At 54.4% G+C, this 57671-nt stretch carries 42 protein-coding genes (1 of these 42 running past the window's edge); 22 read left to right on the top strand and 20 right to left on the bottom strand.

Annotation, left to right across the window (positions count from 1 at the left end; genetic code table 11):
* The 7 genes from treS to AC5DDB_RS00180 form a co-directional block, all read left to right on the top strand.
* A protein-coding gene (treS, locus tag AC5DDB_RS00210; RefSeq protein ID WP_491737647.1) for a maltose alpha-D-glucosyltransferase crosses the window boundary here: on the top strand, window positions 1-933 show its 3' portion. The gene continues 2442 nt to the left of window position 1, outside the view; 933 of the gene's 3375 nt are visible here — the last part of the coding sequence; its start codon lies beyond the left edge, outside the window; its stop codon occupies window positions 931-933.
* 98 nt (window positions 934-1031) lie between these two features.
* Window positions 1032-3239 (top strand): 4-alpha-glucanotransferase, encoded by a 2208-nt coding sequence (malQ, locus tag AC5DDB_RS00205; RefSeq protein ID WP_491737646.1) that lies wholly within the window; start codon window positions 1032-1034, stop codon window positions 3237-3239.
* 30 nt (window positions 3240-3269) lie between these two features.
* A complete protein-coding gene (gene glgB, locus AC5DDB_RS00200) occupies window positions 3270-5201 on the top strand; it encodes a 1,4-alpha-glucan branching protein GlgB (RefSeq protein WP_491737645.1) in 1932 nt (643 codons plus the stop codon).
* A 59-nt stretch (window positions 5202-5260) separates the two neighbouring features.
* Window positions 5261-7174 (top strand): malto-oligosyltrehalose trehalohydrolase, encoded by a 1914-nt coding sequence (gene treZ / locus AC5DDB_RS00195; RefSeq protein ID WP_491737644.1) that lies wholly within the window; start codon window positions 5261-5263, stop codon window positions 7172-7174.
* Between the two features lie 62 nt (window positions 7175-7236).
* Window positions 7237-9684: a DUF3536 domain-containing protein gene (locus AC5DDB_RS00190; RefSeq protein WP_491737643.1), complete on the top strand. Its 2448-nt coding sequence runs from the start codon at window positions 7237-7239 to the stop codon at window positions 9682-9684.
* Entirely contained in the window at window positions 9681-12593 is a 2913-nt protein-coding gene (gene treY, locus AC5DDB_RS00185; protein ID WP_491737642.1) for a malto-oligosyltrehalose synthase, read from the top strand. The genes AC5DDB_RS00190 and treY overlap by 4 nt, the downstream gene beginning before the upstream one ends.
* A 120-nt stretch (window positions 12594-12713) precedes the next feature.
* Window positions 12714-16931 carry an MG2 domain-containing protein gene (locus AC5DDB_RS00180; RefSeq protein ID WP_491737641.1) on the top strand — a complete coding sequence of 1406 codons (4218 nt, stop codon included), beginning with the start codon at window positions 12714-12716 and terminating at the stop codon, window positions 16929-16931.
* A gap of 35 nt (window positions 16932-16966) precedes the next feature.
* Here the strand turns inward: AC5DDB_RS00180 and AC5DDB_RS00175 are convergent, their stop codons facing one another.
* Genes AC5DDB_RS00175 through speD form a run of 7 tightly spaced genes read right to left on the bottom strand, consistent with a single transcriptional unit; the run spans window position 16967 to window position 24381 of the window.
* Entirely contained in the window at window positions 16967-18058 is a 1092-nt protein-coding gene (locus AC5DDB_RS00175) for a hypothetical protein (protein ID WP_491737640.1), read from the bottom strand.
* A gap of 32 nt (window positions 18059-18090) precedes the next feature.
* Window positions 18091-19740, bottom strand: coding sequence for an FAD-dependent oxidoreductase (locus AC5DDB_RS00170; protein WP_491737639.1), 1650 nt, complete (start codon window positions 19738-19740; stop codon window positions 18091-18093).
* A gap of 59 nt (window positions 19741-19799) precedes the next feature.
* On the bottom strand, window positions 19800-21362 hold the full coding sequence (locus AC5DDB_RS00165) for a polyamine aminopropyltransferase (RefSeq protein WP_491737638.1): 1563 nt from the start codon (window positions 21360-21362) through the stop codon (window positions 19800-19802).
* A 59-nt stretch (window positions 21363-21421) separates the two neighbouring features.
* On the bottom strand, window positions 21422-21721 hold the full coding sequence (locus tag AC5DDB_RS00160) for a DUF350 domain-containing protein (RefSeq protein WP_491737637.1): 300 nt from the start codon (window positions 21719-21721) through the stop codon (window positions 21422-21424).
* A gap of 6 nt (window positions 21722-21727) precedes the next feature.
* On the bottom strand, window positions 21728-21925 hold the full coding sequence (locus AC5DDB_RS00155; protein WP_491737636.1) for a hypothetical protein: 198 nt from the start codon (window positions 21923-21925) through the stop codon (window positions 21728-21730).
* Between the two features lie 36 nt (window positions 21926-21961).
* The gene (locus tag AC5DDB_RS00150; RefSeq protein ID WP_491737635.1) at window positions 21962-23824 is read right to left on the bottom strand and encodes a DUF4178 domain-containing protein; all 1863 of its coding nucleotides are present in this window, start codon (window positions 23822-23824) and stop codon (window positions 21962-21964) included.
* A 47-nt stretch (window positions 23825-23871) separates the two neighbouring features.
* A complete protein-coding gene (speD, locus tag AC5DDB_RS00145; RefSeq protein ID WP_491737634.1) occupies window positions 23872-24381 on the bottom strand; it encodes an adenosylmethionine decarboxylase in 510 nt (169 codons plus the stop codon).
* 171 nt (window positions 24382-24552) lie between these two features.
* On the opposite strand from speD, the gene AC5DDB_RS00140 reads away from it, so the two are divergent.
* From AC5DDB_RS00140 to ilvD, 3 genes are read left to right on the top strand one after another with little or no spacing between them, the layout of a single operon-like run.
* Window positions 24553-25335, top strand: coding sequence for an inositol monophosphatase family protein (locus AC5DDB_RS00140; protein WP_491737633.1), 783 nt, complete (start codon window positions 24553-24555; stop codon window positions 25333-25335).
* A 54-nt stretch (window positions 25336-25389) separates the two neighbouring features.
* Complete coding sequence (locus AC5DDB_RS00135; protein WP_491737632.1) at window positions 25390-25908, top strand: hypothetical protein; 519 nt, start codon at window positions 25390-25392, stop codon at window positions 25906-25908.
* Window positions 25909-25967: 59 nt separating this feature from the next.
* Window positions 25968-27653, top strand: coding sequence for a dihydroxy-acid dehydratase (gene ilvD, locus AC5DDB_RS00130; protein WP_491737631.1), 1686 nt, complete (start codon window positions 25968-25970; stop codon window positions 27651-27653).
* Between the two features lie 16 nt (window positions 27654-27669).
* On the opposite strand, the gene AC5DDB_RS00125 is transcribed toward ilvD, so the two are convergent.
* The 3 genes from AC5DDB_RS00125 to AC5DDB_RS00115 form a co-directional block, all read right to left on the bottom strand.
* Window positions 27670-29316 carry a hypothetical protein gene (locus AC5DDB_RS00125; RefSeq protein ID WP_491737630.1) on the bottom strand — a complete coding sequence of 549 codons (1647 nt, stop codon included), beginning with the start codon at window positions 29314-29316 and terminating at the stop codon, window positions 27670-27672.
* Window positions 29317-29472: 156 nt separating this feature from the next.
* Complete coding sequence (gene ispG / locus AC5DDB_RS00120; protein ID WP_491737629.1) at window positions 29473-30621, bottom strand: (E)-4-hydroxy-3-methylbut-2-enyl-diphosphate synthase; 1149 nt, start codon at window positions 30619-30621, stop codon at window positions 29473-29475.
* 71 nt (window positions 30622-30692) lie between these two features.
* Entirely contained in the window at window positions 30693-33485 is a 2793-nt protein-coding gene (locus AC5DDB_RS00115; protein ID WP_491737628.1) for a M16 family metallopeptidase, read from the bottom strand.
* A 231-nt stretch (window positions 33486-33716) separates the two neighbouring features.
* Between AC5DDB_RS00115 and AC5DDB_RS00110 the strand changes: the two genes are divergently transcribed.
* A complete protein-coding gene (locus tag AC5DDB_RS00110; protein WP_491737627.1) occupies window positions 33717-34982 on the top strand; it encodes an outer membrane protein assembly factor BamB family protein in 1266 nt (421 codons plus the stop codon).
* A gap of 93 nt (window positions 34983-35075) precedes the next feature.
* A complete protein-coding gene (locus AC5DDB_RS00105; protein WP_491737626.1) occupies window positions 35076-36047 on the top strand; it encodes a PP2C family protein-serine/threonine phosphatase in 972 nt (323 codons plus the stop codon).
* Between the two features lie 331 nt (window positions 36048-36378).
* Here the strand turns inward: AC5DDB_RS00105 and AC5DDB_RS00100 are convergent, their stop codons facing one another.
* Window positions 36379-36717, bottom strand: a complete 339-nt coding sequence (locus AC5DDB_RS00100; protein ID WP_491737625.1) for a four-helix bundle copper-binding protein — start codon at window positions 36715-36717, stop codon at window positions 36379-36381.
* Window positions 36718-36880: 163 nt separating this feature from the next.
* Between AC5DDB_RS00100 and AC5DDB_RS00095 the strand changes: the two genes are divergently transcribed.
* Both AC5DDB_RS00095 and AC5DDB_RS00090 read left to right on the top strand, forming a co-directional pair.
* Entirely contained in the window at window positions 36881-38119 is a 1239-nt protein-coding gene (locus AC5DDB_RS00095; RefSeq protein WP_491737624.1) for a permease, read from the top strand.
* Between the two features lie 37 nt (window positions 38120-38156).
* Window positions 38157-38651, top strand: a complete 495-nt coding sequence (locus tag AC5DDB_RS00090) for a hypothetical protein (protein WP_491737623.1) — start codon at window positions 38157-38159, stop codon at window positions 38649-38651.
* A gap of 95 nt (window positions 38652-38746) precedes the next feature.
* Here AC5DDB_RS00090 and AC5DDB_RS00085 read toward each other — a convergent pair whose 3' ends face one another.
* The 6 genes from AC5DDB_RS00085 to AC5DDB_RS00060 form a co-directional block, all read right to left on the bottom strand.
* Entirely contained in the window at window positions 38747-40024 is a 1278-nt protein-coding gene (locus AC5DDB_RS00085) for an NADH-quinone oxidoreductase subunit D (protein ID WP_491737622.1), read from the bottom strand.
* Window positions 40025-40131: 107 nt separating this feature from the next.
* Entirely contained in the window at window positions 40132-40521 is a 390-nt protein-coding gene (locus tag AC5DDB_RS00080; RefSeq protein WP_491737621.1) for a hypothetical protein, read from the bottom strand.
* A gap of 60 nt (window positions 40522-40581) precedes the next feature.
* On the bottom strand, window positions 40582-41115 hold the full coding sequence (locus AC5DDB_RS00075) for an NADH-quinone oxidoreductase subunit C (protein ID WP_491737620.1): 534 nt from the start codon (window positions 41113-41115) through the stop codon (window positions 40582-40584).
* Window positions 41116-41179: 64 nt separating this feature from the next.
* Window positions 41180-41749: an NADH-quinone oxidoreductase subunit A gene (locus tag AC5DDB_RS00070; protein WP_491737619.1), complete on the bottom strand. Its 570-nt coding sequence runs from the start codon at window positions 41747-41749 to the stop codon at window positions 41180-41182.
* Between the two features lie 86 nt (window positions 41750-41835).
* On the bottom strand, window positions 41836-42315 hold the full coding sequence (locus AC5DDB_RS00065) for a DUF2203 domain-containing protein (RefSeq protein ID WP_491737618.1): 480 nt from the start codon (window positions 42313-42315) through the stop codon (window positions 41836-41838).
* Window positions 42316-42462: 147 nt separating this feature from the next.
* Window positions 42463-43008, bottom strand: coding sequence for a NuoI/complex I 23 kDa subunit family protein (locus tag AC5DDB_RS00060; RefSeq protein ID WP_491737617.1), 546 nt, complete (start codon window positions 43006-43008; stop codon window positions 42463-42465).
* 262 nt (window positions 43009-43270) lie between these two features.
* Between AC5DDB_RS00060 and AC5DDB_RS00055 the strand changes: the two genes are divergently transcribed.
* On the top strand, window positions 43271-44422 hold the full coding sequence (locus AC5DDB_RS00055; protein ID WP_491737616.1) for a GTPase: 1152 nt from the start codon (window positions 43271-43273) through the stop codon (window positions 44420-44422).
* A gap of 10 nt (window positions 44423-44432) precedes the next feature.
* Here the strand turns inward: AC5DDB_RS00055 and AC5DDB_RS00050 are convergent, their stop codons facing one another.
* Entirely contained in the window at window positions 44433-45821 is a 1389-nt protein-coding gene (locus AC5DDB_RS00050; RefSeq protein WP_491737615.1) for a TIGR01777 family oxidoreductase, read from the bottom strand.
* A 134-nt stretch (window positions 45822-45955) separates the two neighbouring features.
* Here AC5DDB_RS00050 and AC5DDB_RS00045 point away from each other — a divergent pair, with 134 nt between their 5' ends.
* From AC5DDB_RS00045 to AC5DDB_RS00035, 3 genes are all read left to right on the top strand, one after another.
* Window positions 45956-46687 (top strand): 4'-phosphopantetheinyl transferase family protein, encoded by a 732-nt coding sequence (locus tag AC5DDB_RS00045; protein ID WP_491737614.1) that lies wholly within the window; start codon window positions 45956-45958, stop codon window positions 46685-46687.
* A gap of 166 nt (window positions 46688-46853) precedes the next feature.
* Window positions 46854-48929, top strand: coding sequence for a DUF1559 family PulG-like putative transporter (locus tag AC5DDB_RS00040; RefSeq protein ID WP_491737613.1), 2076 nt, complete (start codon window positions 46854-46856; stop codon window positions 48927-48929).
* Window positions 48930-48958: 29 nt separating this feature from the next.
* Entirely contained in the window at window positions 48959-50035 is a 1077-nt protein-coding gene (locus tag AC5DDB_RS00035; RefSeq protein ID WP_491737612.1) for an ABC transporter ATP-binding protein, read from the top strand.
* Between the two features lie 104 nt (window positions 50036-50139).
* Here the strand turns inward: AC5DDB_RS00035 and AC5DDB_RS00030 are convergent, their stop codons facing one another.
* Window positions 50140-52005, bottom strand: coding sequence for a sulfatase family protein (locus AC5DDB_RS00030; RefSeq protein ID WP_491737611.1), 1866 nt, complete (start codon window positions 52003-52005; stop codon window positions 50140-50142).
* Between the two features lie 73 nt (window positions 52006-52078).
* A complete protein-coding gene (locus AC5DDB_RS00025; protein ID WP_491737610.1) occupies window positions 52079-52756 on the bottom strand; it encodes a Maf family protein in 678 nt (225 codons plus the stop codon).
* A 122-nt stretch (window positions 52757-52878) separates the two neighbouring features.
* On the opposite strand from AC5DDB_RS00025, the gene AC5DDB_RS00020 reads away from it, so the two are divergent.
* The 4 genes from AC5DDB_RS00020 to AC5DDB_RS00005 form a co-directional block, all read left to right on the top strand.
* Complete coding sequence (locus tag AC5DDB_RS00020; protein ID WP_491737609.1) at window positions 52879-53271, top strand: thioesterase family protein; 393 nt, start codon at window positions 52879-52881, stop codon at window positions 53269-53271.
* A gap of 121 nt (window positions 53272-53392) precedes the next feature.
* Window positions 53393-55390, top strand: coding sequence for a redoxin domain-containing protein (locus AC5DDB_RS00015; protein ID WP_491737608.1), 1998 nt, complete (start codon window positions 53393-53395; stop codon window positions 55388-55390).
* A 33-nt stretch (window positions 55391-55423) separates the two neighbouring features.
* Complete coding sequence (locus AC5DDB_RS00010) at window positions 55424-56029, top strand: hypothetical protein (protein ID WP_491737607.1); 606 nt, start codon at window positions 55424-55426, stop codon at window positions 56027-56029.
* A 197-nt stretch (window positions 56030-56226) separates the two neighbouring features.
* Window positions 56227-57671, top strand: a 1445-nt coding sequence (locus AC5DDB_RS00005) for a tetratricopeptide repeat protein (RefSeq protein WP_491737606.1), incomplete at its 3' end; no start/stop codon positions are given.

The following is a 57671-nucleotide window of genomic DNA, read 5'->3' as shown; positions in this document are numbered from 1 at the left end:
TTCGTTCCGAACGAAGGTGATGCCTGGGTGTACACGCTCGATGAACTCGGTCGCTATTACGAACGACTTCAATCGGCGGCCGTCGAGACGACTGGAGTCAAACCGACCCTTCCACGTGGCAAACTTTTGCAATCGACGCGAAAAGAAATTCCCGTACTTGCTCACGACCTCATTTCACCGTATTTGCAGAGCGTCGAGCAACTCGGACAACGCACTGCCGAAATGCATTTGGCACTTGCATCGAATCGGAGTAATCCCGCGTTTGCACCCGAAGGATTCACGAAGCTTTACCAGCGGAGCTTGTATCAATCGATGCGAGCCGGCGTGCGAAAGGTCCTGGCGTTATTGAAGAAGCAACGCGGGAGTCTTAGTGGAGACTTACAACCACTCGCGGATCGCGTGTTGGACTCGGAAGCGGAGTTGATGAACCGCTATAAGGCAGTTGCCGAAACAAAGATTTCTGCCCAGCGAATTCGCTGTCACGGTGACTATCACCTCGGGCAAGTTCTCTACACGGGACGCGACTTCGTCATCATCGATTTCGAAGGCGAACCGGACCGCACGATCGGCGAACGCAAAATCAAGCAAACGCCGCTGAAAGATGTCGCGGGCATGATTCGCTCGCTGCACTATGCGTCTTTCGCAGCTCGCTTCGGTCAAGTGCCAGGCGGTCCGACCGGACCCGAAGCCGGCGACATCGCTGAACGTTGGATGGAATTCTGGTATGCTTGGTGCGTTACGGCCTATTTGAAGAGTTACCTGGCATCGGCAACCACCGGCGACTTCTTGCCAGAATCCGACGACGGGCTACAAATCTTGCTCGATGCGTACATCTTGGAAAAAGCGATTTACGAACTCGGTTATGAGTTGAATAACCGACCCGATTGGGTCCAAATTCCGCTCGTCGCCATCATCAATCTTCTGGATGCATAAACCCGCTTATGGATTAAACGACAAGGCCACTGAGCTTCAAAACGGATTCTTGAACCCTTAACGACGGATTTTTCCCGACTTATTTTGCGACTCTTTGCATGTCCACCTCAAAAACACCGCTCGCCGAACGACCTGTCTTGGAACAACTCGCCGCCATCTTCGGCGTGCAACTTTCCTATATGGACGTCGGCGGAGAGATACAACATGTTTCCGAGAAGTCGCTGTTGGCGGTTCTGAACGCTCTTGGTGCGCAGGTCGCCACGTCCGAAGATGCGGTGCCATTGCTGGCGGAAAAACGACGCAAACTCGCAGAGCAAGGTCTGCCAACGGTCACGGTCGTTTGGGAGAACGAACCACTGAAAGCACGGTTCACTTTGCCAGAATCGTTGCTCGAAAAGACCGCTCGTGTGACGATCATCACCGAGTTCGAGAAAACGATTTTGGACACGGTCGAACTTTCGACGTTGGCTCCAAGAGATGTGAACTGGAGTCAGGACCCCGACTTCTACGACGATACGCTTCCGGATGGGTATGCTGCGCGAACATTGGTGCTCGATATCGACCTTCCGTTCGGCTATCACAACTTGCATCTCAAGGTCGACGATCACACATGGACCACGCAAATCATTCACGCACCGCAAAAATGTTTTGCACCAACTGACCGCCCGGATGCCAAGAAGTCCCATGTGTGGGGTGTGTTTTTGCCGGTCTATTCTTTGATCACCAAGGACTTCTGGGGAGCCGGAGCATTTTCCGATTTGGAACGAATGGCGGAATGGTCGGGTGGGCATGGTGGAGGAATGACGGGGTCCCTTCCCCTGCTCTCCAGTTACCTCGATGACCCTTGTGATCCCAGTCCGTATGCGCCGGTCAGTCGATTGTTTTGGAATGAGATTTACCTCGATATTCCTGCAATTCCCGACTATCAGGAATGTCCCGAAGCGAAAGCGCTTGTTGAGTCGCCAGCCTTTCAAGACCGCCTGCAAACGCTTCGCGAGGCGGAACTCGTCGACTACCGAGAGCTGATGGCCCTCAAGCGGGAAGTGCTAGAGATTTTGGCCGAGAAGGTATTCCGAGAAGAAGGCGAACGTTACAAGGAACTGATGCAACGACGGGAGTCGCATGTTCTGCTTGATGACTATGCCCGATTTCGTGCCACTCAGGAAACCACACGGAAGTCTTGGACGGATTGGGACGAGGCACAACGCAATGGGCATCTGAGCGAAGCGGACTACGATGAAAAACGCTTCCGCTATCACCTTTATGCTCAATTTGTGGCGACCGAGCAGTTGGCTCATCTTTCCGTTGCCGCGGAAGCAACCGGCACGGGGTTGTACCTCGATTTGCCGCTTGGTGTGCGGCCGGATGGTTACGACGTTTGGCGTTGTCAACATGTGTATGCGAATGGTGCCCACATTGGCGCACCGCCCGACATGATGTTTACCAAAGGCCAAAACTGGGGATTTGCGCCGCAGCATCCGGAACGTCTCCGCGACGAATGTTATCGCCATGTCCGCGACTATCTGCATCACCATATGCAGTTTTCCCGGCAACTGCGAATTGATCATGTAATGTGTCTGCATCGACTGTACTGGATTCCCGAGGGGGTTCCGGCTTCGGATGGGGCCTATGTGCGTTATCGACCGGAGGAGTGGTATGCAGTATTGGCGGTCGAGTCACATCGGCACGAAGCATGTGTGATCGGTGAGAATCTGGGAACCGTGCCACCGGGAGTCAACGAGGCTCTCGAACGACACGGCGTGGCTCAGATGTTTGTGCTGCAGTACCAACTACAAAGCAATCAAGAAGACTTGATCGGTCGTGTGCCTGCTGGGTGCATCACATGTATCAACACGCATGATATGCCACCTTTCGCCGCTTGGTGGGAGGGGGAAGATATCTTGGACCGTCATGATCTCGGCCTCATCGATGCAGAGACAGTCACCCGCGAACAACACGAACGAGAGGACTTGAAACTCCAACTCGTGCGGTGGATGCGAGGCAAACGACCGATCCCCGAACCGGCTTGGCCGGACGACGATGCTAGCGTAAGTGCTGCCGAGGTCATTCAAGCGTTGCACGAGTTCTTTGCTGCAAGTCCGGCGGAGTTTCTCATCATCAACCAAGAAGACTTGTTTCTCGAAACCAAACCCCAAAACGTGCCGGGAACCACCGGCGATGTTCGCCCCAACTGGCGACGGCGTGCCCGACGCTCATTCGAAGAGTTCTCGAACGATCCGGCGATCGCTGAATCCCTCAGACGGATCGACCATCTGCGAGCGACACAAGCACCGCTCAATCAGTAATTATTTAAGGAATGACCGGCGAAGGAAATCATGAGTTCAACCACAACCGCCACCCCCGTACGTTACGATGTATCGTTGCTGTCCGATGATGACATCCACCTCTTCAATGAAGGCACGCACCTCGATCTTGACGAGAAACTCGGTGCCCACCTCATCGAACACAAAGGTGTCTCCGGCGTCTATTTCGCGGTGTGGGCGCCCGATGCGAAAAGCGTCTCCGTGGTCGGAATGTTCAACGATTGGAACAAAACCAGCCATGAACTTCGCCCGCGTGGAAGTTCCGGAATTTGGGAAGGCTTCATCGCCGGCGTCGGTAACGGCACACTCTACAAGTACCACATCGAGTCACGCGTCAACGACTACAAAGTTGACAAAGCCGACCCATTCGGCACGTTCTTCGAAGTCGCACCGAAGACGGCGTCCATCGTCTGGGACTTGTCGTACGAATGGAATGACGACGAGTATCTTCAGTATCGTGGCGGTCGGAATTCGTTGACGGCACCGATGTCGATCTACGAAGTCCACCTGGGCTCGTGGAAACGGGTCGCGGAAGATGGTTGGCGTTCGCTGAGTTATCGAGAGTTAGCCGACCAACTTTCTGAGCACTGCAAGAAACTGAACTTTACCCATGTCGAGTTCATGCCCGCCGTCGAGCACCCGTTCTTCGGCTCTTGGGGATACCAGGGCACGGGGTATTACGCGCCGACCAGTCGGTACGGCACGCCGCAAGACTTCAAATACCTGGTCGATACGCTACATCAAAATGGAATTGGCGTAATTCTCGACTGGGTGCCGTCACACTTCCCGAATGACGAACATGGCCTGGGTTACTTCGACGGTACCCACCTCTACGAACATGCCGACCCCCGTCAGGGTTTCCATCCGGATTGGAAATCGTACATTTTCAATTTTGGACGTAACGAGGTTCGAAGCTTCCTGCTCTCAAACGCCATTTTCTGGCTCAAGGAATACCACATCGACGCGTTGCGTGTTGATGCCGTCGCCAGCATGCTTTACTTGGATTACTCTCGCAAAGAAGGCGAATGGATTCCCAACGAGTTCGGCGGCCGGGAAAATCTCGAAGCGATCAGCTTCCTGCGACAACTCAATCGCAGCGTCTACGAACGGTTCCCGGATACGCAGACGATTGCGGAGGAATCGACGGCTTGGCCGATGGTCTCTCGACCGGCTCACCTGGGTGGTCTGGGCTTCGGGATGAAGTGGGACATGGGCTGGATGCACGACACGCTGCGGTATTTGGATCACGAACCGATTCACCGCAAGTATCATCATGGCGAGTTGACGTTCCGCACGGTTTACGCCTTCAATGAAAATTACGTCATGCCGCTTTCGCATGACGAAGTCGTACACGGCAAAGGTTCGTTGCTTGGCAAAATGCCCGGCGATGACTGGCAGAAGTTTGCTAACCTTCGTTTGCTATACGGCTACATGTATGCACAGCCGGGCAAGAAGTTGTTGTTCATGGGGGCGGAAGTTGGTCAATGGAGCGAATGGCAACATGACGGACAAGTTCAATGGGATTTGCTCGCACAGACCGAACACGCTGGTATTCAGCGGTGGGTGAGTTCGCTCAACGGGTACTACCGAGGCGAACCGGCGTTGCATGAACTGGATTGTGAACCACAGGGTTTCGAATGGATCGATGCGAACGATTCACAGTGCAGCGTCTTGAGTTTTCTGCGGAAGGGAAGTCAGCCGGAAGATCAAGTCGTCGTGGTTGCGAACTTCACACCCGTCCCGCGTTATGACTATCGCGTCGGGGTCCCGAAAGCTGGATTTTGGCAAGAGATCCTCAATAGCGATGCAACCGAACACGGCGGGAGCGGACACGGCAATCTGGGCGGCGTGGAATCGGCTCGCATTCCTTATCATGGCCGCTCGAACTCAATCAACTTGACCTTGCCGCCTTTGGGAATTGTTTTTCTGAAGTGGCAAGCGTAGAAATCTGCGACTTCTAGTTTCCATTTTTTCCAAGATCGAATGCGATTTTGAGACCCAGCATGGCCGACTCCAATACCCCGCCCGCTCATCCGACTTATCCGCCCTCCATCGGTGCTCTACGCCAAACAGACGGCCGAGTCACGTTTCGAGTATGGGCACCGAAGGCTGAATCCGTTGATTTGCATCTTGTCGCCAACGTTGATGGTGAAGATCGATTTTTGCCAATGCAGCCAGAACCACGGGGGTACTTTTTTCTGGATGTTCCTGACCTCGAAGTCGGTACGAAGTACTTCTTTCGGCTCGATGGACAAGATTCGTGGCCCGATCCGCTCAGCCGTTGGCAACCTGATGGCGTGCACAAACCGTCCGGTGTCGCTTCACGCGAATTTGCATGGACGGACCAGCATTGGCATGGGCTTCCGCTGACAAACTACATCACCTACGAACTGCACGTCGGGACGTTTTCGCCCGAAGGAACGTTCGATGGTGCGATTGCCTACCTAGATGATTTGGTCGATCTGGGTATTACCGCGGTGGAATTACTACCGATCAGTCAGTTCCCCGGAGCACGGAACTGGGGATATGACGGCGTCCATCCTTCCGCCGCACAGAACACCTACGGCGGACCGGACGGTCTCAAACGCCTGGTCAATGCCTGTCATGAACGTGGTCTCGCGGTAATTCTGGATGTCGTTTACAACCATATTGGGCCGGAGGGGAATTATCTCAGCCTGTTCGGCCACTACTTCACTGACAAATACGGGACGCCTTGGGGCGAGGCGTTGAACTTCGACGACAACTATGCCGACGAAGTCCGGCGATTCTTCATCGAAAGTGCCCTCTACTGGATCGGCGAATGTCATATTGATGCCCTCCGACTCGACGCCGTTCACGCCATTTTCGATAACTCCGCCTATCCATTTCTGCAAGAACTCGGCGATGCGTGTCACCTCGAAGGACAGCGACTGAACCGTCAGGTCCACTTGATCGCAGAAAGCAGTTTGAACGACAAACGATTGTGCAGTCCGCAAAGCGTGGGTGGTTTCGGACTCGATGGCCAATGGTCGGACGAATTGCATCACGGCTTACACACCACGCTGCTGCCCGAACGCGCCGGTTACTATGCCGACTTTGACGGCTTCGAAGATTTGCTGCTCTCGCTGCAGAATGGTTTCGTGTACGACGGTGTGTACGCGCCGCATCGAGCTCGACGCTATGGCAACAGGCCCGATCAACTTTCGCCCGAGCAATTCACGGTCTTCTCGCAAAATCACGACCAAGTCGGGAACCGGATGCTTGGCGAACGATTGAAGGAGCTGACGAGTTTCGAAGCCGCCAAGTTGCTTGCGGGGGTGGTCCTGTTATCGCCCTACTCGCCGATGTTGTTCATGGGCGAAGAATACGGCGATCCAGCACCGTTCCAGTTTTTCGTCAGTCATACCGATCCGGGGTTGGTCGAGGCAGTCCGAGAAGGACGGAAAGCCGAGTTCGCAAGTTTTCGTTGGCAGGAAGAACCGCCCGATCCACAATCGGAAGACACGTTCAACCGTTCGAAACTCAATCACGGACTCAAATCGCAGGGCGAACATGCGGTGATGCTAGAGTTCTACAAAACGCTCATTCGGCTGCGAAAAGGGCATCCCGCATTGATGTTTCCGGCTCGCGACCGCATGAACTATTCCGCCGTCTCGCCGCATTCGGTCATCCGTGAGCACGTCTGGACAGATCACCGCGAACTCTTAGCCGTGTTTTCGTTTGAGTCGGATACGGTCGAAACGAATATTCCTATCCCTGAAGGCAATTGGACTGTCGAATTGAATTCGGCAGAGAATCGATGGAATGGTCCGCAAACGGACTCGCTACCTTCGCAGATCGATTCATCTGGAACGTATGCTTTGAAACTGCCGGCTTACTCGTTTGTGGTGCTGACACGAGATCGTCCGGCCATCTCTCCGGCAGCACCGGTTCGCTAGATTTTGGGGGCCGCAGTCTCGCGACTTGGGCTGCCGGCTTGCTCTGTTCAAAGACGGAATTCATGCGTCGATATCTTTGTATTCATGGTCACTTCTATCAACCGCCACGCGAGAATCCGTGGTTGGAAACGATCGAGGTGCAAGACTCGGCGTATCCGTTCCATGATTGGAACGAGCGGATCACGTCGGAATGTTACGAACCCAATGCATTCTCGCGGATCTTGGATGCTGATGGCTATATCTCGCAGCTGACCAATAACTATTCGCGGATCAGCTTTAACTTTGGGCCGACATTGCTTAGCTGGATGGAACGGTCTAGTCCGAATGTGTATCGGGCATTGCTTGAGGCCGACAAGGAAAGTCAGAAACGCTTCGATGGGCATGGTTCGGCTGTTGCACAGGTCTACAATCATATCATCATGCCGCTGGCGAATCACCGCGATAAAGTCACGCAGATTCGCTGGGGAATTGCCGACTTCCGTTACCGATTCGGTCGCAATCCCGAAGGCATGTGGCTCGCAGAAACCGCGGTTGATCTCGAAACGCTGACGATACTCCAAGAACACGGAATTCGGTACACGATTCTCTCGCCGTACCAAGCTGGTCGTGTCAAGATGCGACCGAGTGCGGCCTGGGAAGATGTGACCGGCGCGAAAGTCGACCCGACAACACCGTATTACCAGACGCTGCCCAACGGCAAGAAAATCGCATTGTTCTTCTACGATGCACCAATCTCACAGGGTATTGCGTTCGAAGGCGTACTGAAACGTGGTGAGGACTTTGCGCAGCGTTTGCTGGGAGCGTTCTCGTCGAATCGGTCATGGCCACAGATGGTGCATATCGCGACGGATGGCGAGACGTACGGGCATCATCATCGTTTTGGCGAAATGGCACTCGCGTACGCCTTGCAGTACATCGAAGATCGACCGGATGTCGAGCTATCGAACTATGGCCAATACTTGGCACTCCACGATCGACTGCCAGAAGTCGATATCTTGGAAAACACGGCTTGGAGTTGTGCGCACGGCGTGGGGCGTTGGTGTCGAGATTGCGGTTGCAACACTGGTCGTGGCGGAACCCATCAACGCTGGCGGGGACCGTTGCGAGACGCCCTCGACTGGATTCGCGACCGGTTCATTGATCGCTGCGAATCGTTCGGCAAAAAACTTCTGAAAGATATCTGGGCGGCACGCGACGCCTACATCGATGTCATTTTAAATCGGTCTGACGCAAGAATCGAAGAATTCCTTTCTGAACATTGTGTACGACCACTATCGCGAGAGGAAAAAGGCGACGTCCTCAAGCTGATGGAACTGCAACGTCATACACAGTTGATGTATACAAGTTGCGGCTGGTTTTTCGATGAGATATCTGGCATCGAAACCGTCCAGATCATGCAGTACGCCGAACGCGCAATTCAGATCGCAGAAGACTTGTTCGACGATCGCGAAGCATCCCCCGGTTTTCAGAAGCGACTGGCCGAAGCGCCCAGCAACGATCCGGAACTCAAAGACGGTGGCCATATTTATGCCGAGCAAGTGGTGCCGACGCGGGTCAATCTGAAAACGGTAGCGGCCCACCATGCGGCAGCATCCTTATTTCAGGAAGACCCGGATTGCGATTGTCCCGATCCGGTTGATCTCACCGCAGAGAATCCGAGCGAGATCGATGCCTACATTGTGGATCGTGAAGAGTACCATCAACGATCGACTGGGCGATCACGGACATGCTGGGGCCGACTCAAAGTCGTCAGTCGACTGACGTATGATACTCAGACATTGTCGTTCGCGTGTTTCCACTTTGGCGACCAAAACCTCATTGGCGGCGTTCGGCTAGCGAATTCCGAAGCCGATCACGAGACGGAAATTCAATTGAGACAGGCCGTCGCCCGAGCGGATGTGCCTCGCGTGATTCGCTTGATTGAATCAGCGTTTCCGGGTGAACAGTTCTCACTGCGGAATCTGTTCCGTGATGAGCAACGTCGCATCCTCGATCGTCTCCTGAGTCGATCGCTTAGTACCATCGAAGAAATGAACTGGCACGCGTTTCACAACTTTGACCCGCTAATCCACTTCCTGACCGACCAAGCCGTGCCTGTCCCCGCAGCGTTTCGCGCAGTGGCGGATATCGTCATCAATGCGGAGATTCGGAAAGCGCTCAAGACACAACCCGACGCGGAGCACATCGAACGTCTGATCGACAAAGCTTCCACATGGCAAACCCGATTGGATCGTCTCGGGTTAGCTAAGGAACTTGAAGAGCGAATCGACTTGGCGATGCAGTTATTAGAGAACACACCCAACGACGCGGAAGCCTTTGACCGATTGGATTCCGTGGTCGACCTAGCTCGGCGTTTGCCGTTTGATGTGAATTTGACCTCGGTTCAAAACCGATTTTTTCAGTTTTTAACCAGCCAGCGAGGGCGATCCGATCGTGCGACGACCGAGTCCACATGGGAACCCCAATACTCCGCATTGGCTGAGAAACTTTCCCTACGCGTGCCTCAATGAGCCAATCCGAACGCCCGTACGCTACATACCGATTGCAATTTAACGCGAGTTTTCGCTTCGAAGACGCGCAAAAATTGATTCCCTATTTCAGTCGGCTAGGTGTCACACACGCCTACAGTTCACCATTGTTGCGGGCCCGACAAGAAAGCACCCACGGTTACGACGTGGTCGATCCGCGGTCGGTCAATCCGAACATCGGAGACGAAACCGCGTTCCGTAACTTCGTGAAAACCCTCCATGCCCACGGAATGGGGTTGGTTCTCGATATTGTTCCGAATCATATGGCGGCATGCGGGGAGAATCCGTACTGGGAGCATGTGCTAACCTACGGAATTAGCTCGCCCCATGCGCGATGGTTCGATATCGATTGGCGAATGCCCCACTCCGAGTTGTGGGGCCGTGTGCTCGTTCCGGTGCTCGGGGAACCCTTGCGGCGGGTACTCGCCCAAGATCAGCTGAGCGTGTTTTGGGATCAGGGACGGTTTCGTGTCCGTTATTGGGAAAACACCTATCCGATCGACCCGGCCACTGTGCCGATGATTTTACGATTCGGATTGCCGGAGTTGGAAAAGCAGTTTCCTGATGGTCACACGGCGTTGACGGAAATCCATGCCGTGCTCGATCAACTTGATGCTCTGCCAACTCGTAATGAACGTGGCAAACGACACGTCGAGCTTTCATTGGATGACACAGAAGACTTGCTCTCGCAACTCGCGCAGATCATTGTCATGTCTCCCGCGATCCAAACGTGGGCCGTACAAAGTGCGGAGCAGTTTGGAGCCGGCGAAGAAGGTCAGAAACGGCTTCGTGCCCTACTGCATGCCCAGAATTATCGACTTGTGTATTGGCGACGAGCGGCTCGCATTCTGAATTATCGCCGGTTCTTCGATATCAACGACTTGATTTCGATCCGTCAAGAAGACCCGGAAGTTTTCGACGATACCCATACGCTGATCGCCCGCTGGATTTCCGAAGGTTTGCTCGATGGAATCCGAATCGATCACATCGATGGCCTTCGCGACCCGTTGCGATACCTGGAACGCTTACGAGACCTCATCAACGAACAGGCACCAAACGATACCTCGATCCCGGTTTGGGTCGAGAAAATTGTTGCACACAATGAAGTCCTACCGGCGGATTGGCCGAGTGCCGGAACGACAGGTTACGAATCGCTCAACCAAACCGAGGCTCTGTTTATTACGCCGGAAGGTTATCAATCGATCGAGGAACGATACCGGCGGATGTTCGGCCGACCTGTGCATTTCGAGCAGGTTGCAACTTGGGGCAAACGACGAATCTTGAAAGCCGACCTGTCCGCTTTCGTGGGTCGTCTCGCCGATATTCTACATCGCCTAGCTCAAGCGAAGCCCGAACGTGCCAGTCTGCGAGAAAAGGAACTCGTCGAGGCGTTAGTCGAGTTCTGCGTCGCGCTTCCGTGTTATCGTACCTATATCAACCCCGATCATACCGAACTGAGTGAGCACGACCGCTGGGCGATTCAAGTCGCTATTCAGGGCGCAGAGAAACGACAACGAGCCTCGCGAGAAAGTTTGGAATTTCTCAATGAATTCCTCGTTGGTAATCCCTCCGAGATGACCGAACATGATCGCAACGAGCGGCTGCATTTCATTGAACGGCTTCAACAATTGACCGGCCCGGCCACGGCGAAAGGAATTGAGGACACGGCGTTATATGCATACGTTCCGCTGGTCTCGCGTAATGAGGTGGGTGGCGAACCTGATACCGATCTACATCAGGCCGTCGAGAACTTTCATGCGGGGAACGAGTACCGCGTCGAATCGGCACCGCGTGCGATTTTGTGTGTCACCACGCACGACACAAAGCGAACTGCCGACGTACGAGCCCGACTCGATGTGCTTTCCGAGTGGCCCAAGATCTGGACTGCACGCGTGACGAAATGGCGAGATCTGAATCGTTCCCGTCGATCACGTGTGAGGGAGAAGACCGCACCCGACCCCGCCGCCGAATACATGTTCTATCAGAACCTCATCGGAATCTGGCCGGTGACGACAACGGAAGACGGGCCGGTCCCCATTTCTCACCCGGACGTCATCGAGTTCCTCCGAGAGCGGTTGGAGGAATACATGCTCAAGGCCGTTCGCGAGGCAAAAGTTCGCACGAGTTGGACCGATGGGAACTCAGAGTTTGAATCCGTGCTGGTCGAGTTTATTCGTGGTGCAATGGGTGGAAAGGACGAGAATTCGCGTCTGTTCCTCGAAGACGTTCAATCGTTCGTGCAACGGATCGCTCGGCCTGGGTTCTGGAATTCGCTTTCGCGAACGCTGTTCCAATTTACGTCGCCGGGAACGCCGGACCTTTACCAAGGCGACGAACTCTGGAATTTCGCATTAGTAGACCCGGATAACCGTCGTGAGGTGGATTACGAACTTCGCAAAGGATTGCTAGACGAGTTGGTCACGCGGTTCGAAAGCTCTGTGGAGTCTCGACAGGAACTCCTCCGAGAAATGGTCGAGCATCCAGAAGACGGGCGGATCAAACTGCACACGATTCGTGAGGCTCTTAGCGTCAGACGGCAGTTTCCAGAGTTGTTCTTGGAAAGCGAGTATCATCGGCTGACATTTGAAGGTCCTCAATCCGAGCACCTTGTCGGATTTGCTCGAGTTCAAGGTTCCGAAGCTGCAATCTCGATTGCACCACGCTGGACGACCGGCATCATCAGTGACTGGAAGAACGCGCCGGTAGGCGACGCGGTTTGGCAAGATACACGGGTAATGCTTCCGACATCGCTCGCCGGGAAACAGCTCGACTCGATGTACACTCGTGCCCAATTGGTCGTCGCGGATGACGGCTCTCTACGGGCGTCTGAAGTCTTCGCCGAGTTTCCGGTTGGGTTGTTCGTGATTCCCAGTTCTAACGAGAACACCTAAACCAGAAATCATTTGGAAACTTTTTGGGAACTCCTTGCGGTCTTCCTCGTCCCAATCCAGCAAGGACGGCAACGCGTCTTGTCGTCGATGGATTTCGAGTGAACCGTGAGGAACTTTCCCATGCCGGTCGTTGCATCTAAACGCCTTCGCCTAGCCGCGTATTTGAGCGGTGGCCTACTGCTGACTTCCGTCCTATGCCTCGTTGGCCCCCGTCTGAGCGGTGCCGACAATGCAGAAGAAGCACCGCCCGATGGTGACGCCGGGAAAATCATCAAGCCGGTCACTCTCGGCGGAGACGAACGCTACCTGACTCATCTCTCGACAGACAAGCCGATTTATCGGGCCGATGAGAAAGTCTATCTCCGGGGCGTTCTGCTCGAAGCCCACTCACGAAAACCGGCGAGCAAGCGTTTCGTGGCCGAGGCGACAATTGAGATTTTGGGACCGAAAGGCGACGTGGTTTCGACCGCCACGACGAACACAGAAGACAGCATTCTCGGTTTCGCCTGGACGATTCCGACAGGACAAGCCGGTGGAGAGTATACGGCGAAAGTGAGTTACCCGTGGCTCGGTCTTCCCCCGGCTGAGCGAAAGTTCGATATTCGGGCTTATCGTGCACCTCGGTTGAAGAGTCAAATCGAGTTCATCCGCGATGGATACGGGCCTGGCGACAAGGTCTCGGCGAGCGTCAAAGTCGAGCGGGCGGAGGGAGGAATCCCCGTCGATGCGAAAGTAACGGTTCGCGTCTTGGTCGATGGACAACCCGTACACGAGGCGAAAACCGTTGTCGATCCAAACGGAATCGCGACGGCTCAGTTCGATCTGCCTACAGAAATGGATCGGGGCGAAGGGACTTTGACATTTACGATCGAAGACGGTGGCGTCGTCGATACCGCTGCTAAGTCCATTCCCATCTTACTACAGACCGTCGATGTGAACTTCTACCCCGAAGGTGGCGATCTGGTCGCGGGTATTCCAAATCGGGTGTATGTCTCAGCCAAAACGCCTGTCCAAAAACCGGCTGATATCACAGGAGAAATCCTCGATTCCTCCGGGAATGTTGTCGGTCAGTTTGAAACGGTTCACGAAGGGCGTGGCCGAGTCGAGTTGACTCCCAAGCAAGGTGAAACCTACGCCTTACGAATCGCAAAACCGAGTGGAATTGATAAAACGTTTCCCCTACCGAAAGTCCACGATGACGGCGTCACATTACAAACACAGAAAAATGTCGTTCCCACCGACCAGAACGTGCCCGTTGTGATTCGAAGTTCGAAGCCACGCGGACTCAAAGTTTTGCTAAGACAACGCGAACAACTCATTCTCGAAAAGTCGGTCGACGCGAAAGCTGGTGAGGCTCTTGCCCTGGATCTAGACGCGAAGGATGCTTCCGGTGTGTTGGTTGTGACAGTCGAAGATAACGATGGCACACCATTAGCCGAGCGACTTGTATTCCGGAAACCAAAGGCCGGACTCAAAGTCGAAATTCGGGCCGACAAAGAACAATATACACCCGGCGGCAAGGCCAACCTGACCGTTCAGACAACAGACGCAGATGGCAACCCGGTTTCTGCAGTCGTCGGACTAACAGTCACAGACGACAGTGTGCTGGAGATGTTAGAAACTCGCGACCAACCGCCCCGCCTCCCGGTAATGGCAATTTTCGAGTCACACGTTCAAGACCTCGCGGATGCCCATATCTATCTTGATGAAAGCGATCCAATTTCGGAGTCTGCCGTCGATTTGCTATTGGCGACTCAGGGATGGCGACGGTTTGCTTTCTACAATTCCTCGACGCTAATTGAGGAACATGGTGACGATGCAAGACGTCTGCTAGCGTTGACCATTCCGGCACCTCGTCCAATGTTCCGTTTCCGTGCACTTGGCGGTATCGGTGGTGGCGCGGAGGTTGACGCGTTTGCGATTCCAGAAGCTGAAGCACCGCTAGCCGTCGAAGCAGCGCCGGCGGACAATCTGAAATTCGCCGAAGAAGGAGCCGTAGAACCCGCTGCGCTGGAAGATAAGCCAGAAAAGAAAATGCCGGCGGAACGAGTTCCTGCCGGATTCGCTGACGAAGATCGAATTGAACAAGCCCAGAAGCCAGGACAACAAAACCTCGGGAAAGCCATAGCGGCCAACAAGGAAGCCCGCGACCAAGCGAGACTCTTCCAACAAGCCGGCGGATTCGGAGTCGCCGGCCGATTGGCAGGACCTTTTCTCGTCGTCCGTGAGTATGCACACGAAGTTCGCCCGAATCGACAACCGGGCGAACGCACGGATTTCACCGAAACACTCTATTGGCACGCGGGTATTCGGACCGACGCAAAGACGGGAGAGGCCAAGGTTTCGTTCGACCTCAGCGATGCGGTCACGAGTTTTCAAGTCGCTGCAGATGCCTTCGATGCGTCTGGGAATCTCCATTCTGCCACCGAACAAATTCAGTCGGTCGAGCCGTTCTATGTAGAACCGAAGTTACCGTTGGAAGTCACGACCGGAGACAAAGTTCTGCTCCCGCTAGGGGTGGTCAACTCGACAAGCGATCCACTCTCGAATGCAAGCCTGACTATCAACGGCAAAGGATTCGTGTCGAACGAACTACAGCCATTTGAACTCGGACCGAATGAGCGAATCCGCCAGTTGCTGTCGCTCGAAATCGGTTCACTGAATGGATTGTCGGAACTGGTCATCGCCTCGAACGCTGGCCCATACCGAGATCAAGTCACCAGACCGTTAGTGATCGTTCCGCAGGGGTTCCCAGTGGAACTTGCCTATGGCGGAATGTTGTATGCCGATGAATCAGTCTCTCACGAAATCGAAATTACTGACTCAGTCGTTCCTGGTAGTTTGACGGCTAAGGTCGTAGTGTTCCCGACACCGATGGCCAATTTAACTGCCGCACTGGAACGACTGATTCAGGAACCTTATGGCTGTTTCGAGCAGACAAGTTCCACCACCTATCCGCTTGTCATGGCTGCACAGTATTTTCAGTCGCATGCAGGTGTGGATCCCGACTTAATTGAACGTAGTCAAACGATGTTGGCGAAAGGATATGACCGACTGATTGGGTTTGAATGTAAGAGTGGCGGATTCGAATGGTTCGGCGAAGACCCCGGTCATGAAGCTCTGACCGCATACGGACTATTAGAGTTCTCGGATATGGCAAAAGTCCGAGACGTGGATTCCGCCATGCTAACGCGATCTCGAGATTGGCTAATGAGTCGACGAGATGGGCAAGGTCACTTTATTCGCGAACGTCGGGCATTGCACACTTGGTTAGCTGACCAGGATGTATCCGATGCTTACATCACATGGGCTCTTTTAAGTGCGGGCATGACAGGGCTTGACAAAGAAATTGCCACTGTCGAACGTGATGCGGCTTCAAACGACAATAGCTACGTCGTTGCACTAGCAGCTAACGTGCTAGTCTTAGCCGAGAAGAAGGACGCTGCCCAATCTCTGCTTGACAAACTTGTGACGCTGCAAGCAATTGACGGTTCCATCAATGGTGCTAGCAAGTCGATCGTCGGTAGCGGTGGAGAGGCATTGAAAATCGAGGCGACCGCACTTGCAGTGTTGGCATGGTTGAGCGACCCGGACTACATTGACTTTGCGGATAAAGGTTTCAAATACCTGACGAGCGTCTGTGAAGGCGGACGATACGGGAATACGCAATCGACAGTCCTTGCACTCAAGGCGATTGTTGAGTTCGACAAAGCCCGTGCGAAACCAAAAGCTGATGGCAAACTGCAGTTGCTCGTTGATGAAAAGCCATTTGGCGAGCCAGTCACGTTTACGAAAGACACGCGTGGCGAAATTGCTCTGCCAGATTTCGCGGCTAAACTCGGTTCGGGGAAACACACGGTTGCAGTTCAGATGGCTGATGGTTCTAGCATGCCTTATGCTATCTCTATCAAGTTCAACGAAGTACAACCGCGATCTTCCGTGGAAAGTCCGCTTGAACTGAAGACGACTCTCAGCCAAAAGGAACTTCAAGAAGGGGCCGCAGCGGAAGTCAAAGTTCGTTGTGAGAACACTTCTGAAGAAACAGTGCCAACGCCAGTGGCTATCGTCGGACTGCCCGGCGGATTCGAGGTGCGTCACGACCAACTGAAAGAACTCGTCAAAGCGAAAAAGATTGCCGCGTATGAAGTACGTGGCCGAGAAGTCATTCTCTATTGGCGAGCGATGGAAGCTGGCGAAGTCATTGAACTTGGTTTGTCATGCATCGCTGCAATTCCCGGAACATACACGGGGCCGGCAAGTCGAATCTATCCTTATTACTCAGACGACCAAAAGTTCTGGGTGAAACCGATAACATCGACGATTAAACCGATCGACTAGTTTTTCAATGGTTTCCGGTTTTGAAGTCCTCAGTCTTAATCGCTGGGGACTTCTTTTTTTTGCGGAAGGTTCTGTAGAGCCGATGAAAACTCGGGGTTCCGTCTACGTTTCCAAATGAAGCCGTCTAAGACGTAATGTGTGATCTGAGGCACGGCGAGCAATGGAACTATATAATCGTGCCAGTGTTCCATTGGCCACGCTGGTCCGAAAAGCCAGTCTCGCTGCTGCCAAACGCTTCGGTCCCAAACGAGTTCTTCGATATAGGCGAATAACCAAATGGTGGCTAGAAAAATCAATAGTTGTTGTAGGCCGGTTCGTTGTTGTGATGTGCGACGATTGGTCTGCCAATACCAATAGACTAATGCAAGATACGGAACACCGTGGATGATCACATTCGTAACCGTGAAGGCATAGTCTGAATTAAAAGTCACTATGCCAACATACCAGCACACGGCCGTAGTCAGTACAACAAGATCTTTGCCGGGGTTTGGTTTGTCGGTGTACCAACACCAAATCGATCGGCCGGCATAAACAACTAGACTAAACCAGTAGATTGGTCTCAGGGTTCTCTCGACAATGATAGGGACCGTCAAGAAGTTGTCAGGCAGAAACCATGCATAGTTTCTTGGCTGGTGTGCGTGCCAATAGACCAAAGGATAAATCGTAGCTAGATAGATGGCAGTCGTGTCAATTCGTCTCGTCCATCGATCATGTTCTTTGCCTTTCGCACGATATAAAGCAACCCAGCCATACTGTTGCCGGATGAAGTGGAACACGGCTAGATATGCAAGAAGTCTCCAGAAAACGGTTGGCCCCCAAGTTCGATGGATCATAACACCGACGAGGAATGCTAGAACTGGTACTCCGATATATAGTCGCCAACGCCGACTAAGTTCTTGCGGCGTGAAGTAGACGCGAAATGCAGTGGAGTAGACATGAGCGACATCGACTAACAAGATCGCTGGGACCCACGCCCAATCGGGCGTGTCCGCATGAAGGACGCCAGTCTGCGAACCAATCACCAAGAGCATCAAAGAGACAATCGCACTGCCTAGGAAAACACTCAGATCGATTGCAGGCGAGAAAAGCCACGGATAACGATGTCGGTCGAGTTCGGTCGTAGACATGGAGTCAATCGATGTCGGGAAGTGTTCGACGTTTAAGTTTTGGCGGAATTTCGAAGCGTTTGGAACACCCAGTCTGCCGCTCGATTGCCTTGATCAAATGCTTCTTCAAAAAGCGCAACGCCGGATAAATCAGAATGCGCGAACGCGACTCCACGGTAAGGTTTTCCGGCGGCTTTTCGTTCCGGGCCCCAAATCATGCCAGGTGTGGGTTGAACCATCGCGTGTCCCCATCGCATGATGTCGACTCGTGTGACGAGACGACGTATGTCGGGATGTGCTCGCTCCAAGTCGCTCAGAGCAGCATCGGCCCAAGCCTCTCGGCCTTCATTAAGCAACTTATGTCTGGCAGCGTTTGTTTCTGCGTCGCAGAGTGGAAGATACCACGTGAACACGGTCGGCCCATAGTCACGCATGGCCTGATGGGTGGCGACGACATAACCAAGCGACGGACTATCCGTGATGACATTGTCCCAAGAAAGTGGGTAATCGTGGTCGCTTGTCGATGGCCGCTCTCGGAGAAAAACATTCGCGACGACCCAGGAACTATATTGAAAGGCCTTAATGTGTGGAGGGGCTTCCTTCTGCCAATCACGAATCATGTAAGGCGTCAAGAACTGCGGCGTCGCTAGGATGACTCGACGGGCGCGAATACCGATAGCCTGATCGCCTTTCGATGCCACGGCAACCACCTTGACTGGTCCGTCGGGATCGCTCGAATCCGGGATAATCTCGGAGACGAGCCAACCGGTTTCGAGGTTTGATCGAACCCGATTCCGGAGATGATCGACGAATCGCCCGTTGCCTTCCGGCCAGGTGATAAACGGCTGAGTGGAGGCGTCGGCATTAGGCAAACGCGCCGCAAAGTAGAATAAACCGGCCCAGGCACTTGTCTGTTCGCAACGCAAACCATAATCGTCACGACAACAATAGTCGACCAGCCAGTGGAGTTTGCGTGAAGTCAGGCGGTGCTCTTTAAGCCAATCCGACATTGAAAGCCGATCGAGCTTGGTAATGTTCGGATCGTCGGAGCAAGATGAGATCGGCAGACCAAAGGCGCGACGTCCGGCTGCATCTCGATAATCCGCCAATTGACCAACAAGTTGGCGGAATCGGTTGTATTGCTCCCGGTCCGAAGGGGTTTCATCCGCACGCACGTAAAGCCCTTCGTACCATGCACCCTTGTAGAAGACTCGCTCCTGAGGAGTTCGACACAGACAGTGCTCGGCCACAATGGGGGCACCCTCCGGTGTTCGACCTTCAACAACTCCCATTTCGTCGAGTAAGTCGATCAAGTCGGGATTATCGGCGGTGGGTGCGGGTAAATAGTGGGCACCCCAGGGAAATCGAAAACTTCCTTTTTGACCACTCCGTGACGTGCCACCTGCGACCGCTTCAAGTTCAAGGATTTGAAAATCATCGATGCCATGCTGCTGAAGTCGCCTGGCGGCAGATAGACCGGCAATTCCCGCTCCGACGATAACGACTTCGCGATCCGTCCAGCGATCGGGGGGAACTTCAACTCGAGTTCGGTTTCGGAGACGGTGTCCAACATCCGCGGCGGCTCCGACTAACTCACCCGGCGGCAATGTGAGTCGAGACGGTTGCGAATCACAACCACTCAATGCCAGCGGCAATCCGATGGCTGATGCTAGGAACTCCCGGCGAGTTGACCAATTCTGCATAGACACACTGATTGATTAGCAATCCATCGATCAAGAACAAAAGTCGAACTGAGTGTGGTTCAATACCGCTCGTAGTATTGGACGAGCATTTGATTATCGAGCCGATTGATCTCTGTATCTAGTCGACTCATGTCACGTGGAAAAAGAAACATGCTGCCGAGAATGTCGTCATTCATGTATTTTAGCGAGATATCTTGATCGAGTTGACGTGGAACCGGGAATTGTTGCAATTTCGCGAGTCCAAATCCCCAGACACCGAATGAAGGAACGGCAATGTGATAAGGATGCGTTTCAAACCCGGCGGCTTCGAGGGTGTTCTGAATACACCAAAACGATTTGCGTGCGAAGAGCGGCGAAGTGGCTTGTAAGGCAACCACGGACTCCGGTGTGAGGCGACGCCCAAGCAGCCGGTAGAATCGGCTGGTGTACAACTTCCCAAGGGCGAAGTTATTGGGGTCTGGGAAGTCGATAATCACGACATCGTATTGGTCGGAATCTTCTTCGATCCAAACCATCGCGTCATGATTGATGACCTGGGTTCGCCGATCCTGTAAGGCCAAATGATTGAGCTTGGCCAGCGGTGGAAAGTTCGTTGCAAGGTCGGTCATCCGGGGGTCGAGATCGACTAATGTGAGTGACTCGACATCATCGTATTTCAAGACTTCTCGGGCGGCTAAACCATCGCCACCGCCAAGAATCAGAACGTGACGATGGCTGTTCGCTGCCGACATGGCCGGGTGCACAAGAGCCTCGTGGTAACGATATTCGTCCCGGGAGTTGAATTGCAATTTGCCATCGAGGAACAATTGGACCCGCGTTGTGCTTTGCGTCACTACGATTCGCTGGTAGTTCGTGGTTTCCGAAAACACGATCGGATCTTGGTAAACGACTTCTTCCGCAAGGTCCGTGAGTTTTCCAGCAAAGACAAACGCGGCCACTAGCAAGACCAAGGTCAGGATCCCGCGAATTCGCAATCCGGTGATACCGCTGGAGAGCACTGGCCGGAGCAACCAAGTGCCCCAAAAACCGACAAGCCCGTTGAGGATTCCGAACACGAGCGACGTGCGTGCCAATCCCAGATTAGGAACTAGTAGCAAGGGAAATAACAACGAACCTGCGAGTGCCCCGATGTAGTCGTAGGTCAGGACACGGGCCACGAGTGCTTTGAAGTCGAGGCTTTCGCGTAATATCCGCATCAGTAGCGGAAGCTCCAGACCTACCAATGTGCCGATGACGAACACAAGCCCGTAGAGAATCGGCTGAAACAAGGCGACTTTCGCGTAGGCGATAAACAGGATGGGAGCCGACAATCCGCCGATCAATGCGACGGCGAACTCCACCTCGATAAAACAGCGGGCCAGTGATTTTTCGATCCAACCCGAAAGCCAGGCACCGCAGCCCATTGCCGAGAGGTACAACCCGATACAGATCGAAAACTGCGTGACAGAATCTCCGAGCAAGTAACTCGCGAGGGTTCCGGCAACGAGTTCATAGACGAGACCACAGGTCGCGATTATGAACACATTCAGGAACAACAACGGAGCATGCACGCTGCCGGTTGGTGTCGGGGAATCATCGTCTTCGACTTCATCCGATGCGTCGGAATCCGCGAGCATTGTCATAACGCATCGATTGTCATCGAGGTTGAAACTTGTCTTCCCATTGGTTTCGCGTTGGAGCGTCAGCCGTGGATTGCCGCTGCGAGGATTAGCGCGATCCCAAGGATCATCGAGCCGATGATAATTCCAAGGGACGTGTTTTGATCCTCCTCGATTTCCTTACGAATCGAGAATGGCGAAAGCTTGACGATTAACCAAAGGCAGATGGCGAACATAATGACGCCGATCGTCGTGAAGACCAATGCCGAGATGATGAGGGGAACCAGAGTTTCCATTTGCGATCCGGCTGTTGAAATAGGAATTTCGGTTGTTTCGTTCTCAGCGGCTAGCAACGAGCCTGCGAAGTGAATCCAGCTATTCATGGGTGTCTATTTTCCTCCTCCGAAACCGCCACCACCGCCGTAAAACCATCCACCACCGGAAGACCGCCCCGACGAAGACGAATACGTGCGGGGAGAATCACTCAACTTGTTCTTACCAAATTCGATTCCGGAAATAGCAAACGCGGCGTAAGTTAAAATACAGAACCCGCCTACGGCGGCGTAAATCTTCGAAAGTAACGTCATCCTGATACCTCGTTGAGAGGATATGACTTTTTGCTTCTATTCCGATTGAAACGGACTGTAGTCGCTATCAGCCCAGCGTCGTGTCGCGAACCCTAAATGATGCAACGCAACACAAGCGGGTACGATTCCTAAAATGATGATTAACACGACGAGTGGTCCGGCTCGTGGTACATCTTCGCGAATTTGCAGCGCAAAAAACGGGCTTGCCGACGCCGTGTTTTGCCATTTGGCGCGAACTCGCAGATCGTATTGGCCCTTCGGCAAAGCGGAAAGATAAACGGCTTCACCATTGGGCACACCGAATTCGCGTTTTTTCCCGGTCTTGGAATCAATGATTTCGCCGTAGACATACACCCATTGAGTCGCGGTGACTTTGACTTCAATGTTGTCGCCGCCGGAAATCTGATGGGTAAGCGGTTGCAACACTTCAGCCGGCTGCCCCGGTTGGAACTGAATGCTCTTCGAAAACAATGCCCGTCGTCCGCTGGTTGCGAACATGAGGAAGCCGACTGCAATCGCGACCGCAGCGAGCATCAAAAATGTCTTGTAGACGGACTTATAAGGATAGACTTGATTCGGTGCGACACCTGTTGGCTCGGCGAGATCGATTCCACCAAACGCCTGCTCCACTTTTTCGACCGGTAGATAGTGGAGCAACGTGTAGTTGACTTCGCCTTGCTTCTTTTTGCGACGTTTCTTCTGAATGCGTTCTTCGCTTAAGTCGACAGCGGTCTCGCGGGAAATCATCCAAGGTGGCGAGATGTAATCCGCCGACCGCACGGTCTCACCGATGGAGACCTTCCAGTAGAATTCTCCGATGACCCAATCGACTACTGGACGGGACCGATCGAAGATGCGGAAACTGCGTCCGTCATACTCGGCAACGGAACCGCGGGCATACACGTCGCCAGATGGCACACCTTGACCGAAACTCCAGTGGCCTTCACTGCACACCAACCAGCAAAACGGCTGGCGGGGACAGTATAAAAGATACTCTTCCCACTTGTAGTCGATTCCGTCGTAGGTGACTTTCTTTCGGACGAAGCCGATGATTTTGTATTCGCGGGGACCGTCCCAGTCGGCTTGGATATCTTCCGGATCGAAACGACCGACCGAACCCAGCTTGATTCGCGGAGTGACTTTCTTCTTACCCAGTGCTTGAAGAAACTTCAGGTCGCCGTGATCGCAGTCCAACATGGCCCCGCAATAAGGACAGGCAACACGAAGTGTCTCATCAGGAGCTTGCAGTTCGAGCGGGCCACCACACTGGGGGCAATTGACTTGAGCGGTTTTGACCCGCCGCTCTGCTTGTTCACGCGAGGCGGCCTCTGCAAGTCCCAAGCGTTCAAGCGGAAGTTCACCGCCGGCGTACAGAACGGGTTTGTCACCGCCCCAATCGATGGTCGCGAATTTTCGACCGGCCCCCGAGAGATCTGCAAACTCAAAAACTTCGCCCGGCACAAGCGGATACGGGATTTCGCCTTCGGCAGATGCGTATTCACCGCTACCGACTTCCGAAACCGCCATGTTCCCGATGCCAGGAACGGTAATTTCTTGGTCGATCTCCAGTTCGTCAGCGGACGGGATCTGAAACCCGCCGGTGGTGTCCTTTTCAAAGGTGAGGTAATACCGGCCCTGGGCTTCGGCTAACCACCCCCAGCGTTTGCCGCCTTGGAATGCGGCGTACCATTCGTCCCAAATACCACCAGCCGAATGGCGAATTTGGGCGCGTCCAACGAGTTCAAACGGCACACCTTTGAACTTCCCACGGAGACCAACACGCAAGGGCGAATCGGTTTGCACCAGGTCCGAAACTTTGCCGAGGTTTTCAAGTGCTCCGTCCGCACGACCGACGGCCGACCGACAATTCGGGCAAATCGTCACGATGGAACTATCCACAGTGAATTCGATTGGCGCCGCACACGCGGGACACGAAGCCTGAAAACTCATTGGCCGCCTCCATTCGCCGTCTGCGATTTCGACTGCTCGTTTGTCGGATGGTCTGTCGTGTAGTCGCAGGCGTCAGCCCGTGGCCGTTCGAAAGACGCAAGTTCTGACTTTGATGGCCGCCGGATTTCACTTCCGGTCGACAGACCGCGATCCATCTCGATGACTTCGACCTCGACTGGTTGGAAATGGTCAGCGAGAACGCGAAATGCATCCATCAAATTCATGGTTTCGCCACACGTGAATACGTCCGCTGCGAGGTAGTCGCGTTCGGGCCATGTGTGGATCGAAAGATGAGATTCCGCTAGCGTCGCCACACCGGTCACACCTTGGGGACTGAATTCATGCACGTGCAGATGCAGCACCGTTGCACGGATTTTCTCAGCCGCTTCGAGAATTGCCTGACGTACCGTGTCTGCATCGTCGAGACCACGACGACAATTCCAAAACTCGATCAGAAGGTGCCGGCCCAATGGCTGCGGATTGCTGTCGATCACGTAGTTCGCCATGTGACTTTGGGAGAATAGACGCGCAGCCTAACATGTCATTCGATGTCATCCAAGTTCAGCGGACAAAAAAACAGATCGCCACATGCTCAGCCAACCCCGTATTGCTGAGATGCGAGCAACGCTCCATAATGTCGCCGTCTCAACCCGCGTTAGAAGAGTAGAGGAGAAATCATGGAGGAACCGGACTTGTCGTTGATGCTGGAAGTCGCGATGGCTGCGGCGCGGATCGGCGGCGATGTGTTGTCATCGTGGTCGGAGCGATTCACGGTCAGCGAAAAAGCGCGGGCAGACTTGGTGACCGAGGCAGACCTCGAAGCGCAAAAGGCGATCCATCGGCATCTCAGTGCGGTTTTCCCCGAGCATGGGTTCTTGGGAGAAGAAGGACTCGCCGAACCGCAAGGCGAATCGCAGTTTCGTTGGATCATCGACCCGCTCGATGGAACTTCGAACTACGTGCACGGGTTTCCGTACTATTGCGTGTCGATCGGTCTCCAACGCAATACCGAACTTGTCGGCGGCGTTGTGTTCGATCCCAATCGAAACGAGATGTTTCACGCCGGGAAATCGTTGGGGGCGTTTGTCAATCGCAAACCGATTCAACCAACTTCCACTGCCGAAGTCGCTCAGGCAATGACGATGGCCAGTCTGCCCCGCGGAGCCGGTGTGGAAGACCCTGCCCTTGCCCGCTTCTTGAAAGTCCTGCCTCACGCTCAGACCGTACAACGTAGCGGGTCAGCTGCGTTGAATCTGGTGTATGTGGCGTGCGGTCGCATCGATGCATTTTGGTCGTCGAGTCTAAAGCCTTGGGACATGGCGGGCGGTGCGGCGATCATTCAGGAAGCTGGGGGACATGTCACAAATCTGGTGAACGGAGCGTTTGACGTTAGCCAACCCGACATTCTCGCGACCAACGGGACCGCTCTTCACGACGAACTCGTTCGCTTGCTTGAATAAACCCGTGGCGTATGAGAGGCTGCACCCGTTTCCCGGTTTCAACGAGAGAATCGCATGGCACCGCCTCGCAACCAAGCCCGTCGGCCTCGACAACCAGACGCTGAAGAGTCTCGCGAAATCCCTTGGATGGGCGTCGTCGCCTTAGTTGGCGTGCTGATCCTCTGGTTCACGTGGAGTTTCATGGCAGCAGCTTATGCAACGGAAGTTCAAGGTTGGAGTTCCACTGGTACGAATGTCTCGTTCGATATGCGACGGACTGCTCTCCGGTCGTTCTTCGGATTGATCGGAAACGGTTTCAGTCAAATCGGGAATGCGCCGGCGGTTATCAAGTTCAATTTTGCCAATAAGCTTTGGCTGCCGATTGCAGGGTTCGTTGTATTCGCCATTGTGGTCGGTATTGGAGTGGCACTGAACAAGCTCGATAAAGAACTCTCGAGCGAACCGAGCTGGAAGAAACCTCGGGAGTTCACAACTCCCAAAGGCGACGGACCGGCACCTTCTCGGAAGCCGAAGAAGAAACGACGACCCCTGCCCCCTCCCGGCCATCCCGGATCAAAACGCAGACGACCGTAATCCGGTCGACCGATACACAAATTGACAGCAACTGATTTTTTAGTCCCGAAAGCGGATCGATGTCTCAAGCACTGAACTGGAATAGTCAACGCCTAACGCGTGGCTGGCAACGTGGAGTGACCGCGTTTTACTACGGATTGGGTCTCGGCGAAGATGATTTCGATAAGCCGCAAATCGGTATCGGTGTGCCGCTGCTCGATGGCAATTTGTGCAACGTGCATGCATATGAACTTGCTCAGCAGATTGCCAAAGGCTGTAACGATTCAGGGCTGATCGGGTTTCCTTTCGGCGTTCCGGCGGTGAGCGACAACATTTCCCAAGGGCACGAGGGCGGAAACGCGTCTCTGCCGAGTCGCAACATGATCGCGAACGCAGCCGAAGCAGTGGCATCTGCTCACGGATACGATGCCTTGGTTGGCCTGCATAATTGTGACAAGAACGGGCCGGGCTTCGCGATGGCACTCGCTCGGCTGAACTACCCCGGTTTAGTCGTAAGCGGGGGCAGCATTCTCCCTGGCTGCAAAGGCGAGAACAAATGGACGATTCTTGACGTCTACGATTCGCAAGCCGCTGCCGGTGTGGGAGCGATGTCTCAACAAGAGGCCGACACGATCCTGCGAACCGCCTGCCCGGGACCCGGCGGATGTGGAATCGCTGCGTCATTCAATACTTGGGGCATTGCTTTGGAAGCCATGGGGTTGATGCTCCCGTTTTCCAGTTCGATTCCTGCCGTCGCTCCGGAGAAACGCACGGAGTGTTCGGACGTTGCCAGGGCGGTGCGTCACTTGCTTGCCGAAAATATTCGGCCTCGCGACATTCTCACCAAAACCGCACTTCGCAATGCCGCTGCAACGATGGCAGCGATCGGTGGTTCAACCAATGGAATCCTTCACCTGCTCGCGGTTGCTGTCGAAGCGGGAGTGGATTTCGGCTTGCGTGATATTCAACCGATCCTGCGGGAAACGCCGGTATTGTGCAGCTTCGCGCCGCGTGGCAAGAAGACCATGGTCGACCTGCACGAGCTTGGTGGTACCCCAGTTCTATTAAAGCACCTGCTCGACGCAGGAATCCTCGACGGCAACACGATGACAGTGACGGGAAAGACGTTAGCCGAGAATCTAGCCGACCTCCCCGAAGTCGCCGCCGGAAATGAATTGATTGCCCCGCACGACGCTCCGTTCAAGTCTTTTGCAGACATGCAAATTTGCTTCGGAAACCTCGCACCAGGCGGCATTGTCTTCAAGGTCTCAAGCATGACGCGGCCGGATTTTCGCGGTCCGGCGGCATGTTTCGAAGATCCTCGTGAAATCGTGACCGCTGTTGAAGAACGGCGAATTCGACCGGGCAGCGTGATCGTGCTTCGAAACCTGGGGCCGGTTGCGTCCGGTATGCCAGAGGTACTCATCGCGACCGCAGCGTTGGCGACACCCGAATTGGACGGCAAAGTCGCGTTTCTTTCGGACGCAAGAGTTTCCGGGGTTTCGCACGGGGCGATCGGCGTGCACTGTGCACCTGAAGCCGCTGTCGGGGGACCGATCGCATTAGTGAAAGATGGCGACGAGATTTCCTACAACCTCACCACCGGCGACATCACTTTGCATGTTCCGCACGCAGAAATCGGCCGTCGTCGGGAAGAGTGGACCCCGCCCCAAAGGCAACACACTCGAGGATACCTAGCAGACTTCGCAGCCACCGTCGCTGGTGCAGATCGCGGTTGCGTCAGTCGCGTGTTGTATCCCCAGTAAACAGATCGGGAAGCGATTACGGTTTCTCGGCAACGGCCGGACCAGCCGCCTGCGATGCCTCTTTCTCCACGGGCGTTTCAGGCGGTGTCTTTTCAGGGATATCGCTGGCTCCGGTTCGCGACAGGTATTCCGCTCGCAATTTGGCGGGCGAATCTACTGGGACATCGTCGAGGTGTTTCCGACGGTCTTCCGGCGGTAGATTGCATTCAGCGAGCATGAGTCGAGCCTGTTCGAGATGGCCGCCCCGATCACCGAATTGATCGATGTAACTCGCGAATGTCTGAGCAGCCTGTTCGGGGCGATCCAGTTCGAATTGGCAGATGCCGATCCAATAGTAAGCATCGTCGAACGCCTCGGCATGACTCCGCCGTACATCAGTGGGCACGCTGGGCAGACCAATCATTCGCGTGCACTGCAATCGCACATTAATGTACTGCTGAATGGCGTTGGGTAAGTCACCTCCCAATTGCGTATTCCGAGCTTTGAGTTGTAACTGCAGAGGTCGTCCCAAGATCAGATTTTGCTGAAGCTCATTGGGTGTCCGCCCTGGGACAATCGAACCGTCTGCCAATTCCACACTAAACGGCATCTGGAAAGGCAACCAAAGCTCCGTATACTGCAATGGCTTGTCGGTATTGTACCGTCCAATGAGCTGTTGTTCCGGGTAGGCCCACAGTTGAATCGATTTGACGGACGGAAGTTTGCGGTCGGCCTCGGGGATCGATTGAGAAATGACAGCCGACAACGTATCGCCACCAACAGACTGCTGTAACAGGTCCATCCGTGCAGACCACAGGGAACTCGAGCCAATCGCGAACGCATCCCAAGTTTGAAAGTTTTTACCGTCGAAGCCTTCGCTGCCTGCAGGATAGAGAGACTTCCATAGGTTCTCGTTTTGCTGAATCTGCTTGAGACTAGCAATGTCATTGTCGCCTAGACTGGAAGCATCCGGCGATGACGGGACTGGGACACCGATCACGGGATCGAAGAGTTGGCTCAACTGATTTTGATCTTCGACCGCGATTAGCCAGCGACCCGATTCACCCGCATCAGCCGGTTTGATGATGTACGTATCCAAACGCATTTGACGCATCAATTCCGCGAAGACCCAGGCCCGATCCTCGGCTGTTCCGCGACCGAACATCAATATCTCGTACGGTGTCTTCGGGATGGCGTCCGTCGCGGATTCCAACTCGACATTCCGCACGACCCAGTCAAACAATGCGACTTGCGGATTGTCCTCCTGCATCAAGGCGCGATCTACGATTTCGCGTAGCAACTGCGCGTCACGGATGAATTCGACATCTCGCTCGTCGAAACGAGTGTCGACCGCTCGTTCCAAAGTTTGTTCGGGCAAATTCTGTTCGAGTAACGTTGTTGCGTGCTCGTCGAATACGTTGGCGGGGTCGATGGCCTCACCCGATCGAATCCACCAGCGGTTGAGCAAGCTGGCAACTTGGTCTGCTGAACTATCCAAGCCAAGCCGGTCCGGCTGACACATGTCGATGATGGTCCCTAGAAACCGGTCTTCCGTCCGCGGTGGCGTGGCTCCCTTACCCTTAGGCGGTTTTGACGGCTTCGAGGACGATCCGCATCCACCCAAACCGGCAATCATGACAAGGAGCAAGCCCAACGTAACGGCTCGAATGTGGAGTGGTGTCATGGAACGACACGGTAAGACATTCATAGGATTGGATCGTAAGAAGCCAGTGGTCGGGATTGGGACCATAGTACGGTTTCTCTGGCCCGTGAAGGATGCGGAAAAGTCGTAGCTTCCCGACTTCACGAGACAGAAACCGCGGAAATCACAAGTCAATTTCTAGGTACCGACGGCGGTTCGCGCGTCGATGAGGGCATCCAACTCGGCTTTCAAACGCCCGAGGATTTCGTCGTATGGATAAGCCCCGAGTGACTCTTCGCCCCGTTTGAGATTCACGTAGTTCGGAGCACACCACAAACCAAGATCGGCGTCATCCGTCTCACCCGGCCCGTTGACTCGACAACCCATGACAGCGATCGTGATGGCATGGTCTTTGGCGTATGCCGTCATTTCCTTGACCTGCTCTGCCAAATCGACGAAGGCTTCGTTCTCCACACGGGAGCAACTCGGGCAACTGATGATGTTCAAGGAATCCAGGCCGAAATCGACGAACGAACGCACACGCCCCGCTGCAATGTCGGCTAAGATTCCCCGTCCGGCACTGATTTCTTCATGCTTACGATTGTTGGGAACTGTCAGCGAAACGCGGATGGTATCCCCAATTCCGCGGCTGATCAGTTGCTCAAACGCGATTCGGGTTTTAATCACGCCATCGGGGGGCATGCCGGCCTCCGTCACACCAAGGTGCAACGGCACATCCGGGCGTTCGGCGGCAAACCGCTGATTGACTTCGATCACTTTCTGCGGGTCGGAGTCCTTCAGCGAAACGCAGTACCGCGTAAAGCCTAGCGAATCGACAAACTCACAATGCTCGAGGGCACTTTCCAACATCGGTGTGATGGAGTCGTCGGAGTCGTACTTGTCGAGTTTGGCAGGATCGACCGAACCGCAGTTCACACCAATTCGCATCGCACAGTCGTTATCCGATGCGACACCTACGAGGTAACGAACTTTCTCCTGCCAAGGTTTATCACGCTCGTGATGATAAAGGTGCCCTGGGTTATAGCGAAGTTTTTGCACATACGGAGCAACGACTTCCGCTAGTCGATAGTTCTCCTGCAAGTCGATCGAGAGATTCGTGTTGGTCTGTCGTTGAATCTCGACCAACGCTTTGGCCTCTTTGGTGTTGTCGACAGCCACCCGAATCACGTCGGCCCCGGCTTCGCAGAGTTGGTGAATCTGCGAAACGGTGGCGTCGATGTCGGTGGTCTTTGTTGCCGTCATGCTTTGAACGGCAATCGGGTTTCCGTCTCCAATGGTAACCGAGCCGATTTTGACGGCTCTGGTCGGATTCCGAGGCAATTCCACGAGAAAAACCTTTTCACAGGTGAGTGAGTTGAAAACCGAACCGCGTCTCGCGGTGGATTTTAGGTTGCAGTCTACTTGTCAGCGTCTTTTTTGAAGTCACCGGCGACCGCTGTAAATAATGCGTCTGGTGACACATACTTCTTGAAGGTCTCACGAACATCATCTGTAGTGACCGCTTCGATCGACTCTTCCAATTTCGTGAAGTACTCCATCGTACGTCCTGCGTGCGCACTGCTTGTGAGGAGTGCAGCCAACGTGGAGTCACTGCTACGACTGACATCTTGCTTCTGCAGATAGCCTTGTTGAGCCGCCTGCAATTCCTCGTCAGTGACACCGTCTTTGATGAACTTATCGAGTTCCTCACGAATGGCGACTTTGACCTTTTCCAAGTTCTCAGGATTATAGATCGCATAGGTGTAAAAAGCCGCTCTTTGATCCAATTCCGAGGCATTGAATCCCGAGCCAACGCCGTACGACAACCCGTCCTTTTGACGGACGCGATCCCCTAATCGTGACGACAAGGAGCCACCACCGAGAATGAAGTTCGCCAACACCATGGCCGGGTAATCGGGGTGATCGTCGGCCATGGGAATCGCGAGACCGCTGAAATACACGGCATTAGCTTTGTCTGGCGTGAGGATCTCTTTGTATCCGCCGGACACAGAATCGTCGACCCGTGCTTCCAAACGTTCGTAATCTTTCTTCGCGTCCCAACCGCCGAGAATCTGCGTCATGGTCGCGAGAGTTTCGTCGGCGTCGAAATCTCCGACGATGGCCAACTCGCCATGACTTGCACCCACGTACTCGTTGTAAAGTTCTTCGAACTGCTCGCGGGTTACTTCCTTCAACCTGGCAAGTTGTTCTTTGGGGGTCGGGATGTAACGTGGATCATTTTCAGGCCACGGCGTAATGTGCCGACGAACCGCTACTGTGGATTGCGCCTGCGGATCGTTGAGTTGCTTCTCGTATCCTGCGATTTGTGCCTGCAGAATCAGTTTCAGCTCGTTCTCTGGCAGTGTTGGCTCACGAAGGATTTGTTGCAGCAATTCCAACACCTTCGGCAACCGGGCTCGATCGGTTTCGACGGTGAACGTCATCATCCCCGCGTCCCCAGAACCGCCAATCGACGAAACGTATTGATCGAGTTTGTCCTGAATTTCTTGGCGACTGAGTTCTTTGGTGCCGCGAAGCATCAGTGTCGGCAATAGCTCACAGGCTTTGACTTTGCCACTGAGGTTCTCGGCGTTTCCGTAGCGGAGTGTTAGCCGGAGCCGCACGGCTTCGCCGCGTGTCTTTTTCGGTAGGAGCGCGACTTTGAGGTCTTTGCCAATGGTCAGTCGACGGGTTCGCTTTTCGATATTCTCTGGTGATGTGTCGAAGTCTTCACCGGCCGCGACGACTTCACGACCTTTGTAGTCGCCAATCATCTCCGCAAGTTTCGGGGTCGGTGGAACCGAGACGCGTTGAGCCGACTCTGTCGGGATGAACAATCCCACCGTGCGATTGCTCCGTTCGAGATACGTTTTTGCGACCCGATTGACATCGTCCGCAGTGACTTTCTCAAGTCGATCGCGGTAGATGAAATACAGTCGCCAATCGCCCATCGCGGCCCATTCGGACAACTCGATGGCCAGACGTTGCGTGTCGCGGGCGGTTTGTTCTCGGTACTTCAGGAACTTTTGACGAATGCGATCGACTTCCTCGTCCGTCACGCCCTTCTCACGGACTTCTTCGATGGTATCCAACATGACTTGCAGAATCGCATCCGGTTCGTTCCCCTCAGCCGCTTCCGCCATGAACCGCAACATGCCCGGATCATGCAAAGCATATGCTGCTCCACTGACCGAGGCTGCTCGTTGCGTTTCGACCAACGACTTGTAAAGACGCCCCGATGGCGATTGCGTCATGATGCCTTCGAGGATGTCGATCGCCGGATAGTCGGGATGGCCACCCGAAGGGATGTGATACATCACACCCGCAATACCCACTTCGCCGACACGCCGCAGAGTCACCAAGCGTTCGCCGTCTTGCGCGGGTTCTTCGGTGTAAGTCTTGTCTAGCTCGCGTTCGGGAACGGGAATGGAGCCGAAATACTTTTGCGAAAGCTCCAATGCTTCATCCGTATCGAATTTGCCCGCAATCACGAGCATGGCGTTATCGGGTTGATAATACTTACGGTAGAAACGTTGCAGGTTCTCGATCGGCACGCGTTCGATGTCAGCTCGGTTGCCGATGGTGGATTGGCCATAGTTGTGCCATTCGAAGGCGGCGGCGGTCATCTTTTGCGACAACACGCGTGAAGGGCTGTTCTCGCCCCGTTCGAATTCGTTGCGAACAACGGACATTTCCGACTTCAGATCTTCGCCTTTCACAAAGCTATTGACCATCCGGTCCGCTTCCAGACGAATCGCGAATTCCAAGTTGTCGCCAACCGCGGGCAAGGTCTCATAGTAGTTGGTGCGGTCGAGCCATGTGGTACCGTTGAAGATCGCACCCCGTTCGGTCAAGATTTTGGGAATATCCGGATGGTTCGGCGTGCCTTTGAACAACATGTGTTCCAGCAGGTGAGCCATCCCCGCTTCACCGTAACCCTCGTGACGCGACCCGACGAACACCGTCATCGCAACTGTGACGGTCGGCTTGGATGAGTCGGGAAACAACAGCACACGAACGCCGTTCGCCAATTTGTACTCGTCGATCCCTTCGATCGACGTGACCAGCTCCGGGACGGTATCAGGCGGGGTGGAAGCGGTCGTTTTCGCGGGACTGTCGGCAGCCGATGCCGGTTCGTCGAGGTTCATAAGAATGGACAATCCGAATCCAAGAAAAGTCGCGGTCAAGATGCTCAACGCGGGCCGTCGCATGCAAAGCTCCTGCTTGCCAAGTTGGACATACATCCCAGGGAATTCAAAACCCAATTACAAGCGAATTCGTTTTTTTATGGGACTTGTGTAGATCCTAGCAACCCAACTGGATCATGGAAACCGTCCAGAGATTTGCGGACCGGAAAGAGTTTGTGATAAGTTGTGAATTACAGTGAACGAGTTCGTTCATAACCGCCTGACCTGTTTTTCTTCCCCCCTTGCGAGCCAACCATGACCTTGAAACGCCCTGCATTCGCCACACCGCTGCTTGGTTTAATGCTGCTCACCGTTTGCTCTTTCGCCAATGTGCGGGCGGAGGAGAACTGGGAGTCGTATCGCGGCCCGCAGGGAGATGGTCATGCTCGGGAAACCGGCTTGCCGGTGGAATGGGGGGCTGCCGATGTGACTTGGAGCACACCATTACCTGGCGAAGGCCAATCCTGCCCGACAATTTGGGGCGAACGCATTTTCCTGACAGCGTCGCTTCGGCACGGCGAAGAGCGGATCGTGTTTTGCGTCAACCGCAACGACGGTCGGATACTCTGGCAGAAAACAGCGTGGACGGGTCGACCGGAACCAACACATAAAATGACGGGGTGGGCATCCGCTACATGTGCAACGAACGGCCAGCATGTTTATACCTTCTTTGGTTATGGTGGCGGGTTGTTCTGCTACACGCTCGAGGGGGATCTCGTGTGGAATCAGAAACTCGGCGATTTCGAAGGCCCGTGGGGAACGGCGGCTAGTCCGGTTCTGTACAAAAATCTCGTCATTCAAAACTGTGATGCCGACACTAACGCTGCGATCGCCGCCTTCGATCAAAAAACTGGCGAACAAGTCTGGCGAACCAAACGCGAAGATTTTCGTGGCTGGAGTACGCCGGTTTTGGTCGATGTCGATGGAAAAAAGGAACTCGTCCTCAATGGGCATTTGGGCGTTCGTGGTTACGATCCTGATACCGGCAAGGAACTCTGGTTTTGCCGGGGTTACAACGGTCGAGGCACACCGATGGTCACACCAGGAGCGAACGGTTTGCTTCACGTGATTTGTGGTCGCGGCGGCGATGCGTTTGCGATCCGTCCGGGTGGACGCGGTGATGTGACTGCTACGCATCGGGTCTGGCATACGCCGCGTTTGCGTGGTCGCGACTTGCCCTCTCCGATTGTGTTGGGCGGGCAGATGTTGGTGGCGAACATGGCGGGAATCCTTTCGAGTTACGATTCCGACACCGGCAAGAATCTATGGCGTGGCCGCCTGGGTGGGAATTACTCCGCGGCTCCGCTGGCCTATCAGGGCTTGGCGTTCTTCATTAGCGAAGATGGACGAACCGTCGCCGTGAAGCCCGGATCGGAAATGCAAATCGTTGCCGAGAATACTTTGAAGGCATCGAACGAAGAAACCTTTCGCTCGACTCCAACACCCAGTGACGGGCAGCTTTTTATTCGTTCCACCAATCGACTGTACTGTATTGGCGAACGTAAGACAGATCGCAAATGACGGATGGTCTCTGCGATCTCGGTCGTCACTCGGAGACGGCAACGAATCGCGTGGTGAGGTGATGGTCGTACGACTTGAAGGAGGGAGATTCAGATGGATGAACCTGCTCAAAAAGACGACTCGACCTTCGGTATCCCTCACTTCCGCAACTTGTTCGGCAAGCGTCCTAAGCCAGTCCGTGTTCTGTACGCGGGGGCGTCGCATCCGGGGCGTGTTCGACGCACCAACGAAGATAACTTCGCCATCGTTCGTCGTCGCAGGACGCGCGATGTGCTGTTAACCAGCTTGAATGCCGATTCTCTGCCGGAATCCACCGATGAGGCCTACGTCTTCGTCTTGGCCGACGGAATGGGCGGACACGCGGCCGGAGAGATTGCGAGTCAGGCGGCGATCGAAGTCGCTTGGCAACTCGGGGGCACCGAGCTTAAATGGCCTATGATTCATGGGCAACACGAATCACTTGAGTTGGAATCGAAACTTCAGACATACGGAAAACTCATTGACCAGATGCTCCGGCAGATGGTCGACCGCAATCCAAACCTTGAAGGGATGGGCACGACATTCGTTGCGGCTTACAGTTTCGGATTGGAAGTTTTCGTTGGCAATATTGGTGATTCCCGGGCCTATATTTTTCGGGATCATGAACTATTGCGACTCACCCGCGACCATACTCTCGCCGAGCAATTGGTCGAACGGGGGCTGATGGACGCAGATGCTCCCGAAGTCAAGCAGTTCTCGCATATTCTCGTCAACTGTCTTGGTGGAACCGCCGACGATGCGGTCGCGGAGATACATCATGTGACTCTCCGCGATGGAGACGTACTGCTGTTATGTAGTGACGGGTTGACCGATATGGTCGATGACCGCGAAATCGCTGCGTTGCTCGATGATCGGCAATCGCCCACCCAAGCCGTCGACGGATTGATCGATCTCGCATTAGAGGCCGGCGGTGACGATAACGTGACCGTAGTCCTCGGCGAGTATCATGCACTCGTTGACCACGAGGACGAAACCGAGACTTTCAACGATACCCAATTCGGAAACGCAAGCGGGCCAGACACTTAGTCCTGAAACAGTGGACGAGGTTCGCAGATGCAAGACGCGGTGGTCGTCTGCACGCCGGATGAGTCACTGCGTGACAGCGACAGCTATTCACTGTTAATGTCAGGCAATTTCTTCAGACAGAGAGTCTCAAGAAAATCACGGCTCAATAAGAAATCCACACCAGCATAAAAATACTGGTGTGGATTAGTGCTGGTTGCTCATCCCCCAAGTTGGTGGGATTGGGGTCAGCTTACAGCAAGTCGCAGTCAACCGCAGCAGTTCTAATCTCGCGGAAACCGGACCGTAAGAACTTTATTCGTTTGCTGCGGATTTCTAGAAACTTTGTGCGGTCTTAAGCCGTTGCGCCCACCATGTTTCGACATTCCTCGGCACAGCGACGACAAGCCTTCGCACAAATCTGACAGTGATCAGCTTCGTGAGACTCGCAGTCCGAAGCGCACTTCTCACAGATCTCTGCACAGAGTCGACAAATCTCCTCCACAAACTGTGAGCCTCGACTCATAAACCCTGCTGCTTCCCAGCAGATAGCCGCACAGTCGCGGTCTGTACGGATGCAATCAGCCATTTTTGCCACATCATCTTCGCTCAGACAGGCGTCAGCGCAGTGTTCGCATTCTTTCGCACACTCGATGCAAGCTTCGATACAGGAGGCGTACTTCTCATGAGACATAAAGTTTCTCCTTCTGAAAAGGTTCGTGACTAAAATCGAACCGGCGTGAACCGTCTCGCGATTACCGCACCTGCAAGCATCGTGCCAATTGGCAAGCAATTTGCTACGAGGCATTTCGACAAAAGACGAAACTGCGAACTCAGTGGAGAACGAGCGAAGACACATGCAGGAATTCATGGAGAATTGGCACCAGGCGGCTTTGACCTCTCTCGGTTTTTTCTGGATGGCCTTCTGGGCTTTTGCGTTGGGCTACATCATTAGTAGCTGTATCCAGATATTCGTGACCCGCGAGCGGATGCAAAAGACAATGGGAGAAGCAGGCTCCAAGAGCGTCGCTTTGGGAACCTTCTTTGGCTTCATATCGAGTTCATGCAGTTTCGCCGCCCTTTCTACATCCAAATCACTTTTCAAAAAGGGGGCTGGCTTAGTTCCCTCGTTAGCATTCCTGCTAGCGTCGACAAATCTTGTTATTGAACTCGGAATCATCATTGCCATCTTTCTAAGTTGGCAATTTGTCGTGGGGGAGTACCTCGGCGGGCTGTTGTTGATCCTGTTCATGTGGCTGCTCGTCAAGTTGACTTTGCCTGCGTCACTCGAGCAGGAAGCCCGTGAACACGTTGGAGGCAACGAGCAGAACGATGACAACGAGAGTCCCGATTGGAAAGAACGAGCAACCAGTCTCCAGGGATGGCGAATGGTCGCTAGGCAGTACTTCATGGAATGGGGGATGGTATGGAAAGACGTTGCGTTCGGCTTCACCGTTGCCGGTGTGATCGCGGCGTTCGTACCCAGCGAGTTCTTCACAACGCTATTTTCAGGTTCTGGCGGGGAGACCGGGCCATCCTTTGGACAAGTCCTATTGCAAACCATCGTGGGGCCGCTTGCCGCCTTCTTCACGTTCATCGGTTCGATGGGGAACATCCCACTGGCTGCGTTGCTCTACTCCAACGGAGTGAGCTTTGCCGGAATCATGGCGTTCATTTTCAGCGATCTCGTGGTGTTTCCTTTGCTGCGAATCAATGCGAAGTACTTCGGTTGGAAAATGGCTCTTTACATCATGGCCGTGTTCCTAGTCTGCCTAATCGCGACAGCGGTGTTGCTGCACTACGGCTTCCTCGCCTTTGACTTACTTCCCGAACGGGCTCGCGGCAGCGAAGGCGTTGAACCTTCGGAACGGTTCGCGATCGACTACACCTTCTTCCTGAACCTGGCGTTTTTGGCGGTGACAGGTGTCTTCGGCTGGCTTGCCTATTTTAGATCGGACAAAGGCAAAACGCAGCATGATCATGGTGACATGAGCGAAGATGACGGAAAGAGCTGGGCAGACCTCTTGTTGACAGTATTGGCTTACGCGTCGTTCACTTGGCTGATTGGCGGGCTGGTTATGAAAGCGTTGATCTAACCTATTCCTGATTTTCTGAAAGCAGTTGGTACCACTTATGAATAAGAAACGATTACAGATCTATTTCGAAGACCATACCGCACTCATCGTTGGTGAGCTGGAACTTATTCGGCGTTGTCGCAACAGTAACCAAGGGAGCGAACTTGGCGACTTCCTTGAGAATCTTCAATGCGAAGTCGAAAACCAACGAAAGACAATCGACCGGATTCTAGAGTTGCTCGAAATCGAAGCGTCTTTTGCAAGTTCAATGAAGCAAGGAGCAGCGTGGTTTGCCGAGAAGATTGGAAGGTTCAAACTGAACGACTCACTCATCGAGTACTCGCCGCTCAGTCGAATCATTGAACTCGAAGGCCTCGCTGCAGCGGCACTTGAGAGAGTGGCGATGTGGGAAGTGATAGCCTGTATTGCAAACGACGATCGTAGGCTAGATGCGATTGAAGTCGATTCGTTTCAAAGGGTGTCCGAACAGCATCTCAGTGATCTAAGAACGCACCGACAGGCTGCAAATGTCGAAGCGTTTCAATGCAAATAAGCCGTGTCACGGTGAGTGATCGCGAACATGACAGTTCGCGTTGTCTCGCGACGATCTCACTCACTCTAGGCCTAACTTTGGTCGTCTGGCGTGATCTACCGATCGATCTCACCCATCACAACATCCAATGATCCGACGATTGAAGGAATGTCGGCGATCAACGTACCGGGGCTGAGCATGCCGGTAACGGAGAGATTGCAGAACGACGAACTCTTGGCGCGAACTCGCAGCGGTTCCGCGTCGCCGTTGCCGACGACATAGAAACCCATTTGTCCACGCGGGCACTCAGTTTCCAGGTAGCACTCGTCTTTCGGCAACTTCGTGCTGAATTTATGAGCCACGCGGAAGGTGCCTTCGGTGGTCGGGTATTTGTCGATCGCTTGGCGGACCAATCCGATGGCTGACACAACTTCCAACATCCGCACATAGAACCGACACCAATTGTCGCCGAGTTCGACCTCAGGCGGTGCCTCATCGAAGGGAGCGACTGGGATCTTATATTCGTATCCCTTATACATCCGTGTGTAGATGGGCTCGCCATCACGACGCAGATCGTGGTCGACACCACTTCCCCGCAACACTGGGCCGGTGCATCCGTAGTCGATCGCATCTTCCCGACTAAGCGTGCCGATAGCGGCGGTGCGTTTAATGAAAATCGCATTCCGCGTTAATAGTGTGTGGTATTCTTTGATCCGTTTTTCCAACCATTCCAGAAAGATCAAGACGGCATCGGTCCACGGGAGTTGGGCACTAGCACCGTCTTTTAAGATCGGCCATTTCTTGCGGAGTCCGCGATCTGAAGACGTAATTGATGCCAAGCCCGGTGGAATCGTGATCGTTTCCGGCAGATCGTGCGTTGCACCGCCGATAGTGATGTAACTGTAAGTCAGTCGGGCACCGCAAACTTCTTCGAACAAGTCGAGGATGATTTCCCGTTCCCGGAACGCGTACAAAAACGGGCTGAAGGAACCAAGGTCCAGCCCATACGCGCCCATGCCGACGAGGTGGCTAGCGATCCGGCCGAGTTCGGCGATGATGACCCGGAGCGTCATCGCCCGTTCGGGAACTTCCATGCCGAGCAGTTTTTCAACGGTCAGTGCCCAGCCGAGATTCATGTTCATCGCGGCGAGATAGTCCATGCGGTCCGTGTAAGGGATCCATTGGACCGGCGTCAGGTTCTCGCCAATCTTTTCGGCACAGCGGTGGAGGTAGCCAATGTGGGGTGTGACTTCGCGGACGACTTCACCATCCGTCCGCAGCAACAACCGTAGCACTCCGTGCGTACTCGGATGCTGCGGTCCCATGTTCACCAACATCTCGTCGGTATGAACATCAAACTCAACAAGCCGAGGATCTTCGATGGCCATGCTCATGGTGTGTGGTCCGTTTTATCTATCAGTAGGTCAGGCTGTGCCTGACATGATTCTTAAAACCATTCGGCGCTATGCCATGAACGTCAGGCACAGCCTGACCTACGTGACTAGCGACGGTAGCCTTTGGATTTGTATGGTTGTGACAAATTCTTTTCGACTTTTTTCAGTACTAGTCCGCCAATTACCGCAGCAACTTCAAGCCCTCCGATCAGGAGCGGCAACCAAAGTCGGTGACTAAAGTTCCACGAAATGACGGTCGGCATGTTCGGTAGTTGTTCTATCGCATTTGCGAAAAAGCGTCGTTGCGAATTTCGCTTGCTGAAATGCTCGGGAGGTTCTCCCAGCTCATCCGGACTTCGCTCACTGTAAGCTGGTGCATGTGCCCCTGTGTACGAGCCAGCGAGAAATCCCCAGCCGAAACCAGCAATGACAACCATGACTAACAACACAATCACAGTAATGGAATTTCCGCTTTCCTCCATAACGACTTGCCTCACGTTGGAATCAGATGGGGTTGTTAGCAACGGTGTCTGAAAGAATCAGGCCCATTCTCACGCCTACTTGCCGCGAATCCCGTGATACTCCAACGGGAATTCGTAATCTTTCCGCAACGCGTGGCCGACCCAGTCTTCGGCGCAGAGGATGCGGCGGAGGTTGGGGTGGCCGAGGAAGTTGATGCCGACGAGGTCGAAGCATTCCCGCTCGTGCCAGTCGGCAATCGCCCACACCCCGGAGACCGTCGGAACTTCCGGGAGTTGGCCAGGGGTGTCGTTCTTCCAACGAGGCAGAATGACCTTGATGACGACCGCGTGCTTATGGGTGTAACTCGAAAGGTGGTACACGACTTCCACGTGCGGGTCGTGACCGAACTTTTTCGCCTTGCTGGCGTCCGGTTCGCAGTAGTCGACGCCGGTCAAATCGTTGAGGTGATCGAACCGCAACCGGGAATCTGTTTTCAGAAATGCAGCCACTTCCGCGAGCGAGTTTGCGGAGACCTCGATCCAAGGGTCGATGGCTTCCGTGTGCAATTTGGTGATGACGGAATCGCCGAACTTTTGGACGAGTGTGTCGAAGACTTCTTGGGGCGACATGGCAACTCTCATACGAAAACCGCCGGCAGAGGGACCGGCGGAACACTAGAATGTTCGAACGAAATCACACACCGACCGGTTCACGTGGCTGAGACGGTGCTGGTGGCTCAACGGGCGGTGGGGTGCGAGGACGGGCGGCCGCCTGTTTGGCTTGCTCGGCGACAGCGCGGACCCAATCCAAATCGCCACGTTTCCACACGTAAGCAAAGCCGACCAACAAGACCCCAAAGAAAACCAGGATGTCGAAGAACCCGGTCCAGGCCAATTTCTGAGCCGTCTCGGCGGCGACTGTAGCAGCACCAGAGTCGCCAAGCAGAGTCTGGCTCAACGCTTCGCGTTGGGTTTCACTCAGAGCAGGATCAGCGAGCTGAGTCGCAGTGCCATAGACCATGGCCCAGGGGAAGAAGAACGCGACTTCCACATCAAAGATGATGAACAGCAACGCGACGACGTAAAACCGCAGGTCGAATTGAATGTAACTCGAACCGATGGTGGGTTCGCCACACTCGTAAATCGAGTCTTTTTCCGCGGTTGGTAGTTTCGGGCGGACTAGATGGCCGATCAACAACGGGACGATCAAGCCACCGATTGCCACCAGCGTGAACAGGAAGAAGTGACCGACGATGCTCGTCATGAGTGGTGTCCGTTCAACGGGTTAGATCTTCGTTCGCGAAGAGTCTAACCGAACAGCACGCGACAACCAAGCGAGCAAGCCGGATTTTAGAGAACGTCGTCCCGAAAATTGCCGCCGGTGAAATCGTGAACCGGATCGACGGTGCCATCTTGCAGCGATTGACGCCCACCGAAGCCCGCGTCGACCTCGTGCCAGTACTGGATTTCCGGTTCGCCGAGTTGCCAACACAGGCAGGCAATTCGGCCGTCGATCCAAGTGTGGAAATCGACGAGACCCGCATGAGGATCTTTCAGTTCGACACCGAGTTCTTCGAGCTCTTCGACGAAGTCATCGAGACGAGACAGGTCGTCTTCGAGTTCGCGTTCCATTTGCTCGAGTTCTTCGGTGTAAAGCCGATTGACCTCGCGTTTGGACTCACCTCGGAGTTCCAGGACGCGAGTCAGTCGTGACTGACGGTCGTGGATGTCCCGGTAAAGTTCGACGATGTCCGCCACGATCGAGCGGACCAAGGGCAAGCGAGATTCCGCCTCTTCGACAGAGAAAAACCGTTTTGCTGCAGCATTCATGACCGCTCCCTTCCACCCAATCGCGTTGCGACCCTGCAACACTCGGGATGCAAATTCGATTGACGTCCGTTTCCGTGAGCGCGACTCAAAACAACCAGTAATAGACGCGAAAACGCAAACCTGCCGACTCTCTCAACAACCAATTGGTTAGGTTTCGGAATACTCGAATGGACTCGGTTCCCCCTTGACCCAAACCGGCTCATAGAGGACCTTCGACTCCGCAACGGCTGTGGGATTCAGTGTGGCTTGGCCCCACGCCACTTGCAACGGCAACTTCGCAAAATCGACCACACAACCATCCCGGCTATAACAGCTTAGGTCGTGATTCGATCCCATGAAGATGCAATCCACCGGACATGGCTCCACACACAACGCGCAAAACATGCATTTCGTGTAGTCGATGACGAATGTATCGACTCGGAACCCTTTGCCGACGGGACTTTTTTCTTTTTCAATATAGATGCAGTCCACCGGACAGGCCACTGCACATTTTTCACATCCGATACAAGTTGTGAGGTCGAAGCGGTGGAATCCACGGTAACGGGACTTCACCGGCACCGGCACTTCGGGGTACTCGTAGACTTCCGTGAAGGCTCGTCGACGGTACGTCTTGAACCATGTCAGCAGGGTAATGGCCATTCCTTGCACGACCGTCTTGACCGTGACGTAGATGTTCCGGAACCATTCACCCATGATGAACCTCGCGAGGTGCATTGACCATCGACAATCCCATCCAGAAAGCAGAAATTGCGTTGGGAAGGAAAAAGTCGATCGGTTTGTTTGGACGTGAGTTTCGAGTCAATTTCTCGAAAGCCTCCCGATTATAGATCGCGGGCTTCGCAACGCAAGTGAGCCAACGCGGAGAAAACGCCACCTTTCCGTTTCGCCTTGCGTTCCCCGAACGATCGGCCGATCATCCGTTGTGTTTGGAGCGTACTTTTGCAAGAAGATGACGATGTCTAAGATTGAGAGCAACCAGGCAGTTGGAGTCATCACGCCGGGCGGACGCGGCGCGGTAGCCACCGTTGCGGTCATTGGAAAACACTTCGATAAGGTCGACAGTTTTTTTACCGCAGCCAACGGCCGAGTGTTGCAGGAACAGGAAGTCAATCGGATTGTCTTCGGTCAATGGGGACACGATCCGCCGGAAGATGTTGTGGTCTGTCGGACGGAGATGGATCGGGTCGAGGTTTCCTGCCACGGCGGCGATGCAGCGACGCGGCGAATCCTCGACGATTTGCGTTCCGTGGGCATTGAAAGTGTCTCTGCCTCTCAATTACAGGAAAGGACTCAAACGCGATTCGAAGTCGAATGGCAATCGGCGGTGATGCGAGCGACGACGACGAGAACCCTGGGTATTCTTCTGAAGCAAAGGATCGCTTTTCCCCGGGCGATTCGTTCGATCCGCGATCAGTATCTTGGTGGCGAAGTTGATGCCGCTAAGGAGTCGCTCAGCCAACTGATCAGCTGGGCGAGATTTGGTCGACATTTGACGGAACCGTGGGACGTTGTGTTGTGCGGGCGTCCGAATGCCGGTAAATCGTCATTGATCAATGCCCTGCTCGGGTTTCAGCGTTCAATCGTGTTCGATCAACCTGGCACCACCCGGGACATTGTACGGGGGGAGACCGCGATTGACGGTTGGCCGATCCGCCTGGCCGACACCGCCGGCATCCGAAACGCGACGGAAACGTTGGAGTCCGCGGGAATCGAACGAGCACGTCGGCTACTCGCGGACGCCGATCTGTGCATTGTCGTTTGCGACGTCAGCGAACCGCCCGATGCTGACACGGATCAATTACTCAGAGAAATCCCAAACGCACTGCGAGTCGCTCACAAGGCCGACTTACCGATCCAATGGCCGAAAGATCGGCTTGTAGACATGTTACGCGTCTCATCCACGACCAAGCTTGGTCTTCCGGAACTGATTCAGGAGATTAGTCGTCGAATTGTTCCAGACCAACCGAGTGAAGACTTGGCGGTTCCGTTTACACAAATGCAAATCGAGACGCTTGAACGGTCGCTCAACGCCGACCCGAAGTTGGCGGCAACAGTCTTGACCGCATTGATCGATGCCGATTCCGGAATCGTTGGTTCGCCGGGCTAATGTGAGCAGATCAGCGACCAAGCAGATGTCGTAACGCTGGTTCGAGTTCCGGGTGTCGGAATTCGTATCCGCTTTCCAGCGTGCGTTTCGGCAGGACCTTGGCACTCGCGAGCAGTAGCTCTTCCGCCATCTGACCAAGTGCCAACTTCGCGGCAAAACCGGGAAGCGGGATGATCGTTGGCCGAGACAGCACTTTTCCGAGTGTCTTGGTGAATTCCTTATTCGTTACCGGATTGGGCGCCGTCGCATTAAGAGGGCCGGAGACTTCATCTTCGGTCAGGGCATGGTGAATCACGCCGATGAGATCGTCGATGGCGACCCAACTCCACCACTGTTTGCCATCGCCAACTTTCCCTCCGCCGCCGAGTTTGAATGGTGTTAGCAGCTTAGACAACGCCCCGCCTTTCGGGGTCAGCACAACACCGATCCGCACATTCACCACGCGAATACCCTTTTCGCGGGCAGGTTCGCAGGCGGCTTCCCATTCCTGACACACATCGGCCAAAAAACTATCGCCCGGCGGGCTGGATTCCGTCAGTTCTTCGTCGCCGCGATCGCCGTAGTACCCAATCGCCGATGCGCAAACCAGCGTCTTCGGCGGGGACGTCATCGACGCCAGACTTTCGCAAAGTAACCGGGTACCTTGGACACGACTGTCGCGAATTCGCTTTTTCTTCGCTTCCGTCCAGCGACCATCGATCGACTCGCCCGCCAAGTGGACGACAGCATCGAAACCACCATTTTCGATAGCAGCGTCATCGATTGTGCCATCTGCAGGGTCCCAGGCGACGGCGTTCTCGTGCTTATCGGGGCTTCGGGTCAGTCCGGCAACCGTGTGACCACCCGATTTCAAGAACGACGTGAGTTCCGTGCCAACGAGTCCGCTGGCTCCGCTAACGAGTACCTTCATGGCTTGCCGATCTGGGTGTTTAAGTTGAGTACGGTAGTGAGATGTCACATCTTCGAGTGTGACACGATGACGATAGTCGAACATTCGCTGCAACTTTCGACGAACCATTCCGCCACCGAAAGTCGAACCAAGAAACCCCAATGGCAGGCGATAATTGATTTCATCGGTCAGAGTGCTGGCATTGTCGCCATCGGGGGTCATTGCATGCCGGTGATGCCAAGCAGAGAATGGTCCGGCGAGTTGCTCATCCTCAAATTGCCGACCTGGTTCGACGTTCTGAATTTCCGCCAACCAACGTTGCTTGATCGGCCCAGCGACGCCCACGCGAATTTCTGTTTGTTCGCCGTCTTTCAAAGTTTCCAAAGGCCGAGTGACGTTCACACTTTCCCAGGGCGGAGCCAACCGCTCGAACGCACCAGGATTCGCGTGCCATTGGAAGAGATATTCCGCCGGTACAGGAATCGATGTGGATTGCTGGAACGTTGGCATGCGTGGACTTTCTTGTTTCGATGATCGTGAATAACTATTGTATCAAACGAAAGAATGTCTACGAAGTTTCTCTTTGTCCCTCGTTCAAAACATATTCGGTGACGCACTCTTCTGGTTATCGACTATCTCCCCTCGTGAGCCACGTCACCGCCGTCGCATGGATTCGTCCCGAACTGGTTTGCGATGACGCGATTATCCAACGATGTGAGGAAGTCCTTTGTGACGCGGAATCGGTTCGTTATCGTCGATTTCTTCGCCAGACCGACCGTCACCGATTTCTGGTCGCCCATGCACTGAAACGCCGGTGGTTGGGGACCGTTCTAGATTTGCCTCCCAAAAGTCTAGAATTCGAGATCGATCACCTGGGCAAACCATTTCTCGTTAGTGATGCCCGCCAGCAAGTCGCGTTCAATCTCTCGCATACCACTGGCATGGTGGCTTGCGCGATTTCAAGAAAAGACACGGTCGGCATTGACGTCGAGGATTGCTCGCGTGCTATCAACGTGGAAATCGGACGGAGCGTTTACTCTGAAGCGGAGATGGCAGAACTGCGGGCATTGCCTGTAAACGCACAACGTGATCGCTTCTTTCAATTGTGGACTCTCAAAGAAGCCTACTCCAAAGCCCGCGGACTCGGGTTTCAGCTACCGATGAAACAATGCGAATTCCGGTTCGCTGGCGATCAGTCGTACCAACCGGTGTTCGGTCCAGACGTGCGGGACGTGCCAGATCGTTGGCATTTCGAGTCACGGTTGATGCCGCCGGACCATCGGTGTGCGTTGGCAGTCCCCGTTGGTGACGCTGATTCCAACCATGTCGAATTTCACGAATTTACGGAGCGAGACTTGTGCTTCGAGTCGGATTAAATGGCTTGAGAGATGGTTCATCTGATGATTCCCAAGAAGTGAAGGATTGTTCCGCGGCCGATCGAGTGGTAGGATTTTATGTTCGAAAGGTTCCAATTGCGGAAATACTCAGCCACACACTCTCTTGTGATTCTCGTTGGCGTTCCGTCTGAAGAAGGTGGCTTCCATGCCTGCTCCGTTTGCCGTTCAATGTCCGTCGTGTCAAACACGATTAAAAATCCAAAGCCCAGAGGCAGTTGGGAAAAAGGTGCGTTGCCCGAAATGCGAGACCGTATTTCGTGTGAACGAGCCAAAAGCAGCGGCACCGAAACGCAGCAAACCAAAGCCACCCGCTGACGATTTCGGCCATGACGATTTCGAGGACTACGAAGATTACGAAGATGATGGCGGCTTCGACGACTTCGAAGCTCCGCCGACGCGACGTCGATCGGCGAGTAAACCGGCAGCGAGCCGGGCTTCGAAATCAAAAGGCAAGCCGAGCAGCAGTCGGAAGAAAAAAGGCGGCAAGAAAAAGTCGAGCGGTTCCGGCGTCTCACCATTGGTGATTGGCGGAAGTGCGGCAGCAGCCGTGTTGTTAATCGCCATCCTCATCTTCGCATTTAGCGGCGGCGGATCAGCCGCGACGGGTTCTGATGGCAACGTCGTCGACATGACGTATCTGCCGCCGAACCTTGTCGGTTTTGCGTACATGGATTGGCAGCAGGTCGTCAATTCGCCGGAGTTCGCAAAGTTCGAAAACACTCCGCAATTCCAAGAAGGTTTTCGAGAACTATCGACGGCCACTGGTTTGACGGTTCGTGATATGAAGAGTTTCACGATCGGTATGGTCGCTGGTGCCCCGGGCGGTCCCAGCCCCGTCGATGAAAATGGAACCATTATCGTCGTCCGGTTGATGAAACCGCTGGATCGTGCCAAGCTCGATGGCGATGCCGCTACGACGAGTATCGATTACAACGGTCAGAAAATTTACTCGTCCAGTAAAGGGGGAGCAACACAACTTCTGCTGATGGAGAATGACCAAGTTGTGGTGATCGGTCAGAAGACCGATGTCATTCACCAAGTGGTCGATCAGGGCACCACCTCAGCTAGACGAACACAATTCGACTTCGTCGACAACACGCAGGCCATGTTCGCTGCGTTCGTCCCGCAAGATCCAAATGCGTTCCGCGCCCAAGCATTCAAGGGCGCACCGACGCAAATGCCCCCGATGATTCCCCCCAATATCGCCACACCAATGCAAGCTATGATGAACGCCTTGCAGAGCGATTTCACGGGCGGAGCCATTGGAATGAAGCCGTCGGGAGATCGCACGATTCTGAAACTTCAGGTCCAATGCGGCACGTCTTCCAGCGCGAGCACCATCTCCAGTTCCGGCCAACAACTCCTTGGCGAAGTTCGCACGATGGTCGATGGCTTCAAAGCAATGATGCCGGCCGAACAGCAAACTGTTGTCTCAGATCTCATGGACGGAATCGCGTTTGATTCCATTGGCCAAACAGCGGAACTGAGTCTCGATATTCCGAATGACATTGCCGACTCGATGCCTCCCGGTTCGATGCCGGGCATGCCCTCGATTCCTGGCTTCGGTGGCGGCAATCCGTTGGCCGGTGCAACCGGTGAAGCACGGAATGCGGCTCGCCGGGCATCCAGTAAAAACAACCTCAAGCAAATTGGCTTAGCGTTTCATAACTACCACGACACGTACCGGACATTGCCGCTTCATAAGAACAACCCAGAGTATTTCGATGACAACGGCCAACCAAAACTGAGTTGGCGGGTTCACCTTTTGCCGTTCTTGAATGAGATCCCGCTCTACGACCAATTCCACCTCGACGAGCCATGGGACAGCCCACACAACATAGCGTTGCTTGCCCAGATGCCGGACGTCTACAAAGCACCGGGGTCGAATGCGGCGCCCAACCATACCGTGTATTTGGGTGTTAAAGGTCAAAATGCCATCTTCGAAAACGGTACTGGCACGATGTTTCGCAACATTGTCGACGGGCTTTCGAACACGATTCTCGTCGTGGAAGCAGCCGATCCACGTGCTGTGCCATGGACGAAACCCGATGACTTCCCCTACGATCCGGCAAACCCGACCGGTGGTCTAGTCGATTCGGAACCAGGGTTCCACGCGTTACTCTGTGATGGTTCCGTCCGATATATTGCGAAGACGATCGACCCGCAAACGCTCCTCAACTTGTTCCAGTACAACGACGGAAATCCGCTGGGTGATTTCTAATTTCGAAAGATCGTGATTCCGAGAGAAGCATGAGCGAGACGTCCCGAGGAGACACGGATGACTTCGAGTCTGGTGATGATATTCTCACTGGAGCGGATGTCGTCACGATTGATGACGACCCAGCAGACATTCCGATAGAGGTTGTCGCAGAACCAACACTGGAAGTGCGAGACCTCTGCCGTTTTTTCGGGCGACTGAAGGCGGTGAACCACGTCTCATTTCGCGCCTATCCGGGGCAAGTCGTCGGTTTCATTGGCCCGAACGGTGCGGGCAAAACGACCACGATGCGAATTCTTGCCACGCTCGAAATGCCGACCGCCGGTGACGCCTTCATTTGCGGGCACTCCGTTGTCGACGATCCCGACAAGGTGCGGGGCATCCTCGGGTTTATGCCGGACAGTTTCGGCAAATACGCGAACATGAATGTGGTCGAGTATCTCGATTTTTTCGCCCGTGCCTACGGTTTCCGCGGCGACAAGCGAAAAGATGCCATCGAGCGAGTGCTCGTCTTTACGGAACTCCGGAAACTCGCCGAAAAGCCAATCGACACGCTGTCGAAAGGGATGTCGCAACGGCTTGGCTTGGGGCGGACGTTAATTCACGACCCTGAAGTGCTGATCCTCGATGAACCCGCCGCCGGGCTGGACCCGCGAGCCCGTGTCGAGCTTCGCGAGTTGATTAGCTTGCTTGCGAAGGAACTGAATAAGACGGTTCTCATCAGTTCGCACATCCTGACGGAACTTGGCGAAATCTGTAATTCGGCGGCCATCATCGAAGCCGGAAAGATTCTCGCCAGCGGCACCATCGACGAAATTCGGACGATGCAGCGTCAGAAGGCACGTGGCAAAAGCACGTCGTCGACGCTCGTGTGTCGTGTACTGGCGCGGGGTGAGGAACTGGAACGCTGGGTCCTTGAGCAACCGTTCGTCTCGGAAGTGAAGCGAGCCGAACAGATTCTCACATTCGATTTCGAAGGTCCCGCCGATTCCCAAGCGGACTTGCTCAAGAAAATGGTGCACGAAGACTTCCGCGTCGTCGAGTTCCAGAGCAAATCTGAAAGTCTCGAAGACGCCTTCATGGCGATCACCGAAGGCATCACGCAGTAAGACTTCGCAATTCAAGAGTTGTTGGTACGTCGGATTACTTCCCAACGCTTCGAGACACGAATCCGGAATCGTGCTGGCACTCGTTTCGCAGGCTTTGTGGCGGCTTACTTTTCTTCTACTTGCGATCCAATGTGATTGATCAAATTCGCTGGAATTCCGCCCATTCGCATGCGTTTGCCGAAGTCCGGATGATTGAACTTGATCTGTTGAAGCTGCTCCCAAACCGGCTCCGCGTCGGCACCGATGACGTCAAGGGCGTTCAGTGCCATGGTGGCCGTGAATACGTCTTTCGTTGACGGGTCGGCATACTTCGCCAGGACTTCAAGAGCACCTGCACGGTTGGCTTTGGAACCGTAACGAGCCACCGCTTCAGCGGCCGCCACCGCGACGCTGGCGGAATCGTCATCGAAGCGATCAATCAGATCCTCTTCGGCGAGCCGCACCGCTTCTTCACCCCGAACCGTGAAGCCGACGACCGCCCAATAGCGAATGGCGGCATCGTTTGCGGACAGTTTCTTGAGCAAAACCGGGTTCACGTCTTTCGCGTGTCGGAATGTGGCTAACTCCGCAATATCAAGAATCTCGCGTAACGGATAACGGTCTGGGTCTTGGGCCATTTCGTAGATCGTGGTGTCGCCGGCCCGCTCATGGAGCATGGGTTCCGGCAGAAAACCGGCGTCGCGTGTTTCCATTAGGAAGTCAGTCTGGGCAGCGCGAAGTCGATGCAATACCTTGCTATATTCCGGTGAGTCCGCGAGGTTGCGGACCTCATCGGGGTCGTTCTGCAAGTCGTAAAGTTCTTCGCTTGGTTTCACACGCCAAAATTGCGATTGCTCCTCATTGAGTTGTCCGGCGTCGAAGCGAGCTTTCCAGACCTTCGTCGTTGGAGTTTGGAACATGTAGTCGACGTGTTCCCCGTAACGACGATGCGGCAGATAATTGCGAATGTATTGAAAGCGTTGGTTACGAATCGTGCGAACCATGTCGATGCGTTCGTCCATTCGACCGCGAAACCCATGCAAGAACAGTTTGGGAGTTTGTTCGAACTCGCCCATGAACGCTTTGCCTTGCATGTGCGTTGGCGGTTCGATTCCGGCCAAACTCAGCACGGTGGGGCCGAAATCGACAAAGGCAACGAGACGGTTGGATTTGGCGTCCGCAATCGCGGATTCGGTCGTGAGTGATCGATACTTCTCCGGAACAGACACCACCAACGGCACATGCAAACCGGAGTTGTGCGGCCAACGCTTGCTTCGAGGCATACCAGCTCCGTGGTCGCCGAAGTAGAAGACGATCGTGTTTTCGCGAAGTCCGTCGTCGTCTAATTCCTTTAACACCCGACCGACTTGCCGATCCATTTCGGTGATTTTGTCATAATATTGAGCCCAATCCTGACGGACTTCCGGGGCATCCGGGTGATACGCGGGGACGCGAACTTTCGCAGGGTCGTGAACCGGGGTGTGGCCTTTCCGCTTGCGGATTTGGCTTTCATGCGTTGTGGTGAAGTTGAACACGGCAAAGAACGGCTGACCATCTTTACGACCTCGCCAATGCGCCGTGCGACTGGATTCATCCCAGACTTGGCCTGGCTTGCCGAGGTTGTAGTCTTCTTTGGAATTGTTCGTGCAGTAGTAACCGGCCTCGCGAAGGTACTGCGGGAACATTTTGATTGATTCCGGCAATTTCACCATGCTCCGCATGTGCTCTGCCCCGAGACTCGGCGGATACATTCCGGAGATAATCGTCGTCCGAGCCGGTGCACACACGGGTGCGTTGGACCAAGCATTGAGGTACACAATTCCGCGGGCGGCAAGGGCATCGATGTTGGGAGAGTCGGCGTATTCGTCGCCGTAGCAACCCAGGTGTGGCCCGTTATCTTCACTGCTGACCCACAGAATATTCGGGCGGTCTGCTGCAGTTGCAGCGAGTGTGGACAGGCCAACGATGGCCAATGTGAGCAGAGTTCGCATGCTGTCTCGTCCTTGGAATATAATGACGCGTGTGTGGCGGTCTAGTATTCCATGTGGTTCGTCGCGATTCCAGTCACCCACGTGAATTCGCACGTCCGCTAGCAAAGTCGGTAAGAGTTTCGAGAACTTCCTTCTGAGGCAATCCGACGACGTTGCTAATGCTGCCCTTCACTTCAGACACAAATACGCTGCCTCCCCCTTGAATCGCATAGCCGCCTGCCTTGCCGATGGGTTCACCGGTCTGCAAATACCACTCGATCCATTCGTCGGAGAGATCGTGAAACGTCACCTCGGATTGTACGATTCGCTCAACAGTCCTTTGGCCATCGGACACACAAAACGCGGTCGCAGCTTGATGTGTCCTTCCAATCAACAGGCGTTGAAACCAGTCCCGCACCGTGTCTTGCCAATTTTCCTGCGGCGGTTGCCCGAGCACGGTTTGTACTGCATCGTCGACGCTATCGGCGGCCACGATGACGGTGTCGGCGGTGATGACAACCGGTGTTGGTAACTCCTTCTGTTCTCGGTCTCGAAGTTGCTTCCAGACATCGTCGAGTTTCGTCCTCGCGATCGCCTGTAATCGCATGGCGATCTTCTCCCAGTCGTGCAGTTCCTCGAAACCCGCTTCGTCACTGGAACTAGGGGGCAAAACCTCGATTTGCGTTTCGCCTTGGGGCAATAGTTGTGCAAGCAGTTCCCGACGACGCGGAGACCGCGAACCGAGAACTATGGGAAAGTCAATGTTCATCATTTCTTCTTATTCCCACCGGAATGCATTTGGCGGTGAAACACTCTTTTCACGAACGCGGAAACGTGAAAAGATATTGCGTCGACCGGGACATGGGGATGATGCGTACTCTTGCTGGATTGATCATGCGGAATTTGAAAATCGGGGCAACTCAAGAGCATCGGTTTACCCCCAACAAAATTCATTCGGTCCAATTGCCAGGGCTGCCGCTGGTGCTTTCGACGCCGCATCTGATTTGGCACTTGGAAACCGCAGCGATGAAGCTTCTCGAACCCTATTTGGACGAGGGCGAGCTTTCCGTGGGCACACACGTCGACATCGAACATTTGGCTCCCACCCCGCTCGGGGCGCCTGTCGTGTGCACGGCTCGGGTGATACATATCGACGGCCCCGCATTGTCGTTTCAGGTGGAAGCTCGTGACCATGTCGATATCATTGGCCGAGGCGTGCACAAACGACGCGTGCTACATGCCGACCGCATGGCCAAAGGCATCGAACGTAAAGCCGCTTCGCTGTGAGTTCGGCGAAACCATACGGATTCGTCGGTGTTGAAGAAATTCTTGGCACCGTTTCCGTTCGCACTGGGTATCAACTGCAATGCTCGACCCAAATTTCATAAGCCGTCAATTGAGGTCATCCATGTCGACGCGAAAACTTTCGATCTGTTTCCTCACTCTCGCTATTTTGACACCAAACGCGGGCTTTTGGGACACGCACGCTCAAGCGGCGAATACGGAGACATCGGCTCCCGAGTCGCGGATTGGTCGACAAGTTGCATCGTGGACCTTATCCGACTTTCGGGGGAAGGAATATTCACTCGCAGACTTCGACCAGAAATTCTTGGTAGTGGCGTTCCTTGGAACCGAGTGCCCGTTAGCCAAGTTGTATGCACCGCGATTGGTGGAATTGGAGAAGGAATATCGCGAGCGGGGCGTCGGTTTTCTCGCGATCAACCCGAACACGCAGGACTCACTCACCGAGGTGGCAGCTCATGCTCGCAAGCACGGCTTGGAGTTTCCGGTGCTCAAAGACGTCGGTAACCGTGTGGCTGACCAAATGGGAGCAGTCCGCACGCCGGAAGTGTTCGTTTTAGATGCCGACCGTCGCATCCGTTACGCGGGGCGAATTGACGACCAATACGACATCGGTATCGCCCACGAGCAGCCGCGTCACACATATTTAACCGATGCCCTCGACGATCTGCTGGCCGATCGAAAAGTTGCGAATGCCGATGTGGCAACGGTGGGTTGTTTCATCGGTCGGATTCAAACGCCCAAAGCCGATGCCACTGTAACTTGGTCGAACCAGATCAGCCGGATTTTTCAGAAACGCTGCGTGGAATGCCACCGCGACGGTGAAATCGCCCCTTTTGCATTGACGGAGTACGAAGAGGTCGTCGGTTGGGCGGATATGATCTTCGAAGTCGTCGGCGATCGCCGGATGCCGCCGTGGCATGCGAATCCGAAGTACGGACATTTTGTGAACAATCGTAGCCTGACGAAGGCTGAAGAAGAGTTGATCTATCAATGGGTTCAAGACGGTGCACCGGAAGGCGATCCCAGCATGCTGCCGGAGCCGATTCCCGATCCCGTCGCAGGTTGGCAACTTCCGCAGGAACCGGACCTTGTGATCGCGATGGACGACAAACCGTTTGCCGTCCCGGCGACTGGTGAAGTGAAATACAAGTACTTCAAGGTCGATACCAAATTCACGGAAGACAAGTGGATTCGTATGGCCGAGGTGGTTCCCGGTAATCGGGCTGTGGTACATCATGTTTTGGTGCTCGTGAGACCACCCAGCGAAGCCCGGTCGAATCCCATCGCCCAAAGTGAATGGCTCGTCGGTTATGTGCCGGGGCTGCGGGCAAAACCGTACCCCGATGGCATGGCGAAACTGATCCCGGCGGGAAGCGAGTTCATATTTCAAGTTCACTACACGCCGAACGGTAGTCCGCAGGAAGACCTAAGCCGCGTCGGTCTGGTATTCGCAGACCCCGAAGATGTGACCCATGCCATTGTGACAACAAAGGCTGCACGTCGGAATCTCGACATTCCGCCACATGCAGATAGCCACCGGGTCGAGGCCGATTCGAAAAGTGTGCCAATCGAGGTGCAATTGCTAGGATTCATGCCGCACATGCACCTCCGTGGTAAATCATTCTCGTACGAAGCCGTCTATCCGACTGGCAAGCCGGAAATGTTGCTCGACGTGCCAAAATACGATTTCAATTGGCAAACTGCCTACCGACTCGAAACGCCACTCACACTCCCTGCCGGCACGAAAATGCATTGCGTCGCTCACTTCGACAATTCCGAAAAGAACTTGGCCAACCCCGACCCGACGCAGACCGTGTCCTGGGGCGACCAGACTTGGGAAGAGATGATGATCGGCTACTTCGACGTCGCGATCCCCGTCGATGCGAAGACACTGAAAGTGAAATCCGATTCGCCCAAAGCCGGTGGATTGCTGGCGGAATTGGTTCGCCGCATCGACATCAACGGGAACGGCGTCATCGACCGAGCCGAAGTGAAACGGGAACACATTCAATTGTTCAATCGTTTCGATCGCAACAAGGACGACAAACTTTCACCCGATGAGTTGCTATTGTTGGGTCGTTTCCTGCAAAATCAAAACTGACGGGCCTTCCAAGTTTGTGCACGGAGTTCCGCAATGCACCGATTGCTCGTAGTCAATTTTTCACTCGTGGTCTGCTGGGTTGGAATGAGTGGCGAACTCGTTGCCCAGACAATTCAGCAGCCAGTCGTGCAAACCTTCGGAGCGACGACCACGCTCTCAGTGCCGGATCGCGGAACAGCATTCATCGGTGGCGTGGGGCAGTCTGCGTACGGGTATCGTAGGGCCGGTTTCGGACCGTTGCGTGGACCGTTGCGTGGACCGTCAAATTTCGGTCGTGCCTCGTCTGGTGCGAGTATGTCCGCGACCGTGACTATTCACGACTTTCAAGCGATGGATGAGTACCTACTGCAGTCCGCCCCGAGATCAACGAATTTCGGGCCTGCTCTGCAAGGTGTTGCGGCGAATGCGTTTGAAGAATTGACTGAGACACGACTTCGGCCCAATGGGCAAGATCCCTCGTCACGTACGATTGCTCAACCGTCACCTGCCACGTCGAGAGCGGAGCGTTTTTTCCAGCTGGGACTGGCAGCGGAGTCCCGCGGACAAACGGGTGTCGCACGGTTGCATTTTCAAACGGCGGTCCGTCTCGGTTCAACCTCAGCGGCGGACCACCTTCGGGAAAACTCCAAGGCTCGTTAGTGTTCTCGAATCGATCGGATTGTCGGGAAAATCAACGCTCGGACAATCCCGGACTGGTCAGTGCAAACCGTTGGATGGTATCCTGAAAGCTGCGAAGCACTCCGTTTGTTTCGCCATCAACTACCCGTTTAGTCACGACTTGAACGCGGCGGGTTGATCCTTTCAAAGATTCGCATCCCGAAATAAAAGCCAGACCTATGGATTTGCCAACATGTCCGAGTTGTCATCAGTCAGTGATTGACGACGAAGCGGAAGAATGTCCGTTCTGCGGTGCCTCCATGTCGGGACCGCGTCAACCAAAACCAACTCCGGCCAAACCCACGCCGACGAAGGCATCGACCGAGTCAAAACCGGCTTCGAAGGCAAAACCGAAGTCATCGTCCACAGCGGCAAAATCGGCGAGTCCAAGTTCGGCTCCGAAATCGGACGATCCGTTCGACGTCCAGGGCGAGAAAGTCACGAAATACGTCCGCTTGCGGGTCAAGCCGAAACCGGGACGTGAATTTCGCGTGGTCTGCCCAATGTGTGAGACTGCCGGCTACACCTCTGAACAGGCGGCCGGGAAGCCGGTGCGGTGCATCAATCCCGATTGCTTGATGCCGATCTTCACTTGCCCCGAACCAGAAAAAGAACCCGAGCCGGAACCCGAAAAGTCTTCGGGAATTTCCGCGGGAATGCTGACGGCGATTCTGATTCTCGTGCTCGGTGGCGGCGGGTTTGGTGTGTGGTGGTTTGTGTTGCGGGAAGACCCGTCCATTGCCATGCAAAAGGCGTCTCAACCCGGGATGACCGACGAAGATTTCAGGAAAAGACGCGAGCAAATCGAGGCCCTGGCCAATCCGAAGAAAGATCAAGAAACGGAAGTCACCAACACCGAACCGGAGAAAGCAGCCCCGGCCGAGCTTCGCGAACATGCATTGGCAGAGATGGTGAAGTACTCCCAACACACGCCGCAGATGGGGAATCGGGATCCGGCGTACGATATTCAAATGATCGCCTCGATCTACGCCTCTCAGGGTGACGAACCCGCGGTTCGGGAGCAATTGGCACGGTTGGCGAAGCTGGGGGTCGATCGTCCAGATTATCGCATCATTCCGCTGACCGATCTGGCCTGGCATCAGATCGCGAGTGGTGCGTCGGCTAAAGACACGATCGACGAAGCGTTGGAACTTGCGCAGGATGTTCGCGGAACCGGTCAACCCGATTGGCGGGCAATTACCGGAATCGCAGCAGTTCTGGCCGCTGAGAATCGAGCCGACGAGGCAGTTAGTCTGCTCTCGAAGTTGCGATCCCGTGAAGATAAAGAAGCGTATTGGGCGAAACTTGAAGCTGTTCGCGAGAGCAAGAGTTTCAACTTTGCTCATGAAATGCAGCATGCCGCCCTCGTGGAACCATCTCGTCCGTCGTGGGTGAGCATCACGGGCACGCTTGCGACGCATGGCAAAGTCAACGAGGCGTTAGATTGGACGAAACGCATCAGCGAGACAGATTCCCGAGCAGAAGCATTGGCAGTATGGGGGGAAAACGTCGCTGCCAACCAAGTGGCTCAGAATCAGCCGATTTCCCTCACAGGCCTAGACGATTCGACCAAGGATCTTCCCGCCGAGGTTCAACAGTCGATTCGGACCCGTGTTTATGCCCG

It is taken from the genome of Thalassoroseus sp. (genome assembly GCF_984380535.1).
This window is presented reverse-complemented; position numbering and strand designations above follow the sequence as displayed.

Bases quoted from the DNA above. Each gene is read 5' to 3' on its own strand.
- AC5DDB_RS00105 (WP_491737626.1), top strand. From the start codon at position 35,076: ATGGATGAACCTGCTCAAAAAGACGACTCGACCTTCGGTATCCCTCAC.
- ilvD (WP_491737631.1), top strand. From the start codon at position 25,968: ATGTCTCAAGCACTGAACTGGAATAGTCAACGCCTAACGCGTGGCTGG.
- AC5DDB_RS00180 (WP_491737641.1), top strand. From the start codon at position 12,714: ATGCCGGTCGTTGCATCTAAACGCCTTCGCCTAGCCGCGTATTTGAGC.
- AC5DDB_RS00125 (WP_491737630.1), bottom strand. From the start codon at position 29,316: ATGACACCACTCCACATTCGAGCCGTTACGTTGGGCTTGCTCCTTGTC.
- AC5DDB_RS00085 (WP_491737622.1), bottom strand. From the start codon at position 40,024: ATGAGCATGGCCATCGAAGATCCTCGGCTTGTTGAGTTTGATGTTCAT.
- AC5DDB_RS00090 (WP_491737623.1), top strand. From the start codon at position 38,157: ATGAATAAGAAACGATTACAGATCTATTTCGAAGACCATACCGCACTC.
- AC5DDB_RS00025 (WP_491737610.1), bottom strand. From the start codon at position 52,756: ATGATGAACATTGACTTTCCCATAGTTCTCGGTTCGCGGTCTCCGCGT.
- speD (WP_491737634.1), bottom strand. From the start codon at position 24,381: ATGGCGAACTACGTGATCGACAGCAATCCGCAGCCATTGGGCCGGCAC.
- AC5DDB_RS00160 (WP_491737637.1), bottom strand. From the start codon at position 21,721: ATGAATAGCTGGATTCACTTCGCAGGCTCGTTGCTAGCCGCTGAGAAC.
- AC5DDB_RS00060 (WP_491737617.1), bottom strand. From the start codon at position 43,008: ATGGGTGAATGGTTCCGGAACATCTACGTCACGGTCAAGACGGTCGTG.
- AC5DDB_RS00165 (WP_491737638.1), bottom strand. From the start codon at position 21,362: ATGACAATGCTCGCGGATTCCGACGCATCGGATGAAGTCGAAGACGAT.
- treY (WP_491737642.1), top strand. From the start codon at position 9,681: ATGAGCCAATCCGAACGCCCGTACGCTACATACCGATTGCAATTTAAC.
- AC5DDB_RS00050 (WP_491737615.1), bottom strand. From the start codon at position 45,821: ATGCCAACGTTCCAGCAATCCACATCGATTCCTGTACCGGCGGAATAT.
- AC5DDB_RS00040 (WP_491737613.1), top strand. From the start codon at position 46,854: ATGCCTGCTCCGTTTGCCGTTCAATGTCCGTCGTGTCAAACACGATTA.
- AC5DDB_RS00175 (WP_491737640.1), bottom strand. From the start codon at position 18,058: ATGTCTACGACCGAACTCGACCGACATCGTTATCCGTGGCTTTTCTCG.
- AC5DDB_RS00095 (WP_491737624.1), top strand. From the start codon at position 36,881: ATGCAGGAATTCATGGAGAATTGGCACCAGGCGGCTTTGACCTCTCTC.
- AC5DDB_RS00035 (WP_491737612.1), top strand. From the start codon at position 48,959: ATGAGCGAGACGTCCCGAGGAGACACGGATGACTTCGAGTCTGGTGAT.
- AC5DDB_RS00190 (WP_491737643.1), top strand. From the start codon at position 7,237: ATGCGTCGATATCTTTGTATTCATGGTCACTTCTATCAACCGCCACGC.
- AC5DDB_RS00030 (WP_491737611.1), bottom strand. From the start codon at position 52,005: ATGCGAACTCTGCTCACATTGGCCATCGTTGGCCTGTCCACACTCGCT.
- AC5DDB_RS00015 (WP_491737608.1), top strand. From the start codon at position 53,393: ATGTCGACGCGAAAACTTTCGATCTGTTTCCTCACTCTCGCTATTTTG.
- AC5DDB_RS00075 (WP_491737620.1), bottom strand. From the start codon at position 41,115: ATGTCGCCCCAAGAAGTCTTCGACACACTCGTCCAAAAGTTCGGCGAT.
- AC5DDB_RS00055 (WP_491737616.1), top strand. From the start codon at position 43,271: ATGTCTAAGATTGAGAGCAACCAGGCAGTTGGAGTCATCACGCCGGGC.
- AC5DDB_RS00170 (WP_491737639.1), bottom strand. From the start codon at position 19,740: ATGCAGAATTGGTCAACTCGCCGGGAGTTCCTAGCATCAGCCATCGGA.
- AC5DDB_RS00100 (WP_491737625.1), bottom strand. From the start codon at position 36,717: ATGTCTCATGAGAAGTACGCCTCCTGTATCGAAGCTTGCATCGAGTGT.
- AC5DDB_RS00155 (WP_491737636.1), bottom strand. From the start codon at position 21,925: ATGACGTTACTTTCGAAGATTTACGCCGCCGTAGGCGGGTTCTGTATT.
- AC5DDB_RS00140 (WP_491737633.1), top strand. From the start codon at position 24,553: ATGGAGGAACCGGACTTGTCGTTGATGCTGGAAGTCGCGATGGCTGCG.
- AC5DDB_RS00115 (WP_491737628.1), bottom strand. From the start codon at position 33,485: ATGCGACGGCCCGCGTTGAGCATCTTGACCGCGACTTTTCTTGGATTC.
- AC5DDB_RS00110 (WP_491737627.1), top strand. From the start codon at position 33,717: ATGACCTTGAAACGCCCTGCATTCGCCACACCGCTGCTTGGTTTAATG.
- AC5DDB_RS00135 (WP_491737632.1), top strand. From the start codon at position 25,390: ATGGCACCGCCTCGCAACCAAGCCCGTCGGCCTCGACAACCAGACGCT.
- treZ (WP_491737644.1), top strand. From the start codon at position 5,261: ATGGCCGACTCCAATACCCCGCCCGCTCATCCGACTTATCCGCCCTCC.
- AC5DDB_RS00020 (WP_491737609.1), top strand. From the start codon at position 52,879: ATGCGGAATTTGAAAATCGGGGCAACTCAAGAGCATCGGTTTACCCCC.
- AC5DDB_RS00065 (WP_491737618.1), bottom strand. From the start codon at position 42,315: ATGAATGCTGCAGCAAAACGGTTTTTCTCTGTCGAAGAGGCGGAATCT.
- AC5DDB_RS00070 (WP_491737619.1), bottom strand. From the start codon at position 41,749: ATGACGAGCATCGTCGGTCACTTCTTCCTGTTCACGCTGGTGGCAATC.
- glgB (WP_491737645.1), top strand. From the start codon at position 3,270: ATGAGTTCAACCACAACCGCCACCCCCGTACGTTACGATGTATCGTTG.
- malQ (WP_491737646.1), top strand. From the start codon at position 1,032: ATGTCCACCTCAAAAACACCGCTCGCCGAACGACCTGTCTTGGAACAA.
- AC5DDB_RS00010 (WP_491737607.1), top strand. From the start codon at position 55,424: ATGCACCGATTGCTCGTAGTCAATTTTTCACTCGTGGTCTGCTGGGTT.